This is a genomic window from Caulobacter sp. Root1472, from assembly GCF_001426985.1.
Taxonomy (GTDB): Bacteria; Pseudomonadota; Alphaproteobacteria; order Caulobacterales; family Caulobacteraceae; genus Caulobacter; species Caulobacter rhizosphaerae.
On record NZ_LMFX01000030.1, the window covers coordinates 1 to 42,345 of the forward strand.

A 42,345-nucleotide genomic window follows, 5' to 3' on the forward strand; every position below is an offset into this window, starting at 1 on the left:
ACAGCCGCATCAACAGGCCGGACACACGGAAGCACCTGTACCGACTGCGTCAGAAATCTCGAAAAACCTCTTGCCTCGACTGGGGCGTCCACACACGGGACGTTCTCGCGCATGCAGAGCTTCGCGGCCGAACATCCCGACCAGGCCACGGTGACCCGGGGCCCCGGCTCCTATTCGATCGAGATCCACGGAAACCACCCCGAACTGATGCCGGACATGACCCCGTTTTTCACGGTGATGCTGGTCGGGTGCGCCCTGGCCGTGCTGCTGCTGGCGGCGGCGGTGACCCGGCGGCTGCACGACCGTGGACGGCGCGGCTGGTGGGGCTTGGCGCCCGTGCCGTTCCTGATCATCGGCCTGACCCTGTTCCCGCGCCTTTTCCAGAGCACGCTCAGCGGCCAGACGACGCCCGGGACGCTGGCGATGTTCGGCGTGATGATGGCCAACAACCTGCTCTACCTGGCGTCGTTGGCCCTGCTGGTCGTACTGCTGGCCGGGGCGGGACAGCCTGGCGAGAATCGGTTCGGCCCGCCCCCTCGCTGAAACCCTGGTCGACGACCGCGCAGGCCAGGGTCGCCACGCCGGCGATGATCCTGACCGTTGACGACGCCGAGGCGCGCCCCGCCCTACTTCACGATCCCGTCCACCGTCTGCCGCGTCACGGCGTGGTACAGCGGCCGGGTCCTGGCGTAGAGCCGCTTGGCGATCGGCTGCCCCCAGTCGCCCTGGGCCATCAGGTCCTTGAACAGCGGAGCGACGAACTTGCGGCGGCCCTGGTCGGTCAGGAAGGCCTCCAGCGAGGGAACGGCCGGGGCGTAGCGGTTGGCGACGGCCAGCTCCAGCCAGGCGAAGCGGATCTCGCTGTTGCCCTGGGCCGACAGGCCGAAGGCCTTGTCGAGCGCCGCCAGGCGTTCCGTGGACAGCTGGCGCGGCAGGCTGCCGACGAAGCGCGTGCGCTCGGGCGTGCTCCAGGCCTTCCACTTGGCGGCGGGGGCCGGGCCGCCCTTGGCGTAGGCGGCGGCCAGGGCGTCCACCGCCGGGAAGGCCGCCGACTTGATATGCACCGCGTTGGCCGGCAGGCCGAGGCCGTAGACCCATTGATCGACGCCGATCGCCGCTTCCAGCTTTGGATCGCCCTTGATCAGGTTGGCCCGCAGGTCGGCGACGAAGCCCGCCGTGGTCTGGCTCTGGAAGGCGTGGCGGGCGAAATAGTCCTTGAGGTAGGCGTCCCAGCGGTCGCGGCCGACCGCCTTCTCGATGGTGCGCAGGAAGGTCGCGCCTTTCTCGTAGGCGATGTCGGTCATGCCGTCGTCGGGATCGCGGCCGGTCAGGTCCAGGTGCAGCCGGGTGTCGGCGCCGGTCGGCCCGCCGGCGTCCTTGATCGCCGCCTGCAGGTCGCTCCAGCCCAGGTCGGCCAGCATGTCGGCGCGCGGCTTGCCGTACAGCTTCTCCATGATCCGGTTCTCGAAATAGACCGTGAAGCCCTCGTTCAGCCAGAAGTCCGACCAGGTGGCGTTGTTGACCAGGTTGCCCGACCAGGAGTGGGCCAACTCGTGGGCCACCAGGCTGACCAGCGAGCGGTCGCCGGCGATGATGGTCGGGGTGGCGAAGGTCAGGCGCGGGTTCTCCATGCCGCCGAACGGGAACGACGGCGGCAGGACCAGCAGGTCGTAGCGGCCCCAGGCGTAGGGGCCGTAGAGGCTCTCGGCCGCCTCGACCATCTTCTCGACGTCGACCAGCTCGTTGGCCGTCTTCTTCATCACCGACGGCTCGGTATAGACGCCGGTCCGCCCGCCCAGGGGCGTGAAGGCGATGTCGCCGACCGCGATGGCGATCAGGTAGGAGGCGACCGGCTTGTCCATCTTGAAGCGATAGAGGCTACCGCCGGCCACCGGGTCGCCTTCGGGCGGGGTCAGGCTTTGGGCGCTCATCACCGCCGTCAGCCCGTCGGGAACCAGGATGTTCGCCGTCCAGGTCTGGCGGATCCCCGGACTGTCCTGAGTGGGGATCCAGGTGCGGTTGAGGATCGCCTCGCCCTGGCTGAACAGGTAGGGCTTCTGCTTGCCCGCCGTCTGAGCCGGGGTCAGCCATTGCAAGGCCGCGCCGCCGGGCGCGCTGTCATAGCTGACGACGATGCGCCGGGCCCCATTCAGTTGCACCGTCAGCGGCGCGCCCAGGATCGGGTCGACCTTGCCCAGAGTCCACGGCAAGGCCACGCCCTTGGCGTCGGTGACGCCGTGGATCACCAGGCCCTTGCTGTCGAGCACCACCTCCGTGGCGTCCGGCGCAGCGGCGATGTCGAGGCTGGCTGAGCCCGTCATCTTCTGACCGGCGAAGTCGGCGGTCAGGTCCAGGTCGATGTGGGTGACGCGCGCCACCAGGGGCTGGGCGTAGGAGTGGATGTCCCGGGCTTCGGGGGCGGCCAGGATCGCGGGGGGCGGCGACGGGGTCTGGGCCAGGACGGGCATCGCGGCTCCGCTGAGCAGGAGCGCCAGCAGGGCGGCGCGGGCCGTGGACTTGAACGAGGGCATGGGAAGCGGGTTCCGTATTCGCAAAGGCGTTGGATCCGTCTTAGCCCTTCGCTCCGCCCTCCCTCAACCGCGGTCGAACCCTACAGATAGTCCAGCAGGCTGGTCCCGCCCGTGTTGACGCCGCCGTCGCTGTTGAACAGCGAGGCCAGCTTGTCGGAGAGGTTCTGCATCTGGACCATCTTGTCGTAGAGCGCCGGGGTCCAGCCGGCCGCCTGGCGCTCCTCGTCGCTCATGGCCGCGTACTGGGTGATCAGGCTCTTGCCGAAGGCCGAGCTATCGCTCCCCTGCGTGCTCTTGTAGGCGCTGGAGACGCTGTCTCGGTTGCGGGCCTTCACCTCGGCCGCCGCCTGGGCCGCCTCGTGCTCGGAGAACTGATCGCCCTTGTTCAGGGCCACCGCCGCCAGGGAGCGGTCGTCGAACTTGGAGAAGTCGATCCGGCCGCTGTCGGGCCCCGTGGCCATGCCGTCCTTGGTCGCCGCGGCGTACTGCTTGTCGAGCACCGAGCGGACGTCGGAAGCGACCTTGCCGATGTCGCGGGTGCGAGGGTTGGCGACCACGCCGCCGACGTCCTTGAGATAGGCCGCGACCGGGTCGCCGTCGATGCCGGTGGGGGCTGCGCCGGGCGTGGCCTGCGCCTGCTTGAGCCCCTCGGTCAAGGCGGCCTTGTCCTTGGCCCATTGCCCCATGGCCTTCTCCTCGGGCCCCGCGGCCTCGAGGTTGGCCAGAGCCGCCTTGTAGAGTCCGGCATAGTCGCCGGTCACGCGCATGGCCGAGGCCGGGGCGGACAAGGCCGAGTCGCGGTTGGCCTTCATCTGCAGCGAGGCGACCACCTGTTCCTCGATCGGGAACTTGCCGCCCTTGTTGCTGGCGATGGCGTAGAGGCTGCGGCGGTCCAGGCCGGAAACGTCGATCGTCGCCTTGCCGTCCTTCAGGGCGCTGGTCGACTTGGCGCCCGCCAGCAGCTTGTCCAGCGCGGTGCGGGCGGAGGCCACGACCTGATCGGTGGTGCGGTTGTCGGTCTGAGCGGCGAGCGCGGCCTGGGCTTGGGCCGACAGGGTGACATTGACGCTGGAGCCGCTGGTCCTGGCGGCGGCGCCCGAGGCGTCGCCCGAGGTCGAGGTCGTCGTGGCGGTCGTCGGAGCCGCGGTGGTGGTCAGATAGGGATTCGCCGCGTAGCCGTTCGTAACGCTGCCGACCATGACGCCCTCGACTGGATCGCCGCGAGATTACGAATCGCGACAGGCCTGAAACACCGGAGCACAAGGCGCGATCAGGGTTAAGGGCGCATTAACCATGATCGCGACCCCGAGCTTGGCCGGGCCAAAGCGCCGGGTTACCCTGCCGGCGTCAGACGCGGCGCGAGCGACGGAATGAAGACGGTATTGCTCGCGACCTTCCAGATCTTGTTTCTGCTGGTCATCGCTTCGCCCGTCCTGTGGGCCCTCGTCATCAAGCCATTGCTGATCGTGGCCGTATCACCCCGGTCCGATGTCCTGCGGATCAAGCGCGACTACGAAGGACGCGGTCGGCGTGTGTTGAACGCAATCCGCCGGGGCACGATCTGGGGTTCCCGGAGCATGCCGAGCTATCGCCGCTACGACATCGAGGTCTTGCGGCACGACGGCCAGGTCGAGACTTTCGAAGTCGGCGTTCAGTTCACGCTGCTATCCGACCCTGACCTGCGAGAGGAGAATCAAGCGCGACGCAGGGCGTTCTTTCAGGGATCCGCCAGCTATTTCGGGCCTGAAGGCTGACGCCGGCGCGCGCCCCCATCCCGGCGCGCCGACCTGGTCGAGGCTGGATGTCGGTGAACTTGGCGACCTCGCCCGGCGTCTCAGGCGCGCGGAGGACCTCCTGCCACGCCCGTCAGCGCGCCGACCACAGGTTTCCGGCCGCCGCCTGCAGGTCGCCCGAGACGCCGCGCTGGGCCAGGGACAGGCCTTCCAGCTCGACCTTGTCGGCCCGGAGCGTGCGGCGATGGATGCTGTAGCCCAGCTGGTAGATCGCCCGGTCGGTCTTGGTCTGGCCGTCCTCGATGAACACGGTCAGCACGCCGACCGGCACGCGGCCGGTCTGGGCCTTGCCCGCATGCTTGCGCAGGCCGCCCTCGATCCAGCCGGCTTCCAGGCGTGGATTGCCAGTGGTCTCGACGCTGTCGCTGCGCAGCGCGGCCGGGAACCAGACCGTCTGGGTCTGGATCACCTGGCCCTCGTTGACGGAGGTCAGGCGCACCCTGGCCCCGCCGTCCTCGCGCTGGCCGGTCATGACAAAGGTCATCTTCCGCGCCGCCGCCTGCGCCTGCGCCTGGCGCTCGCTGGCCGCGGCCGCGCGTTCGCGGTCTTCCCGGACCCGCTCGCGGTGACTGTCCCAGAAGCTGAGGCCGGTGATCACCAGGGCCGCGACCGCCACGATCTCGGCCAGGGTCAGCCAGCGGATCGGCAGGCGCTTGGGGGACGTCTCTTCGGTCATCGGGCCTCCGGTGGATGCGGCAGGCGCCGACGGTAGAGCCAGTGCGCGTCTCCGTGAAGCCGCCTCAGGCCCGCGGCTGGTCCGCCACGAACCGCGAGACCGAATCCCGGAACGCCTGGACGTCCTTGTTCAGTTGGACCAGCTTCTCGACGCTGAGATTGGCGGCGGCGAACAGGGTCTGGCCCAGGCAGGCGCTGCGAGCCCGCATGTCGCGCCCCAGCGGCGTCAGGCTGACCACCACCTGGCGTTCGTCGGCGGGATTGCGCTGACGCGAGACCAGCCGCCCCGCCTCCATGCGCTTGACCAGCGGCGTGACATTGCTGGAGTCCAGGCCCAGGCGCTCGGCGATCGCGCCGACGCTCAGCCCATCGGCCTCCCAGAGGGCGCCAAGCACCAGGTACTGCGGATAGGTGATCTCCAGCGCGTCGAGCAGCGGCTTGTAGGCGCGGTTGATCGCCATGCTGGCTCCGTAGAGCGAGAAGCACAGCTGTTCGTCGAGCGTGGGCACGTAGGCGGGGTCTGACACGGCGTCCTCCTGTCGGCTTGATCTCTTAGAGCGGAAATATATGTCGCGACAGCTTTATCGCTGGACACGGCCCCGTCATTCAGACTAATCCATTTCATGTCGCGACATATAATGTCGCTATCTACAATCCAAGGAACCGCCATGACTCAGGATCTCGCCGCCTCCCCCAGCGCCGGCGCGCTGACCCGCTACTACTTCGTGCGGACCGCCGTCGCGGCCGCCTGGGTCGCCGCGGCCCTCACCGCGGGGGAGAGCCATCCGGCCGCCGCGGCCGTCCTGCTGGTGTTGTATCCGGCCTGGGACGCCCTCGCGAACGCCCGCGACGCCCAGGCCAACGGCGGCTTGCCGGCCAACCCATCCCAGGCGCTGAACCTGGCGGTCAGCGCCGTCACCGCCGTGGCGGTGCTGCTGGCCTTGCGGAGCGGCATGCACGCCGTCCTGGCGGTGTTCGGCGTCTGGGCCGTCCTGGCCGGCCTCCTGCAACTGGCGACCGGCCTGCGCCGGTGGCGGAGCTACGGCGCCCAGTGGGCGATGGTCCTGAGCGGCGTCCAGTCGGCCCTGGCCGGGGCCTTCTTCCTCAAGCAGGCGACGGGGCCCGCGACGCCGTCGATCGCCACCATCGCGCCCTATGCGGCGTTCGGGGCCTTCTATTTCCTGGTTTCGGCGGTCTGGCTGGCGGTCAGGAACCGCCGGGCGTGACCCACGCCCGTCAGGCCTTGGCGGGCCGGCGACGGCGCGGGACGCGGACGACGGCCTCGCCGTCCATCACCAGATCGTCGCCGACCAGGCCTTCACAGCGAAGGGTGACCCGCGCGCTGGCCTCGTCGATGGCCGAGACGGTGACACGCGCCGTCACCACGTCGCCGATCCGCACCGGCCGATGAAAGGCCAGGCTCTGGCTCAGGTAGATCGCGCCGGCCCCCGGCAGGATGGTGCCGACCACCGCCGAGCCGAACGAGGCCGACAGCAGGCCGTGCGCGATCCGGCCGCGATAGGCGGTCTTGGAGGCGAAGGCCTCGTCCATGTGTACGGGATTGAAGTCGTCCGAAGCCTCGGCGAACTGTCCGATGCGCCCTTCGGTGACGGTGACCCGCTTTTCGGCGACCATGCCGACGGCCAGCTCTTCCAGGACGTAGCCGCCGGTGGGGTGAGGTTCGATCATCCCCGGCCGTTAGCCGCGATGCCGCGTCGTGGCCAGCGAAAATGCGCGGGATCCCCAGGGCAAGGCGCCTTGTCGCCCGCGCCCGAAGCCCGCTGACGTCACGCCTGGCTAACGGCGCGGCACGAACCCGTCGTCCGTCAGATCCGTGGCGTCCCAGGTGATTTTCGCTTTCTTACAATGCGCGCCGAGGCCGCGCCGATAGCTTGATCCTCGTCAATCAGACAAGGAACCAGGCCATGAACCGGCGTGAATTTGGCAAGACCATCCTCGCGGCGAGCCTTGTGAGCGGCCTTGTCAGCCAACCCGCACACTCGAAGGAAAGCCCTCCCATGCAACAGCCGACCCCCTTCACGATCGCCTTCCCGGACGAACAGCTGGCCGACCTGAAGTCGCGCCTGCGCCACACCCGCTGGCCCGACGAGCCCGCCGACGCGGCATGGATGTTCGGAACCAACCTCGGCTACATGAAGTCGCTGACCGACTACTGGCTGAACCAATACGACTGGCGCCAGGCTGAAGCGCGCCTGAACGCCCTGCCGAACTACAAGGTCCAGATCGACGGCGTCGACCTGCACTTCGTCCACCGGCCGTCCAGGAAGCCGGACGCCCCCGCGCTGCTTCTGCTGCACGGGTGGCCCGACAGCTTCTACCGCTATCACAAGGTCATCGACGCCCTGGCCGAGGACTTCCACGTCGTCGTGCCGTCCATCCCCGGAACGGGGTTCTCGCAGCGCACGGCGCTCCCGGTCGACAAGATCGCCGACCTCTTCGCTCAGCTCATGGGAGACGTGCTGGGCCACGACCGGTTCATCGCCGCCGGCGGCGACCTGGGCTCGGTCATCGCCATGTCGCTGACCCAGCGCCATCCGGAGAAGGTGACCGGCATCCATGTCACCGACGTCGGCTATCCCGACCACACGACCGACTTCAGCGTTCTCAGCGGGCCCGAGCAGGCCTATGCGGGCGCCATCCAGCAATGGTTCTTCGCCCACGGCGCATTCAATCTGGTGCAGGCGACCAAGCCGCAAAGCCTAGCCTTCGCCATGAACGACTCGCCGGTCGGGCTGGCCGCCTGGATCATGAGCTTCATGGCCGGCATGGGCGTGGGGGACGAGGCGGACGCCCGGTTCGGCCGTGACGAGCTTCTGACCAACATCATGATCTACTGGCTGACGGAGACGGCGGCGTCCTCGTTCCGCCTCTACAACGCCAACGCCATGCAGCCCCCGACCATCAAGGGCAGGAACACCAGGGTTCCGGTGGCGGTGGCCACCGAGGCGCCGATCCCCGGCGGGGTGCGCCTGCCTCGCGAATGGGCGGACCGTCAGACCGCCGGCAACGTCGTGCAGTTCCACGACATGGAAGGCGCGGGCCACTTCGCGGCGTGGGAAGATCCGCAGGTCTACGTCAAGGATCTCAAGAGCTTCGCCCTGTTGCTGTCGTAGCGGGGTCGCGCCGCCGAGCGCCCCCGCGCCCGGCGATCAGATCTTGTGGACCGCGTCGAGATTGGAGGGCAAGGCGCCCATGATCTTCTTGATCGACTTGATCATGTGCGGCTGGTCCGCATAGCCCAGATCGACTGCTACTCCGGCCGGCGCTTCGCCGGCCTTCAGCCGCCGCACGGCTTCCTGCGCGCGGCGGATCAGTTGGAAGCTCTTCTGGGTGATCCCGGTGGTCTGCTTGAAATGCTGCTGCACCGAGCGCGCCGAGGCGGCCTTTGGGGTCTCGCTGAAGGCCCTGGCCACTAGGTCGTTGGAGGCGAGCAGGCCGGCGGCGATCATCGCGTCGACCAGCGGCTCGACGTTCTCGAAGGTCGGCAACGGCAGCTCCACGCCGTCCAGCACGAACGTCTCGCCGCTCACCGGCAGCACCCGGATTTCGGGGCCGACCCGCGGCTCCCTGTCCTGCGCGAGGTAGACGTGGGCGCAGAACGAGATGACGACCGAGCTCTCGCCGTCGCGATACGGAACCTCGACGGGCTCGGTCGCCTGTCCGCTCAGGAACACCATGGATCCGCCGTCCGGCGCGATGCTGCGGATCAGGTCCCACGAGCCGTCCGGCGTCGCCAGATACACCCCGTCGCTGAGGCAGACCGTCTGCCATACCGTATCGATCCATGGGTGCGAGGATCGCCGGCTCGTGTGTTTCTGGACCATGGTCGTCGGCCTGCCGCGGGTTGAGACGACCCATCGTGCTTCAGTTCCGGCGTCGACGGAATGCACCAACGCTTCCGTGCTCCACCTGGCGGATCTCCGCGTGGAGGCTACGGCGCCCCTATTCCGCGTGTCCCGGCCGGCGCGGGGTGGCCCAGGCCTCCGAGACGTCGGCCAGGATCACGTCCAGGCAATCGACGGTGACCTTCAGGTCGCCGCCGCCGGCGAAGGTCAGCAGCACCGCGCCGCCCGGCGCCTCGGCCGGCTCGAAGGCCACCGACAGCAGCTCGACCACCGCGCCCTTGGCGTCGCGACGCAGCTTGCGGGCCTGGACGCCGGTGACGTCGCCCAGTTGCAGAGCCGAGCGGATCCGCTCGCCCTTCTTGCCTTTCTTTTGGCCGCCCGCCTCCCAGCGGAAGCGGTTGCAGGCCAGGGTCAGGGTGCGGGCCGAGGCGTCCCAGCGGATGTCGCCGATCTTGGCCACGGCGTCCTGCAGGGCGGCCGAGATCACGGCCAGGTCGTCGGCGTCCTGGGCCAGCAGCTTCAGAGGTGCGGGATCAGCCATCCAGGTCGCCCTCGCTGTCGCCCTTGATCCGGCGCACCTGGGCCCCGCAGGCGCCCAGCTTCTCTTCCAGCCGCTCGAAGCCGCGGTCCAGGTGGTAGATGCGGCTGACCGTGGTCTCGCCGCGCGCGACCAGGCCGGCGATCACCAGGCTGACCGAGGCGCGCAGGTCGGTGGCCATGACCTCCGCGCCTTCCAGCCGCTCGACGCCGCGCACGCGGGCCTCGCCGCCCGACACCGAGATGTCGGCGCCCAGGCGCCTCAGCTCCGGAGCGTGCATGAAGCGGTTCTCGAAGATGGTCTCGCGGATGTGGCTCTCGCCCTTGGCCGTGGTCATCAGGGCCATGAACTGGGCCTGCAGATCGGTGGCGAAACCGGGATAGGGCTGGGTCTCGACATTGACCGCCTCCAGGCGGTGACCGTTGCGCCTGATCACCACGCCGTCCTCCGTGCGGACGACGCCGCACCCGGCTTCCTCCAGCTTGACCAGCAGGCTGTCGATCAGCTCGGGCCGGGCCCGGGTCAGCTGGACCTCGCCGCCGGCCATGGCCGCGGCCACGGCGTAGGTGCCCATCTCGATCCGGTCGGGGATCACCGAGTGGGTCGCGCCGTGCAGCTTGGCGACGCCGGTGATGGTGATGGTCGGAGTCCCCGCCCCTTCCACCTTGGCGCCCATGGCGTTCAGGCAGATCTGCAGGTCCAGCAGTTCGGGCTCGCAGGCGGCGTTCCTGATCACCGTGACGCCGTCGGCCAGCACGGCGGCCAGCATGGCGTGCTCGGTGGCGCCCACCGAGACGAACGGGAATTCGATCTCCGCCCCCTTCAGGCCGCGCGGGGCCTGGGCGTAGACATAGCCCTCGTGCAGGTCGATCTTGGCGCCCAGGGCTTCCAAGGCCTGCAGGTGCAGGTCCACGGGCCGCGCGCCGATCGTGCAGCCGCCGGGCAGCGACACCTTGGCCTGGCCGGTGCGGGCGATCAGCGGGCCCAGCACGTTGAACGAGGCGCGCATCTGGCGGACCAGGTCGTAAGGCGCGAAGCCGCTGGTGATCTCCGGCGCGTGCAGCACGGTCTCCGAGCCGTCCGGCCCCTCGCGCTCGTCGACCTGCGCGCCCAGGCGCGCCAGCAGCTTGCCCAAAAACCGGGTGTCGGCCAGCCGCGGCATGTTGGTCAGGCGCAGCGGTTGGTCGGTCAACAGGCTGGCCGCCATCAGCTTGATGGCCGAGTTCTTGGCGCCGCTCACCGGGATGATCCCGTTCAGCTGCGCGCCGCCGGTGATGGCGATGCGATCCAAATGAAGTCCCTCGTCGCGCGGCCGGTCGGGGGGTGTCGCCGCGCGGTCACATGTGAAGGGGCGGTTCTACTGGTTGCAAGGGCCCGCGCAAGGGGGGGCGCCGATTCCTCAAGATTCCTCCTCAGCCGGAGGGGGTCTCGTCGTCCGACGCGGGGGATTCCGGCCTGGCCGCGCCCTTGTCGGCCGCGGCAGGCGCGGCCTTCCTGCGGCGAAGATTGGTGCGCAGAGCCTGGGCCAGTCGCGCTTCGCGCTCGGCTTTTTCGTTGTGGGGCTTGGGGTTCCGGCTCATCTTTCCACAGGTGAAAGCGCTGCGACGATCGGTCAAGACGATTTTGTCTTTGCCAACCGCGTTTGGTTCGCTATACGCCCCCTCCTCTTCGCCGCCGTAGCTCAGTGGTAGAGCGCATCCTTGGTAAGGCTGAGGTCGGCAGTTCAATCCTGCCCGGCGGCACCATCGGGACCCAAAGCGACTTGGCTTTGGGTCCCGACCACTTCCTGGACAACTTCCAAACATCGATATCGCCTCGCGTCGAGGTCCCTTTTACGCCCCCGCGCGGTAGGGGCGTGACAGGCGGCGAACTTGGCTCTAGGCTGGCCCCATGATCCTCGGCGCCAGCCAACAGCTGTTTTGGTACTTTAGCTATCCGACGCCTCTGGCGTTGGGAGGGGATCGTTCGGCCTGAATTCAGCGCCGCCGAATGTCTTCACCAGCCGCCAGGGGTCCCCCGGGCGGCTTTTTTGATGGCCGCTCCGGACCCCGCAGATTTCCCGGAGTGACACCATGCCCGCCTCGACCGCCGCTCATCTCGCCCCAAACCCGCTCGCTTCGATCCCCGTCCCCACCGACGACCTGCGGATCCAGAAACTCCAGACCCTCAGTCCGCCCGCCCAGGTGATCGGCGAGGCGCCGGCCACCTCGTCGATCGCCGAGGTCGTCGGCGACGCCCGCCACGCCGTGCACCAGATCCTGCACGGCCGCGACGACCGCCTGGTGGTGGTGATCGGGCCGTGCTCGATCCACGATCCCAAGGCCGCCCTCGACTACGCCCGCCGCCTGGCCGTCGAGCGCGAGCGTCACGCCGGCGAGCTGGAAGTGGTCATGCGGGTCTATTTCGAGAAGCCGCGCACCACGGTGGGCTGGAAAGGGCTGATCAACGATCCCGACCTGGACGGCGGTTTCCGGATCAACGAGGGCCTGCGGCTGGCGCGGCGGGTGCTGCTGGACGTCAGCGCCCAGGGCCTGCCGGCGGCCTGCGAGTTCCTGGACGTCACCACCCCGCAATACATCGCCGACCTGGTGGCCTGGGGCGCGATCGGGGCGCGCACCACCGAAAGCCAGATCCACCGCGAGATGGCCTCGGGCCTCTCCTGCCCGGTCGGCTTCAAGAACGGCACCAACGGCGACGTCAAGGTGGCCATCGACGCGGTGCTGGCCGCCGCCCAGCCGCACCATTTCCTGGCGGTGACCAAGGAAGGCCGCGCCGCCATCGCCACCACCACCGGCAACGCCGACAGCCACGTCGTGCTGCGCGGCGGCAAGACGCCCAACTACGACGCCGCCAGCGTGGCGGCGGTGGCGCAGGCCCTGGTCAAGGCCGGCCTGCCGCCGCGCATCATGGTCGACGCCAGCCATGCCAACAGCGGCAAGAACCACGAGAACCAGCCCGCCGTCGTCGCCGACCTCTGCGCCCAGGTCGCGACCGGAGACGCGCCGATCATGGGGGTGATGATCGAGAGCAACCTCGTCGCCGGCCGCCAGGACATCGTCCCCGGCCGCGCCCTCGCCTACGGCCAGTCGGTCACCGACGCCTGCGTCGACTGGGAGACCTCGGTCCGGATGCTCGACGACCTGGCGGCGGCGGTGCGGGCCGGGCGGCAAGCGGCGAAGGCCTAGGAACTGAGCGGCGGAACGTACTGGCGCGTCCCGCCGCTTGCCTTGGCGCTATTGTCCTACAATTCGTCTGGCCCGTTCCGCGATCCGTGTTACCCATGACTCAACGGCGCGCGGCAGGCGTCGGCCATTGGGGATGACGTCATGCGGAACGGTGTCGGCGCGGGCTTGTTCGCTGCTTTCTGGCTCGCGGGATCGTCGGCCTTGGCCCAGGCGCCGCCCGCCGACATCCCGGTCTCGATCACCGTCGACGCCGGCAAACAGGTCGGCGAGCTGAGGCCGATCTGGCGGTTCTTCGGGGCCGACGAGCCGAACTACGCGACCATGAAGGACGGCCGCAAGCTGCTGGGCCACCTGGGCGCGCTCAAGCCCAAGGCCGTCTATTTCCGCACCCACAACCTGCTGAACACCGGCGACGGAACCCCAGCCCTGAAGTGGGGCAGCACCAACGTCTATACCGAGGACGCCCAGGGGCGGCCGGTCTATGACTGGACCATCCTGGACCATCTGTTCGACACCTACCTGGCCAACGGGGTCCGGCCCTATGTCCAGATTGGCTTCATGCCCCAGGCGCTGTCGACGAGCCCCGAGCCCTACCAGCACGCCTGGCGGCCGGGCTTCGACTACAACCTGATCAGCGGCGGCTGGGGCTATCCGCCCAAGGACTACGACAAGTGGTCCGAGTTGGCCTACCAGTGGGTCCGCCACTGCGTCGAGCGCTACGGCCAGGCCGAGGTCGAGACCTGGTACTTCGAGGTCTGGAACGAACCCAACGGCCCCGCCTACTGGAAAGGCACGCCGCAGGAGTTCCACAAGCTGCACGACTACGCCGTCGCCGGCGTCCGCCGGGCCCTGCCCACCGCCAAGGTCGGCGGCCCGGACGTGGCCGGCAGCGGCGGCCAGTTCATGGAGGACTTCCTCACCCACCTGACCGACGGGACCAACTACGCGACCGGCCAGAAGGGCACGCCGACCGACTTCCTGGCCTTCCACGCCAAGGGCTCGCCGACCTTCGTCGACGGCCACATCCGCATGGGCATCGCCAGCCAGCTGGCCGGCATCGACAAGGGCTTTTCGATGATCGCCGCGCGACCGGCGCTGAAGGACAAGCCGATCGTGATCGGCGAGTCCGATCCGGAAGGCTGCGCCGCCTGCCAGGGCCCCAGCTTCAGCTATCGCAACGGCACGGTCTATTCCAGCTACACCGCCGCCAGCTTCGCCCGAGCGCACGACCTGGCCGCGCGGCGCGGCGTGACCCTGGACGGCGCCCTGACCTGGGCGTTCGAGTTCGAGGACCAGCCCTATTTCGCCGGCTTCCGCCAGCTGTCGAGCAACGGCCTGGACCTGGCGGTGCTGAACGTGTTCCGGATGTTCAGCCTGATGGGCCCCCAGCGGCTGCAGGCGGTCAGTTCAGGCCAGATCCCGCTGGACGAGATCGTCGCCAGCGGCGTGCGCGGACGCCCCGATGTAGGGACCCTGGCCAGCTTGGGCCCCGATCGACTGGCGATCATGGTCTGGAACTATCACGACGACGACGTGCCGGGCCCGGCGGCCGACGTCAGCCTGGTCCTCAAGAACCTGCCCCGCGCCTTCGCCGGCGCCAGGCTGGTCCACTACCGGGTCGACGAGACGCACGGCAATGTCTACGGCGCCTGGCGGCGGATGGGCTCGCCCATGGCCCCCAGCAAGGCCCAGTACGACACCCTTGAGCAGGCCAGCAGCCTGGCCGTGATCGACGGCCCGCAGCCGGTCCGTGGCAAGGACGGCCTGACCCTGAGCTTCCAGCTGCCGCGCCAGGGCGTGTCCCTGCTGGTGCTGGAGCGGCCCAAGCCGCAATAGTCTGGAGACGACCAGCCGCGGCGGCGTTCGCCGCGGCTGTTCCTCCCGCGATCTAGAACTTGTACTGCAGTCCCAGATTCCACTGTCGTCCGGTGTGGGTGTAGACGAACGTGCTGTCGCGGTCGGAATCGATGAACTGGCGATTGAACCGGTCGAGGATGTTCAGCCCCTCCAGCGAGAGCTTGAAGTTCTCGTTGATCTGGTACGAGGCCGCCAGGTCGAAGGTCAGGTTCTTGTCGTAGCCTTCAAGGTCCTGCAGCGGGTTGTTGGCCGGCAGGGCGACGATCGACTTGTCGCGATAGGCCGCCGAGATCCGGGCGCTGAACTTCTCGTCCTCGTAGAACAGCGTGGCGTTGTAGGCGTGCTTGGACAGGCCCACCAGGTCGTTGGTCGTCACGCCGCCCGCCGCCAGGAAGTAGTCGATCTGCGAGTCGACATAGGTGTAGTTGACCAGCGCGCCGGTGTGGCGCAGCAGACCGGGCAGGAACGTGAAGTTCTGCTGGTAGTTGATCTCGAAGCCCTTGAGGGGGCCGCCGGGGGTGTTGACCGGCCGGGTGACGGTGATCGGGGTGTTGTCCGGATCGACGCCCGACGTGCCCAGCAGCGACATCGGCAGGCCCGTCTGGCGGAAGGTCATCTGCTGGGACTGGTTCTGAACATAGGTGGCGATGTCCTTGTAGAAGACGCCGACGCCCAGCAGCGCGCCTGGGGCGAAGTACCATTCCGCGCCGAGGTCGGCCGTCGTGGCGCGGATCGGGTCGAGATCCGGATTGCCCGAGGTGATCGACGGCGTGCCGGTCAGGTTCAGGCTGCCGCCAGGGGTGAGGAAGCCCAGGTCCGGCCGCGAGACCACCTTGGCCCCGGAGAAGCGCAGGACCAGGTTCTCACGGACATCGACGGCGACGTTAAACGACGGCAGGACGTCGTGGTACTTGTTCTCCGCCGTCACCCGCTGCGGCGACAGGCCGATCTGGTAGCCGCGCGACTGCAGCTCGGTCTGGGCGAAGCGGAAGCCGATGTCGCCGCGCACCGGCAGGCCGCCGATCACGGTCTTCAGGTCGGCCTGGAAATAGGCCGAGGCCACCTTCTCGTCGACGCGCCGGATGCCGCCGTAGTTGGGGATCAGGGCGTACATCCCCGTCTCGCTGTAGAGGTTCTGGCTGGCGACGAACTTGTCGTAGTCGATGGTCGCCCAGCTGCTGGGGAACACGCCGTCGTCGATGCCGTGGCCGCCGAAGCCGGACACCACCTTGGTCACCGCCTGCAGTTCGGCCGTGCTCAGGGTCGGGACCAGGAAGTTGTTCGACCGCTGCTTGGCAGAGGTGTCGAACGAGAACTCGTCATAGTGGCCGCCGACCTTGAGCGTCAGGTCGTCGTCATAGGCCCAGGCCAGGTTCACCTCGGCGGTCTTGTAGATGTTGGTGGTGTAGATCTGCTGCAGCCGCACCTCGGCGTTGGGCGCGCCGAAGCTGTAGAGCCCGGCGTTCGTGACGTCGAAATCGTGCTTGATGATCGGCTGGTCGCGGTTGTTGCGGAAGTCGATGGTCATGCCGGCGTTGGGACGCTGGAACATGATCGTCGTCGTCATCGGCTGGTCGTAGTCGGACTTCGAATAGCCGATCAGCCCGGTCACCGTCAGGCGGTCGGTCAGCTCGTGCGTCCCGGCCAGGGTATATTGCTGGAAGACGTTCTCGAATTCGTCGTGCTGGGTGTCGGAGCGGATGTCGACCCCGTCGAAGCGGGCGTAGTCGACGTCATAGACGGTCTGGCCGAGATTGACGCCGGCGGTGTGGCTGGTCCCCGCATTGCGTAGGATCAGTTCGCGCACGGCGGTCTGCGGCTTGCCGTTCTGGCTGATGGCGCGGGCGAACGAGAAGCCCTCCAGCCAGTTCTCCTCGCGCTTGACGTCGTAGTCCGAATAGAGCGCGTCGAAGGAAAGCGAGGTCCGCGACGTCGGCTTCCATTGCAGGGCCAGGGTGGCGCCGGTGCGCTCCTGGTTGTGATGGAAGCGGCCGTAGCGCGGCAGGCGCGGGAAGAACACGGTCGAGCGATTGGCCTGGGCGTAGACCGGGTCGCCAGCCGGCGGCCGGGCCACGCCGGTGGCGCAGTTGGCGGCGTCGGTGCCATTGCCGGTGTTGGTGACCGGGTTCTGCGGCGTGACCCCGACCGGGGTGCAGAAGCCGCCGTCGACCGTGGCCGGGTTCCAGCCGCCCGAGCCCCACTGGTCCTCGAGGAACTTGCGCTTGCTGAAGGCCAGCGAGGCCTGGGCCCCGAACTCGCCCCAGCGGGTGTCCCAACTGTTGCCGACCACGGCGGTGAACTTGGGATCGACGTTCTTGGCCAGGTCGTTGTAGCCGGCCGAGGCGCCCAGCACGAAGGTCAGGCCCTTGTGGTCCAGCGGCTTGGCGGTCTCCAGGTCGACGGTCGCGCCCAACGAGCCCTCGATCACCTCGGCCTGGGCGGTCTTACGTACGGTGATGCCGCTGAACAGCTCCGAAGCGAAGGTGTTGAAGTCGAAGCCCCGGCCCAGGTTGGCGCCGCGGTCGCTGGTGGTGGCGCCGCTGGTCGACTGGGCCTCCATGCCATTGATGCGCACGCGGGTGAAGGTCGGCGGCAGGCCGCGGACGGTGATCGTGCGCCCCTCGCCGGCCACGCGGGTGATCGACACGCCGGGCACCCGCTGAATCGATTCGGCCAGATTGGCGTCGGGGAAGTCGGCGATATCCTCGGCCTTGATGGCGTCGACCACGCCCGAGGACTGGCGCTTGACGTTCAGGGCGCTCTTGAGGCTTTCGCGGAAGCCGGTGACCACCACTTCCTCGACCGTATTGTCCGGCGCGGGAGCGGTCTGGGCGCTGGCGGCGCCGGCGGCCAGGACGCCGGCGAAGGCCAGGGCGAGCGCCGAGCAACCCGTGCTCCAGCGCTGAATGCGACGGTCAGACATCTATCCCTCCTGGTGGAGGCCCGGCCCATGCCTGCCTCTCGCGTTTCCCCAACAGGCCGGTTGATCCGGTCCTGATTACGAAAGAAATCCCACTTACTGGGATGTACTCTCATTTTGTCGATACGATAAATCCGACAGGACGAATTGCAACCGTTTTGAAATATTGATTCAGCCGATGACACGACGAGCGGAGCGGTTGCCGCGCGCTCTGACGCCCGGGATTGCTCCCATGGGCGCTTAACGCTAGCCTTTCACGAAATGGGATTTCGTCTCACTTTTTGAGATAAAGTCGGGCCACCCAGAACGAGCCGACGCGGAGGAAACCTTGGTTACACCACGCATTTTCGCGGCTCGGCTGGCCGCGGCCTGTTCGCTGGCGATCGTCACGTCCGCAACGGCGCCGGTGATCAGCGCGGCCGAATCCCCGGCGCCGGTCACGCCGGTTCCGGCCCGGCCAGCCTCCCTGACCCTGCCGGACATGCCGCTGCACGATCCCTGGATCGTCGCCGACGCCGAGGCCGGGCTTTACCGGCTCTACACGTCCAACATCGCGGCCGTCAGCGGGACCCCAGGCCTGGGGACGATGATGTACGCCAGCCGCGACCTGAAGACCTGGAGTCCGCCCGTCGCGGTGTTCGTCGCCCCGACCAAGGCCTGGTTCAAGGGCGGCGCCTGGGCCCCCGAGGTCCATCCCTGGCGCGGCCGCTGGTGGCTGTTCGCCACCTTCCATGACGAAGCCGCCGCCCTGCCGCCGATCGGCCAGCGCAAGCCGTACCGCCGGGGCACGGTCGTCGCGGTGGCCGACCGTCCCGAGGGCCCGTTCAAGCTGGTGCGCGACGGCGACCCGGTCGCGCCCAAGGCGTTGATGACCCTGGACGGCACGCTCCATGTCGATCCGGCGGGCAAGCCCTGGTTCGTCTACGCCCACGAGTGGCTGCAGACCGCCGACGGCACGATGGAGGCCGTGCCGGTCACCGACGACCTGGCCGCCAAGGGGCCGCCGAGGGTGCTGTTCAAGGCCAGCGACGCGCCGTGGGCCAAGGGCGACAGACGACCGTCCGGCGACACGGTGTTCGTCACCGACGGGCCCGAACTGTTCCGTACGCGCACCGGCGTCCTGCTGATGCTGTGGTCCAGCTACGACGCCAACGGCTATGTCCAGTCACAGGCCCGGTCGAAGAGTGGGACCCTGGCGGGGCCGTGGGAGCAACTTCCGCCGCTGGTGCGCCACGACAGCGGCCACGGCATGCTGTTCCGGCGCTTCGACGGTCAGCTGATGATGATCGTCCACCGGCCGTTCAAGCGCGCCCGTGGCAAGCTCTACGAGATGCGCGACGCGGGCGACCGCCTGGAAATCATCCGCCAGCGGATCGACCTGGATGGCGATCCGGTCGAGCGGATGGCGGGGCCGTAGCGCCCCGGGCGAACCCCAAAAACCGTCAAAGCCTCTTGCCATCCCTGACGCCCAAGGAGCCCGCCATGCCCAAGACCTGCCGCCTGCTGCTGGCCGCATCGGCCCTGGCTCTGCTGGCGACCGCCGCCGACGCCGCGGAACGCCGCGTGACCCCGCTCGCGGACGGCTGGCGTTTCGTCCAGGGCGATCCCGCGGGCGCCGAGACCCCGGGCCTGGACGACTCGCGCTGGGCGACCGTCTCGGTCCCCCACGACTGGGCCATCGCCGGCCCGATCGACATCAAGGCCCGGGCCGGCGGGGCGGGCGGATTTTTCCCGACCGGGATCGCCTGGTACCGCAAGGCGCTGAACGTCAGACCGGCGCCCGGGCGGCGAACGTTCATCGAACTGGACGGGGTGATGGAGCGCAGCGGCGTCTGGATCAACGGCCACCACCTGGGCCATCGGCCCAGCGGCTATGTCGGCCTGCGCTATGACGTCACCGACTTTCTCAAGGCCGACGGCCCCAACGTGCTGACCGTGCGGGCCGACACCAGTTTCGCGCCCTCGTCGCGCTGGTACGCCGGCTCGGGGATCCTCGGGAAGGTCCGGCTGATCGAGACCGGCGATCTGCATGTCGAGCAGGGCGGCCTCTTCGTCAGCACGCCGACGATCGGAAAGGACCGCGCCGTCGCCAGGATCGAAGTCGACGTCGCCAACAGCGGCGCGGTCGACGCCCGAGCGGGCCTGGACATCGTCGTCACCGATCCGGACGGCCAGGTCGTGGCCAGACGGAGCGTTCCGCCGGTCGCCATCGGCGCCAGCCGCACCGAGACCCTGGGCGCGGAGATCGAACTGCCCTCGCCCCGCCTCTGGGACCTGGCCCGTCCGGATCTCTATCAGGCAGCCGTCCGGGTGATCGGCGCCGACGGCCAGGTCAGCGACAGCGACAGCGCGTCGTTCGGCGTCCGCGAAGCCAAGTTCGAGGCGGACACCGGCTTCTGGCTGAACGGCAAGAACGTCAAGCTCAAGGGCGTGGCCCTGCACGCCGACGGCGGCGCGCTCGGCGCGGCCGTGCCGACCGCCGTCTGGCGCCAGCGGTTCACGGCCCTGAAGGCCTTGGGCGTCAACGCCGTCCGCACCGCCCACAACCCACCCTCGCCCGAGTTCCTGGACCTGGCCGACCAGATGGGCCTGGTGGTCATGGACGAGCTGTTCGACCAGTGGAACGTGGCCAAGACGCCGGGCGACTACCACCTGTTCTTCGGCGACTGGCACAAGCGCGACGCCCGCGACATGCTGCGCCGCGACCGCAACCACCCCAGCGTAGTCATCTGGAGCGCCGGCAACGAGATCCACGACACCGCCTATCCGGTCCAGGCCAAGGCGGCGCTGAAGAGCCTGCTGGACGTGATGCACGCCACCGATCCGACGCGGCCGGTGACCATGGGCCTCTTCCGGCCCAACGTGACCGGCGACTACGACAACGGCCTCGCCGACATGCTGGACGTGGTCGGTCAGAACTATCGCGAGAACGAACTGACCGCCGCCCACGAGGCCCGACCGACGCGCAAGATCATCGGGACCGAGAACAGCCACGCCCGCGCCTCGTGGATCGCCGTGCGCGACTACGCCCCCTATGCCGGCATGTTCCTGTGGACCGGGGTCGACTATCTGGGCGAGGCCGACCGCAGCGGCTGGCCCAACATCGACAATCCCGCCGGCCTGCTGGACCGCACCGGCGCCCTGAAGGTCTCCGGCATGCAGCGGGCCGGCTGGTGGGCCGAGCAGCCCGTCATTCACGTGGTGCGCAACGCCGCGCCCGCCGCGCCGCCGCCCTCGAACGATGGCGCGGGTCCCGCCCCTGCCCTGCCCACCATGATCGCCGTCGCCACGCCCCGGCCCAAGATCGACATCGCCGACGACTGGACGCCGACCGACCTGTCGCCGCATCCCGAGACTATCGAGGTCTACAGCAACTGCCCCACCGTGGAGGTGACGCTGAACGGCCATGTGCTGGGCGCCAAGCCCCTGCCTGCCGACGGCTCGCCCCGCCAGTGGGCCGTGACCTTCACGCCGGGCGAGGTCGTGGCGTCGTGCGGCGCCGGGGGCCCACGCGACACGTTGCGCACCGCCGGTCCGCCGGCCCGCCTGGTGCTGTCGACCGACGACAAGGCCGTGGGTTCGGCCTTCGACGACCTGGCCATCGTCCGCGCCGAGGTGGTCGACGCCGAGGGCGTGGTCGTGCCGGGGTCCAGCGCGGCCATCACCTTCGCCGTCCGCGGATCGGGCCGCTTCGTCGCCGCCGACAACGCCGCCTCGACCGACCACACGCCGTTCGCCTCGCCCACCCGCCAGGCCTGGCGCGGAAAGGCCACGGCCTTCGTGCGCGGGTCAGGATCCAGCGGCGCGGTGACGATCCAGGCCAACGCACCGGGCCTGAAGCCCGCCACGCTAGCGCTGCCGATCGCCGCGCCGCGCCCTTGATAGAGTCCCGCCATTTCCCTTCTCCCCCGTCATCCCGGGCCTTGTGCCCGGGACCCCTGGTTCAGTTGAACTGTGAGACGCCAGCGGTTCGCCGGCGAACCGCCTCTTTCTCGCTTGCGACGGACAGAGGGGTCCCGGGCACAAGGCCCGGGATGACGGCGTGAGAGGTGGGAGAATTGGCAACGTTCCATTTTTCGGGACTTGATCTCGCAATATGAAATCCATTGCCTCGACGCGGGACGGCGGATATTTGTGGGATCAATGTAGCGCGACCCAGATCGCCGAGGGAGGCCGGGCCTTGATGTGGCATAGACGCGCGGTCCTGGCCGCCCTCGCCGTCGCCCCGGCCGCGAGTTGGGCGGCGGAGCCGGCGACACCGATGCAGACCTGGGCCTTCGACTTCGGCGACGACAAGGCGGCCCCGGGCCATGTCCGGGTCGCGCGCGACGCCGCTTATGACCCCGTGGTCGGCCACGGCTTCGAACCCTCCTCTGGTCCCGGCCCGTTCCTGTTCTCGCTGGCCGTCCCCGAGGGCGACTATCGGGTGACCGTGGAACTGGGCGGCAAGGCCGCGTCCGACACTACGATCAAGGCCGAGTCCCGCCGGCTGATGGTCGAACGGATCGTCGCCCGGGCGGGCAAGACCGCGACCGTCGAGTTCGTCGTCAACGTCCGCACCGCCGCCCTGAAGGCCCCGCCGACCAACGCCCCCGGCGGGGTGCGGGTGCTGCTCAATCCGCGCGAGGACGGCGCCTACGACTGGGACGATAAGCTGACCTTGGAGTTCTGCGGCCCGGCCCCGGCCGTGCGCCGCCTGCGCGTCGAGCCCGTCACCGTTCCGGTCGTCTACCTGGCCGGCGACTCCACTGTGACCGACCAGCGCTTCGAGCCTGGCGCCAGCTGGGGCCAGATGCTGCCCCGGTTCTTCAAGCCCGACATTAGCGTGGCCAACCACGCGGAGTCCGGCGAGACCCTGAAGTCGTTCCTGTTCGAGCACCGGCTGGATAAGCTGCTCAGCGCGATCAAGCCCGGCGACTGGCTGCTGATCCAGTTCGGCCACAACGACCAGAAGGTCCAGTGGCCCCAGACCTATGTCGAGGCCGCCACCACCTATCGCGACTATCTGAAGGCCTATATCGGCGAGGCCCGGCGGCGCGGAGCCAGGCCCGTCCTGCTGACCTCGATGCACCGCCGCAAGTTCGACGCGGCCGGCAAGATCGTCAACACCCATGGCGACTATCCCGAGGCCGTGCGCGCGGTCGGCCGCGAGACCGGCGTTCCGGTCATCGACCTGCTGGACATGAGCGCGGCGCTGTACGAGGCCCTGGGGCCGGACAACGCCTGGAAGGCCTTCGCCGACGGCGGCAAGGACGCCACCCACCACAACAACTATGGCGCCTATGTGCTGGCCGAATGCGTCGTGAACGGCGTCCGCGCCCAGGTTCCGGACCTGGCCGCACACCTCATCGACGGCCTGCCGCCGTTCGACCCGGCCCATCCGCCCTCGCCCGACAGCTTCGTCCTGGCGCCCAGCGCCGCCCACAGCACGGAGACCCCCCGTGGCAATTGATCTGGCGACCGATCGCCGTTCGCTCCTGGGCCTGAGCGCCCTGGCCCTGGCCGCGCCGAGCCTGGCCCGCGCCCAGGCGTCCGCCGCTTCCTCGACCATCGAGGTCATGAACCTGTGGCCCGGCAAGCCGCCCGGCGGCGAGAAGGTCACGGTCACCGAGCAGGTGATCCTGCGCAAGCCGGGCGGCGATCCCAACGACACGGCCTTCCTGAACGTCACCAAGCCCTGGCTGATGATGCGCCGGCCGGCCAAGCCCAATGGCGCGGCGATCCTGATGATCCCCGGCGGCGGCTATATCCGCGTGGCCGTCAGCAAGGCGGGCGGGCCGATCGACGCCTGGATCGCCGACCAGGGCGTCACCGTCTTCGTCATGGATTACCGCCTGCCGGCCGACGGCTGGGCGGCGGGGCCGGACGTCTCGCTGCAGGACGCCCAGCGCGCCATTCGCCTGATCCGCGCCAACGCCGGCAAATGGGGGCTGGACCCCGAGCGGATCGCCGTCACCGGCTTCTCGGCCGGCGGCCATGTCGCCGCGCGGCTGGCCACCCGCTTCGGCGTCGAGACCTATGCCCCGATCGACGCGGCCGACCGCCTGTCGACCCGGCCGGCGGCGGCGGGCCTGTTCTATCCGGTCATCACCATGACCACGCCCCACGCCCACGGCAGCTCGCTGAAGTCGCTGCTCGGGACCAGTCCGACGGACGCCCAGCGCCTGGCGGTGTCGGCCGAGCACGACATCCCCGCCGACGCCCCGCCGACCTTCATCGCCGCCGCGGCCGACGACAAGGTGGTGGCGATGGAGAACAGCCTGATGATGTTCCAGGCCCTGCGCGCCCGGAAGATCGCCGGCGAACTGCACGTCTTCGAGTCCGGCGGCCATGGCTTCGGCCTGACCGGTCCCGCCGGCGTCGCCATGCCCTGGCCCGCCCTGCTGGACGCCTTCCTGAAGCGGCACGGCCTCTACGCATGAGCCGCGCGCCGCTCGACGTCCGGGCCTTCGGCGCCAAGGGCGACGGCGCGGCCCTGGACACCGACGCGATCAACGCCGCGATCCAGGCGGCTCACGCGGCCGGCGGCGGCGAGGTGGTGCTGCCGGCCGGGCGCTGGCTGTCGTTCTCGACCCGCCTGCTCAGCGGCGTCGTCCTGCGGCTGGACGAAGGCTGCGTGCTGGAAGCCGCCGAGCCGACCCGCCACCCGGGAGCCTACGACCCGCCCGAGCCGAACCCGTTCGACCTCTACCAGGACTTCGGCCACAGCCACTGGCGCAACAGCCTGATCTGGGGCGACGGTGTCGAGGATGTCGCCATCGTCGGCCCGGGGATGATCGACGGGGTCGGCCTGACCCGCGAAGGTCCCGGCTCGCGCTGGACGCGCCAAGCCGGCGAGTTCCCGGTCAGCATGGCGGGCCTTTCCGCCGAAGAGATGGCGATCCTCGTGCCGGATCTCGAAGCCATGGCCGGCCAGGGCAACAAGGCCATCGCCCTGAAGAACGCCCGCCGCGTTCGGCTGGAAGGCTTCACCATCTGGCGCGGCGGCCACTTCGCGGTGCTGGCCACGGGCTGCGATCACCTGATGATCCGAGGCCTGCGGATCGACACCAACCGCGACGGGCTGGACATCGATTGCTGCCGCGACGTGACCATCGCCGACTGCCGGGTCAACACGCCCAATGACGACGCCATCGTGCTGAAGAGCTCGCTGGCCCTGGGCGAAGTCCGGTCCACCGAGCGGGTCGAGATCACCCGCTGCCATGTCAGCGGCTTCGACCTGGGGACGATGCTGGACGGGACCGAGGGCCGGACCCAACAGCTGGCCCCCGACCAGGACCGGGTCACCGGCCGGATCAAGCTGGGCACCGAGTCCAACGGCGACTTCCGCCACATCGCCATCCGCGACTGCGTGTTCACCCGCTCGCGGGGATTGGCGCTGGAAACCGTCGACGGCGGGACCATCGAGGACGTGACCATCCGCGACATCGTGATGGACGAGGTGACCACCGCGCCGCTGTTCCTGCGCCTGGGCGACCGGGCGCGAGGGCCGGCAGGTACGCGGCGCGGGGCGATGCGGCGGATCGGGGTGCGCAACCTGGCCGCCCACAACATCCTTCCCGACTACGCCGCCACGATCGCCGGCCTGGAGGGCGATCCGATCGAGGATGTCGCGCTGACCGACATCCGCCTGGTCTATGCCGGCGGCGGCGAAGCGGCGTGGGCGCGGCGGCTTCCCGAAGACATGGCGCAGGCCTATCCCGAACCCAGCATGTTCGGCCCGACCCCCGCCCACGGCCTCTGGGCTCGACACGTGGACGGGCTGGTCCTCGACAATGTCCGCATCGAGACCCTCAGGCCCGATCCCCGCCCGCCGATCCTGTTGCAGTCGGCGCGGCGCGTGACGCTGGACGGGCTGGACGCGGTGGAGGAAGCCTGATGACCCGTCGCGCCGTCCTCGCCGGATTGGCCGCCCTGGCCGCCGGCCCCGCCCTTGCCCGCTCTCCTCCTCAGCCCCGGCCCCGTCGTCGCCTGCACGCCGACGACTTCCGCCATGGCCTGGGCCAATGGTCACTAGAGGCCGAGAAGCCCGGCAGGGTCGAGGTGCGCGACGGCGTTCTGGACATCGACACCCCCGCCGGCCTGACCCTGTGGTTCCGGCCCGAACTGGTCGGTCCGGTGCTGATCCAGTACGAGGCCCAGGCGGTCTCGGCTGGCGCCCCCAACGACCAGGTCAGCGACCTGAACGCCTTCTGGATGGCGCGCGAGGCCGATGGCGGGAGCCCCCTGGCGCACCCCCGCACCGGGGCGTTCGCCGAATACGACACGCTGATGACCTATTATGTTGGCCAGGGCGGCAACCGGAACACCTCTACGCGCTTTCGCCGCTATGTCGGCCGCCCCGGCGAGCGGCCGCTGCTGCCCGAGCACGACCATGCGGCCGTCGACGAGATGCTGGTCCCCAACCGCTGGCAAGCCGTGCGGTTGGTCGCTGACGGCGGGCGGATCCAGTACTGGAACGACGATCGCAAGCTGTTCGAGCTGGACGACGCCGAACCCTATACGCGCGGCTGGTTCGGCCTGCGCACCACGTTCAGCCACCTGCGGGTGCGGCGATTCCGGGTGTTCGCCCTGCCGCGGTAGGGGTCAGGAAAAAAGGCCGCGCCATGCCGGCGCGGCCTCGAAGTCATCCTAGATCGCGGTCTTGAAGCGACGGCCAACGCCCCGGGCTCGACACCGGGACGCTCGCCGCAGCCTTCAAGGTTAGAACTTCGCCGTCATGCCGACGAAGAAGCGGCGGCCGAAATAGGCCAGTTCGGTCAGGCGGATGTCGCCCGCGGTCGAACGCTCGTCTTCCTTGGTCAGGTTTTTGCCTTCGACGAAGAACGATAGGTTGGGCGCCCAGCTGAAGCCGGGCTTCACTGTGACCTTGCCGTCGAGATAGCCGGTCGAGTCGCGATAGACCGGCTGGAGCGAGTTGTCGGCGGCCGACACCAGGTACCGGGAGCGGTAGTTGTAGGCCAGGCGGGCGTTGAACGGGCCCTTGTCGTACCACAGGGTCAGGTTGGCGCTGTCCGAGGACAGGCCCGGGAACGGCAGCGGCGAGCCGTCCAGCTGCGAGAACAGCCGGACATTCTTGGCCTTCTGGTAGGTGTAGTTGACGTCGACGCCGAAGCCCGAGAGGAAGCCCGGCAGGAAGGTGAAGGCGGTCTTGGCGGTGATTTCGACCCCCGAAATCTTCGCGCCCTGGCCGTTGATATAGGTGTTGTAGTTGTACAGCTGGCCGTCGCCATAGACGTCGCGCTTGCCGATCAGGGTGCGCGACGAGACGTAGAACGACTCGATGTCCTTCTTGAACAGGCCGACCGACACCTGGGTGTCCTGGTTGGGATAGTATTCGAAGCTGAGGTCGTACTGGTTGGCGCGGTAGGGCTTCAGCTCCGGATTGCCGGCGTTGCAGCTCGGCTCGTCGAACTCGCCGTTGGCGTCCGGCGAGATGTCGGTGGTGCAGGTCACCGTCGGCATCAGGAAGTCCATGCGCGGACGGGCCATCAGGTCGGCGAAGCCGGCGCGGGCCGACAGCTTGTTGGGAATGAACCACAGGCCGATGTTGAAACTGGGAAGCCAGACCGTGTAGTCCTTGGTCATGCTGCCCAGCGAGTTGCCGACAACAAAGGTGGTCGATCCGACGCTCACGCTACGGCTCGAAACGCCCTCACCGGTGGTGCGGGTATGGACCCGGCGCCAGCCGAAATTGCCGTCGATTTCATAGCTTCCCAGCGGGAAGTTGTAGTCGAACTTCAGATACAGGGCGTCGGTCTTTTCCGCGATGCGGTACGGAAACTGCTGGTGGGGCTTGCCGTCGCTGCCGACGGTGTTCTCCAGGTTGTTCAGGTTGAAGTGCGAGGTGTCGAGGTTCTGCGCCACCTTTTCGAAGTTCGGATAGTTCCAGTTCGACGGGATCGAGCCGCCGCCCCAGTAGAAGTCGCTGGGCAGCGGGGTCATCGCCGAGCCGAACAGGGCGTTGGAGAAGCCGCGCGACCAGGTTTCCGTCGACGTCCAGTAGCCGGTGGTGCTGGGAGGGCCCAGGGCCGGATCGGTCTGGTCCGCCACCTGGGTCGCGGAGATCACCGCCGTCGAGTTGACGGCGTTGGAGTAGGTCACGGTGTCGTCGAGGAGCGACGAGGGATTGGCGCCGCCGTCGAGGATGAAGCCGCCGTAGCCGTAGCCCTTCGTCGAAAAGTCGGTGGCGCGGCCGCCGAACTCGATCTTCTTGATGAACGGCAGGTTGGTCTCGTAGTCGAAGTCGAGCTTGTATTGCTCTTCCTTCGATCCGTTGTTCGACGGGCGATACTGGATCTGCCACTGGCGGATCGCCGAGGCGTCGCTGGGGCTGTAGCCGCTGGCGAAGGCGAACGACGGGTTGCCGGTGGCCGGATCGAGGGTCACGGTCATGCCGGGCGTGTCGAAGCTGACGCTGACATTGTTGGTCTGCGACACGGTGCTGGTGTCGGCCTTGGAGCCCTGGAACTCGATCTGCAGGCGGTCGCCGCGGTAGTTGGCGCCGAAGTTGTAGTAGTTGCTGGTGGTGTCGTACTTGAAGTCGCGGGCGCTGATGCCGAAGCCGTTGTTGCCGCCGGCCCCGGTGGTGTTCACGCAGTTGCCCAGCGTGTAGGCGAGGACGTTGTGGCCGGCGTCGACCTTGACCGCGCTGGCGGTGGTGTTCGTCGACGAGCAGCTGGTGGCGTTGGCGGTGTTGCGCAGGCGGTTGGCCGTGGTGAAGTCGGTGCCGTAGTTGATGTCGTTGAGGGTCTGGGTGCGGTCGTTGCGGTTGTAGCTGACCCAGGCGTCGATCTTGTCGGTGAAGCGGTACTGGGCCGTGAACTCGGCCGAGATGCGCTCGTCGCCGCGGGTCCAGACGCCGTAGCGGGCCGTGCGCGGCGCGTAGTCATACCATTGCGACAGGCAGGCGTTGCGCAGGTTGGTGGTCGAGATCTGGGTCGCGTCGGGCGTGGTCAGGCCCGAGCAGCCGGCGGCGGTGGTGACGTTGCGCGCCAGGTCGTTGATCTGGGAATTGTAGGCGCTGCTGTAGTACGGGACCGTCTTGTCGGCCGAGGCGTCGAAGTCGGCGAACCGGCCCCACGACGAGTTGCGGACATAGTCGCCGCGGGTGTCGACGTCGTCATAGGTGACGTTGGCCATCAGGCCCAGGCGGCCGTCGAACAGGGTGGTGGCGGCGAAGATGTTGCCGCGCGGCTTCCAGGTGTCGGCCGTGTCGAGGTTCTGGGCGGACGCGGTCAGCGACAGGACCGGCTTCTTGAAGTCCAGCGGCTTGCGGGTCTTGACCGAAACCGTGCCGCCGACGCCGCCTTCGGTCATGTCGGCGGTGAAGCCCTTGAACACGTCGATCGACTGGACCAGTTCCGAGGCCAGTTCGCGGAAGTCGTTGGACCGGCCGCCGCCGCCGTAGACCTGCAGGTTGCCGGCCGTCGACAGCGTGCTCATGCCGTTGATCTCGACGCGGTTCAGGTCGGGCTCGACGCCGCGGATCGAGACCGCGTTGCCTTCGCCGAAGTCGCGGGCCAGCTGCACGCCGGTGATGCGGCCCAGGGCCTCGCCGACGTTCTTGTCGGGGAACTGGCTGATGTCCTCGGCGACGATCGAGTCGGAGATCGTGCCGTTGCGCTTCTTGCGGTTCATGGCCGATTGCAGGCTGGCCCGGGTGCCGACCACGACCACTTCGTCGACGGTGCTCACCTTGTCCTCGACCTTGGCGCCCGCGGTCTGGGCGTGCGCGCCGGTCGTGAAGGCCAGGCTGGCCGCCAGGGCCAGCAAGGACGTGGTGGCGACGGCGGCGCGACGGCCGCGAGTGGATGCAAGCATTGAGTTCCCTCCCTCTAAACCAGGCTTTCGGGCCTTCGGACGAAGGTCCCCGGACGCCTTACCGACCTCCTGCGGCTCCCTTGGACGGGCGGCTCGCGGCGCTCGGCGGCGCATTTCTCGTACAAAAGGAATAATTCCATATATTGAGATGTCAACGCAATTTGTGGGAAGACAGAACCCGAGATCCGTGATGTAAGCTCTTTGCAACGCTCGCGAGGCGGCCCAGAAGCCGATCCGAAGGCCGCGAAGACGGCCGTCACGAGCCGGGGAAACGGGGAAACCAAAGGGATTTCGACGCATGAGCCAGCGTGGTGGGAACCGAGGCGCACGGGTCGCGGCGGCGGGCCTTCTATGCGCGACGACCCTGGCTTCGATGGGCGGATCAGCCCTGGCGGCGTCTCGCCGAATGGAAGCCTTGGATCGTGGCCTGGTCGCCGTGCCGGCCGTTGGCGGCGGGGTGCTGGTCAGTTGGCGGCTGCTGGGCGACGAGTCGGCCAAAACCGCCTTCAACCTCTATCGCGACGGCGCAAAGCTGAACGCCGCGCCCCTGACCGGTCCCACCGACTTCGTCGACAAGGCCGGCGGTTCGACCGGGACCTACACTGTGCGCGCCGTGGTCGGCGGCAAGGAAGCTGCGGCCGGCAAGCCCGCCAAGGTCTGGGTCGACGGCTATCTGAGCATCCCGATCCAGCCGCCCGCCGACGGCGTCACGCCCGTGGGCGAGGCCTATTCCTACACCGCCAACGACGCCAGCGTCGGCGACCTGGACGGCGACGGCCGCTACGAGATCGTCCTCAAGTGGGATCCGACCAATTCCAAGGACAACGCCTTCGGCGGCTATACCGGCGATGTCTTCCTGGACGCCTACACGCTGGAGGGCCGGCGCCTGTGGCGGATCGACCTGGGCCGCAACATCCGGGCCGGGGCCCACTACACCCAGTTCCAGGTCTATGACTACGACGGCGACGGCAAGGCCGAGGTCGCCATGCGGACCAGCGACGGCACGGTGGACGGAACCGGCCGGGTGCTGGGCGACCCGAACGCCGACTGGCGCGAGACCGGCGGCGAGCGGCCCCAGGCCGACAAGACCGGCGCCACGATCCTGCCCGACGGCACGAAGGTGGCCAGGGTGCAGGGCCGCATCCTCAAGGGTCCCGAATACCTGACCGTCTTCGACGGCCCGACGGGCAAGGCCCTGGCCAGCGCCCCCTACTCGCCCCCCCGCGATCCGCGCGCGGACGCGCCGACGATCGAGCAGATGACGGAGATCTGGGGCGACGGCTACGGCAACCGCTCCGACCGCTTCCTGGCCGGTACGGCTTATCTGGACGGCCAGCATCCCAGCCTGGTCTTCGCGCGGGGCTATTACGGCCGCACCACCCTGGCGGCCTGGGACTTCCGGAACGGCAAGCTGACCCGGCGCTGGCTGTTCGACAGCGCCGCGCCCGGCAACGAGAAGTTCGGCGGCCAGGGCAACCACCAGTTCAGCGTCGCCGACGTCGACGGCGACGGGCGCGACGAGATCGTCTACGGCGCGATGGCGGTGGACGACGACGGCAAGGGCCTGTGGAGCGCCCAGCTGTTCCACGGCGACGCCATGCACGTGTCCGACCTGGATCCCACCCGTCCCGGACTTGAGAAGTTCGGCGTGCACGAAAGCCCCGGCAAGAATGGCGGGATCGGCGCGGCCATGCTCGACGCCCGCACCGGCAAGGTGCTGTGGACCACGCCCACCGACCGCGACACCGGCCGGGGCCTGGCCGCCGACATCGATCCGCGCTTCCCCGGCGCCGAGGCGTGGGCCAGCAACGGCGACGCGCTCTACACCGCCCAGGGCAAGCCGATCGAGGGCGTGAAGCATCCGCGCCAGACCAACTTCGCGATCTGGTGGGACGGCGACGACCTGCGCGAACTGCTCGACAAGAATCAGATCAGCAAGTGGGACTGGAAGACCGGCCAGGCGGTTCCCCTGCTCACGGCCGAGGGCGTGACCTCCAACAACGGCACCAAGGCGACCCCGGCCCTGGCGGCCGACATCCTGGGCGACTGGCGCGAGGAGGCGGTCTGGCGGGCGGAAGACAATCGAAGCCTGCGGATCTACGCCACGCCCTACGTCACCCAGCGCCGTCTGGTCACCCTGATGCACGACCCGCAGTATCGGCTGTCGATCGCCTGGCAGAACACCGCCTACAACCAGCCGCCGCACACCAGCTTCTATCTCGGCGAGGGCATGAAGACGCCGCCTCGCGCCGACATCCGCACGCAGTGAGACCGCCGATGAAAGCTCCCCTCCTCTCCGCCCTGGCGTTGGCCTTGATGGTGCTGGCGCCGTCGACCCACGCCCAGGACGTCGTCACCCAGCCCAAGCCGGGCGCGCCCGAGCCGCCGCGCGAGTGGATCGACAAGGACACCGGCCACCGGGTGATCCGCCTCTCGGACAAGCCCGGCAGCGGCAGCCTCTATTTCAACTTCAACGGCTACACGCCCGACGGGGCGACCCTGGCCATCAGCACGCCCGACGGGATCTCGGGCGTCGACCTGAAGACCCACGCCCTGCGCCCACTGGTCGAGGGCAAGGTCCGGCTGCTGTTCGTCGGCCGCAAGACCGGTCAGGTCTACTACCAGCGCCCGGCCGAGGACGGCTCGGGCGTGGTCGAGGCGGTCGATCCGAAGACGCGGAAGGTCCGCCAGGTCGCCAAGCTGGCCAAGGGCGTGGGCATCCAGACGATCAACGCCGACGAGACCCTGCTGGCCGGGGTGGCCAACCGCACCGACGTGCCGATCCCGCCGAACCTGATGGACGCCCTGCCCCGCAATCCCGACGACGTGAAAGGGCCCGACGGTCGCGAGCTGTCCTACGCCGAGGGCCGCGAGGTCCAGTTGAACGCTCGCCTGGACAGCCGCATCCCGATGGAGATCTTCACGATCGACACCGCCACCGGCGAGCGCAAAGTCGTGCACCAGGCCACCGACTGGCTGAACCACCTGCAGTTCTCGCCCACCGACCCGCACCTGCTGATGTTCTGCCACGAGGGCCCCTGGCACAAGGTCGACCGCCTGTGGCTGACGCGGACGGACAAGCCGGGCGCCGCGCCGGTCAAGATCCACATCCGGACCATGAACATGGAGATCGCCGGCCACGAGTGGTTCAGCGCCGACGGCAAGACCGTCTGGTACGACCTGCAGACCCCGCGCGGCGAGGACTTCTGGGTGGCCGGCTACGAGATCGCCACCGGCAAGCGCACCTGGCTGCACCTGGACCGCAACGCCTGGTCGGTGCACTTCAACACCTCGCCGGACGGCAAGCTGTTCGCCGGCGACGGCGGCGACAGCGAGATGGTCGCCCATGCGCCGGACGGCAAGTGGCTGTACCTGATGCGCCCCCGCGCCATCCCCGACGTCGCCGGCATCCACGCCCCCGGCTCCGAGGCGCTGGTCCAGCCCGGCGTGCTGGACACCGAGAAGCTGGTAAATATGAAGGACCACGACTACCGGCTGGAGCCGAACGTCAACTTCACCCCCGACGCCAAGTGGATCGTGTTCCGCTCCAACATGCACGGGGCCAACCACGTGTATGCGGTGGAGGTGGCGAAAGCGGCGCCGTAAATCCTCCCCCTGTGGGGGAGGTGTCGGCGCAGCCGACGGAGGGGGAGTGATCGGCAGACGACCACAACCTGGATCGGCGATCCTAATACTCCCCCACCGATCGCTACGCGATCGCCTCCCCCATAGGGAGAGGATCTTGGGGCCAGCGCCAATCAGGGCCGCCGATAAAGCTCCGCCTCGATGATCCCCAGACCTCCGCCGGCCGCCACCTTCTCGGCGCCGGTGTCGAGGCCGGCCTTGGCGCCGGTGATTTCGACGATCTTGCCGAAGGCGTCGCGGTCGACGGTCGGGCCGGTCAGGGCGATGCGCAGCCTGCGCCCCTTCACCGGTTTCAGCGGCAGGGTGACATAGCCCAGGCTCTTGGCCGGCGCCCCCTCGTAGACGGTCACGCCATCCACGGTGACGCGCAGCGGATACGAGCGCAGGCGCCAGCCGATCAGCTTCAGCACCACCGCGTCGACCACCTGGGGCTTGTCCAGCTGGTACTCGATCCAGGCGTTGGCTAGCTGGCCGTCGCTGGCCCAGTGGGTCGTCTCGTCGTCGTCGTCGGCCAGGCCGACCGCTTCCTGGTTGGAGCCAGCCACCGTGGCGACCGGCCTGATGGCCACGCGGCGGACCTTGAACGAAGGCGTCGTCGGCGTCGGGCCCCGCGCCAGGCTGACCGGCAGGAGCGGCTCGACCGCCGGCGGCGGCGCGACGTCCAGCGTCACGGTCGCGGGCTTCAGCCCCTCGGCCCGCGCCGTCACCGTGACCTTGCCGGGCTCCAGGGTGGATCGCAGGGCCACGCGGTTGATCCCCGCCTCGACCGGCAGGGTCCGGGACAGGATGTAGTTGTCGTCGCCGCGCGAGGCGCCGGCGTAGGAGGTCACGCCGTCGACCGTGTGCGCGCCGGTGACGACGTCGCCCGTGGGCGAGGCCGGGGCCTGCGTCGGCTTGACCTCGCCCTTGGAGTCGCCCTGGGCGATGCCGCCGCGCCATTCAGCCGGGCCGACGACGTCGAAGGTCACCAGGTCCAGGGCGGTCGGCACGCGCCGGCCTTCCACGTCCACCGCCTCGACATCGACCAGAGCCAGGTCGGCGGCGTCGGCCCGCCAGCCGGTCGGACCCACGTGCGGCGTCAGGCGCAGGGCCACGGCCGGGCCGGTGGTGACGCGCTCGTCCGACGACACGACCTTGCCGGCGGCGTCGCGGCCGACCGCCCGCAGCGTCCCTGGCGCCCAGGCCACGGTCTTGAAGGTGAACAGGAAGCCGTCCGACTTCACGCCCTGGCCCAGAGACTTGCCGTTCAGCAGCAGTTCGACGCTGTCGGCGCTGGAGACCACCAGCACCTCCTTGGTCGCGCCCGGCGCGTAGTTCCAGTGGCCGATGATGTGGCTGCGCGGACGCTCGACGTCGACCCAGCCGTCCCACATCACCTGGTGAGCATAGAAGCCTTCCTTGGGCAGGCGCATGGCGTCGACCTCGCCGCTGCGGCGGTAGTTGTTGTCGCCGCGGAAGTGGGTGTTGCTGTCGGAGAAGATGATGTTGACCCCGCCCGAGCTGACGCGGTCGCCGCCGCCGGGCCGTTCGCGCCAGTAGTCGAACCAGCGGCGCACGTCCTCGGCCGCATGGCTGTCCTGGTTGCGGTTGTAGTCGGGACTGTCCTTGTGGAAGGGCGGGGTGAAATCGTCCTGGAATTTCCGCGCCGCCTCGTCGCGGGAATATTCCATGGCCCAGACCGGCTTGGTCCCGCTCTTGTTGATGTACAGCATCTCGCCGCCGTACTCGGCCACCTTGCTGGCCAGCATCTCGCGCGAGCCGATGGCGCGGCCGCCGTGCGGGTCGAACTGGTCGCGGACCGCCTTCAGCTCGGCCATATGCGCGTCGCTGATGTTCTCGTTGCCGCCCTCGTAGAACAGGATCGAGGGGTTGTTGCGGAAGCGGACGATGGCGTCGCGCATCACCTCGACCCGCTGCTCCCAGCGACGGCCGGTGACGTCGCTCTCGGCGTCGCCGGCCGGCATGGCCTGGAGCAGGCCCACGCGATCGGCCGACTCGACGTCCTGGGCGGCCGGGGCGATGTGCATCCAGCGCACCAGGTTGCCGCCGCTCTCGACCATCAGGGCGTTGGAGAAGTCGCTGATCCACGGCGGGATGTCGGTGCCCAGGGCCGGCCACTCGTTGCTGGTGCGCTGGGCGTAGCCGTGCACCTGCATGACCCGGCCGTTGAGGAAGATCATCCCGTTCCTGAACTGCGTCTTGCGAAAGCCCGTGCGGGTGACGACCGCGTCGACGCTGGCGCCGTTCTCCACCAGTTCGGTTGTCACCGCGTAGAGATAGCCGTAGCCCCAGCTCCAGAACTTCAGGCCCTTCAACGGCGCCTGGGCCGAGACGCTCCGGGTCTCGCCAGCGGCCAGGGTGACGGTAGGTCCATCGAACGCGCCGGCCAGCTTGCCGTCGACGTCCTTGAGGGTCACGCGATAGCGGAACGTGCGCGGCCGGTCGGAGGCGTTGCGCACCTGCGACTCGGCGTGGATCGTCGCCCCCCCGCCCTTGATGTCGAACGCGTCGGCCCAGACATAGACGCCGGTCGTGCCCAGGCTGGAATACAGCGGCAGGGTCTGGTGCAGGCCATTCGTCAGGACCAGCCGCACCGCCCGGTGGATCCCGCCGTAATTGACGTTGAAATTGTCGTTGTTCCACTGGAAGCCGCTGCCTGTGGCGCGCTCCTTGTACTTCCAGTCGCTGTCGACCCGCACGGCCACCACGTTGACGTACGGAGCCGGCTTGAGCGCCTTCGTCGCGTCGACGCCGAAGGCCGTGACGCCGTTCTCGTGGCCGCCGACCAGGACGCCGTTGACATAGACGTCGCCAGCCTGGCGCACGCCCTCGAAAGTGAGGAAGGCCTTGCCGCCGACCGCTGGTCCGACGCCGGGCGGCAGGACGAAGCGCTTGCGATACCAGGTGATCCCGCCTTTCAGGTCGTGGATGTCGACCTTGAAGGCCTCGTCCTCGTTCCAGGCGCGCGGCAGGGTGACGGGCTTCCAGGCCGCGTCGTCGAAGTCGGGCCGCTCAGCCCCGGCGATCTCGCCGGTGGCCAGGCGCCAGCCATCGTTGAACGGCCTGTCGATCCGGGAAGCGGCGGCGGCCGGGCTCGCCAGCAGCACCGAAAGGCACAGGGCGGCGCACAGCCCGCGCATGATCAACCCCGAAAGGATGCGCCGCATCGATCTGCCTCCGATTGGCCAGGCCACTTCAGGCCTTTCGCCACCTGTGGCTTGACACCCGGTCGACTGTCAAGATATTCTCATTATATCGAATGATATTCCACATTGTGGAATGTCAGGCGTAGGTCTTGGACTTCTGTCCATTCTTCCTCACACACGACTCGCCCGTTCTTCCCCCCATCCGGGCCAGCGGGGCGCCGCAAGGCGCTCCGCTTTTCTTTTGCCGTTCGCCGGGATGAGCGGGTCGAACGGAGGGGCCCTACCGCCCCGGGCAGCGCGGACCGCCGAGGATCGGCTGGTCGCCGGTCGAGGCCGGATGGACATAGGTGGAGACGGGCAGCTTCAAGAACGCCAGGCGGCCAGCCACCAGCGAGGCGGCCAAGCGCGCCCCGCCCTCGTTGATGTGGGTGGTGTCGGTGTTGCCGTTCGGATAGCGGGCGACGCCGTCCTGCGGCGTGTAGATCAGATAGAAGCCGCGCGACCCGGCCTCGCCCCGCGCCTGCTGGGCGCCCATCATGTCAACGTCCAGGTCGATCAGCGGCGCGCCCGTGGCCCTGGCCACGTCACGGACCGCCTGGGCGTAGGCGCCGTGGGTCTCCTGAACCCGGTCGCCGAGGAAGACGTGCTTGGCGATCGGCGTCATCAGCACCGGCTGGCCGCCCTTGGCCCGCACGTCGGCGACGAAGCGGGTCAGGTTGTCGGTATAGGCGCCCTTGGGGTCGGTGAAGCGGACGATCTTCACCCGATCGGCGTCGTTGTGGCCGAACTGGATCAGCACGGTGTCGCCCGGCTTCAGCTTGTCGAGCAGGCCCGTCCACAGCCCCTCTTCGATAAAGGTCTTGGTCGAGCGACCGCCGCGCGCCAGGTTCACCACCTCGACGCGGGGATCCAGCGAGCACTTCAGCACCATGCCCCAGCCCATCTGCGGATAGGCGGAAGGCCCGTAGTTGGCGGCGGTGGAGTCGCTGGCGATCAGGATGCGGGCGAGCGGCGCGGCCATCGGCGCGGGCGGCGGCACGTCGGTCAGATCGGGCCTGGGCGCGCCTGGCGCCGAGGGCGCGGCCTGGGCCAGCGCCAGGGCGGCGGCCAGGACCAACGCGGCGACGCTCACCGGTCGACCTTGGCCAGGATGGAGCGGTCGATCTCGCCCAGGCTGTTGACACCGGTCAGGGCCATGGCCACCCGCATCTCCTTCTCGATCAGGTCCAGCAGCTGGCTGACCCCCGGCCCGCCCCGCGCGGCCAGGGCGTAGATGAAGGCCCGGCCCAGCAGCACGCCCTTGGCGCCCAGGGCCAGCATCCGCACAACGTCCAGACCCGAGCGCACGCCGCTGTCGGCCAGCACGGTCAGGCGATCACCCACCGCCTCGGCGATGTCGGGCAGGGCGCGGGCCGAGGACAGGACCCCGTCCAGTTGCCGGCCGCCGTGGTTGGAGACCACGATGCCGTCGGCGCCGATGTCGGCGGCGGCCTTGGCGTCCTCGGGATCCAGCACGCCCTTGATGATCAGCGGGCCCTTCCATTGGTCACGGATCCAGTCCAGATCCTTCCACTGGATCGAGGGATCGAAATTGGCCCCCAGCCAGCCCATGAAGTCCTCGAGGCCGGAATTGGCGCCCAGCACCGGGGCGACATTGCCCAGGGTGTGGGGTCGGCCCATGACGCCGACGTCCCAGGCCCACGACGGCTTGAACACCGCCTGCACCAGGCGCCGCGCCGCGGCGTTGGGACCGCTCATGCCCGAATGGGCGTCGCGGTAGCGGGCGCCGGGCACCGGCATGTCGACGGTGAACACCAGGGCCGTGGCCCCGGCGTCGGCGGCCTTAGCCAGCAGGTCGCGCATGAAGGCCCGGTCGCGCAGCACGTAGAGCTGGAACCAGATCGGCGCGGGGCTGGCCTTGGACACCTCGGCCAAGTCGCAGACCGAGACGGTCGACAGGCAGAACGGCACGCCCTTGGCGGCCGCGGCCTTGGCCGCCTGGCACTCGCCGCGGCGGGCGTACATGCCCGTCAGCCCTACCGGCGCCAGGGCGACCGGCAGGGCCTGGTAATGGCCGAACAGGGTGGTCGACAGATCGACCTGCGAGACGTCCTTCAGCACCCGCTGGCGCAGGGACAGGTCGGCTAGGTCCGAGACGTTGCGAGCCAGGGTCCGCTCGGCATAGGCGCCGCCGTCGATATAGTCGAACAGGAAGCGCGGCAGCTTGCGCCGCGCCGCCTCGCGGAAGTCGGTGGTGGAGGAGACGATCACGGCGCTACTGCAGGTTCACGAAGGCGCCGCCGTCGACCAGCAGGGCCGCCCCGGTCACGTACTTGGCCAGGTCCGAGGCCAGGAAGACGATCGGTCCGGCCAGGTCGTCGGGCTCGCCCAGGCGACCCAGCGGAATGCGGCCGGCCATGTATTCGCGCTTGGCCACGTCGGCCAGGTCTTCCTTGTTGATCGCCGTCTCGATGGTGCCCGGCAGCACCGAGTTGCAGCGGATGCCGTACTTGCCGAGCGCAATGGCCGTCGACTGCATCAGGCTGTGCACGCCGGCCTTGGTCGGGGTGTAGTGGGTCTGCATGCCGCCGCCGACCAGGGCGCTGATCGAGCTGACGGCGATGATCGCCCCGCCCTGGCCCTGCTTGACCATCTGGTTGGCCGCGGCCTGCACCATGTAATAGGCGCCGAACAGGTTGACCTTCATGGTCCGCTCCATGACCTCGGGCGGCATGTCGAGGAAGGCGTGGAACGGGCAGATGCCGGCGTTGTTGACGAAGACGTCCACCTTGCCGAACGCCTCGACGGCGGCCTGTACGAAGGACGTCGCCGTCTCGACCTGGGCCACGTCGCCCTTGACGGCGATGGCGCGGCGGCCCAGGGCCTCGATCTGGGCGACGGCGTCGGCCGCACCGGCCTCGTCGGAGTGGTAGTTGATCGCCACGTCGGCGCCGTGCCGGGCGCAGCCGATGGCGGCGGCCTTGCCGATCCCCTGCGAGGCGCCGGTCACCAGCACCACCTTGTCCTTCAGAAGCATCGTTCCTCCACTCTCACGCTTGGACAGACCGCCTATCGCTTGGCGGACGTCCGCTTCTCGTTCCATCCCAGCTCGACGCTGATGGCGTTGGCGCAGTTGCGCACGTCGTCGGTCAGCGTCGACATGCGGTCGTCGTCCATGTATTGCGCCGCGCCCGAGACGCTGATCGCCGCGACGATCTGGCCGCTGGGCCCGCGGATCGGGGCGGCCACGCAGCGGATGCGGTCCTCGTTCTCCTCAAGGTCGAAGGCCACGCCGCGCTTGGCGTAGTCCTTCATCCAGGCGATCCACTGCTCTTCGTCGGGGCCGTGCTCCGAGCGCGGGCCTTCCTTGCGATAGAGTTCGCGCCAGCGTTCCTCGGTGTCGTCCAGCACCAGGGCCTTGCCCAGGCCGGTCGAGCGGATCGGCTGACGGTCGCCGACGCGCGAGCTGATGTTGATCCGGCGGCGGCCAGTCAGCTTGTCCAGATAGTGGGCGCGGTCGTCTTCCAGCACCCCCAGGTGGACGGTGTCCTCCAGCTCTTCCCACAGCTTCTCCAGGTGCGGGCGGGCCAGGCGCGGCAGGTCCATCTGCTGGCCGGCCAGGTAGCCCAGCTCCAGCAACTTGGAGCCCAGGCTGTAGCCTTCGCGCGGGGTCTGGGCCAGCAGCCGGCGCTCGACCAGGGCCGTGGCCAGGCGGTGAGTCGTGCTGCGGGTCAGGCCCAGGCGCTGGGCCAGGGCGGGCAGGCCGATGGTGCCCGAGTCCGCGACCACGTCGAGCAGGTCCAGGCCCCGAAACAGCGTCTGGCTGCCGCTGGGCGCCTTGGCTCCGGAACTGTCTTCCTTGGCTGCCACTGAGGCTCCCCTTGACGCGTCACGTTTCATTTTGTAGCACTCTCTCTCACAATATGGTACCTAGCGCAAGCGGCGAAGGCGACGATCCGGTCTCCGAAAGTCAGGGCGCGCCACCGTGTCATACGACGTCCCGGGGAGGTAGGCGCGACCTTTGAAGGTCTCGCCAAGCATGTCGAAGGCCTTTGCCTCACGATACGCCCTCCTCTTCCTTTAAGTTGATCGCTTCCTTTCAGGAAGTGCTTGGGCTGGAGCTGGTTTTTCCCATGCCGTTTCCCCTTATCCGGCAAGTTCGAGCCTATGTCGTGCGCGGCGGCGGAGCCGACTATCACGACCAGGGTGAAGGTCACTGGATCGACGACCACATCGCCACGCCGATGTCGCGCTATCCGGAATACCGCCAGAGCCGCCAGAGCTTCGGCATCAACGTGCTGGGCACCCTGGTCGTCGAGATCGAGGCCGCCGACGGCACGGTCGGCTTCGCGGTGACCACCGGCGGCGAGCCCGCCGCCTACATCGTCGAAAAGCACCTGGCCCGCTTCCTCGAAGGCCGCGATCCCACCGAGATCGAGAAGATCTGGGATCAGATGTACTTCTCCACCCAGTATTACGGCCGCAAGGGCCTGGTGGTGAACGCCCTGTCCGGCGTCGACCTGGCGCTGTGGGACCTGCTGGGCAAGCTGCGCGGCGAGCCGGTCTATCACCTGCTGGGCGGCAAGGTCCGCGACGAGCTGACCTTCTACGCCACCGGCGCGCGGCCCGACCTGGCCCAGAAGATGGGCTTCATCGGCGGCAAGATGCCCCTGCACCACGGCCCGGCCGAGGGCGAGGAAGGCCTGCGCAAGAACCTCGAAGAACTGGCCACCATGCGCGAGCGCACGGGCGAGGACTTCTGGCTGATGTTCGACTGCTGGATGGCGCTGGACCTGAACTACGCCACCAAGCTGGCCCACAAGGCCCATGAGTATGGCCTGAAATGGATCGAGGAAGCCCTGAGCCCCGACGACTACTGGGGCTATCGCGACCTGAAGAAGAACGCCCCCAAGGGCATGCTGGTCACCACCGGCGAGCACGAGGCCACCCGCTGGGGCTTCCGCATGCTGCTGGAGATGGAGTGCTGCGACATCATCCAGCCCGACGTCGGCTGGTGCGGCGGCATGACCGAACTGGTCAAGATCTCCAACCTCGCCGACAGCCGCGGCGTGCTGTGCATCCCGCACGGGTCGAGCGTCTACAGCTACCACTTCGTGGTCACCCGCCATAACAGCCCGTTCGCCGAGTTCCTGATGATGGCCCCCAAGGCCGACGAGGTGGTGCCGATGTTCCACCCGCAGCTGATCGGCGAGCCCGTGCCGGTGAACGGCAAGCTGAAACTCTCCGACGCCCCCGGCTTCGGCGTCGAACTCAATCGCGAGGTCGGTCTGCACCGGCCTTACGCCCGCTGATCCTCCCGAAAGACTAGAGCCATGAAACTCCTGCGTTACGGCCCGCGCGGCGCCGAAAAGCCCGGTCTCCTCGACGCCGAGGGCCAGATCCGCGACCTGTCGGGCCACGTGGCCGACATCACCGGCGCGGCGCTGTCGCCCGAGGGCCTGGCCAAGCTGGCCGCTATCGACCCGGCCACCCTGCCGGTGGTCGAGGGCTCGCCCCGCTACGGCGTGCCGGTGGGCAGCGTCGGCAAGTTCCTGGCCATCGGCCTGAACTTCGCCGACCACGCCAAGGAGGCCGGCCTGGAGCCGCCGCCCGAGCCGATCTTCTTCACCAAGGCGACCTCGTGCCTGAACGGCCCGAACGACGACGTGATGCTGCCCAAGGACGCCCTGAAGGGTGACTGGGAGGTCGAGCTGGGCGTGGTGATCGGCAAGCGCGCCCGCTATGTCGAGCAGGCGCAGGCCCTGGACTACGTCGCCGGCTACGTGCTGGTGAACGACGTCTCCGAGCGCGCCTTCCAGAAGGAGCTGGGCTCGCAGTGGGACAAGGGCAAGGGCTGCGACACCTTCGGTCCGGTCGGCCCGTGGCTGGTCACCTCGGACGAGGTCGGCGACTGCCAGGACCTGGACATGTGGCTGGACCTGAACGGCAAGCGTATGCAGACCGGCAACACCAAGACCATGATCTTCGGCGTCGCCGAACTGATCGCCTATATGAGCCGCTTCGTCACCCTGGAGCCGGGCGACATTCTCACGACGGGCACGCCGCCCGGCGTCGGCGAGGGCCAGAAGCCCGAGAAGATCTTCCTAAAGGCCGGTGACGTGATGGAGCTGGGCATCGAGAAGCTCGGCGCCCAGCGCCAGACGGTGATTGCCTGGACCAAGGAAGGCGTCGCGTGAGCGCCTACGCCAATTCCTATCTTGGCCGCTTCTCCGGCCGCACGGCGGTGGTCACCGGCGGAGCCTCGGGCCTGGGCAAGGCCGTGGCCGCGCGGATCGTCGCCGAGGGCGGCCAGGTCTCGCTCTGGGACCTGGACGCCGAGGGCCTGAAGGCCGCCGCCGCCGAGGT

At 68.7% G+C, this 42,345-nt stretch carries 33 protein-coding genes and 1 tRNA gene; 18 read left to right on the plus strand and 16 right to left on the minus strand.

The genetic code is table 11. The features are described from left to right. Nucleotides 1-111 precede the first annotated feature (111 nt). The gene (locus ASD47_RS18345) at nt 112-543 is read left to right on the plus strand and encodes a DUF805 domain-containing protein (protein ID WP_056759624.1); all 432 of its coding nucleotides are present in this window, start codon (nt 112-114) and stop codon (nt 541-543) included. 83 nt (nt 544-626) lie between these two features. Here the strand turns inward: ASD47_RS18345 and ASD47_RS18350 are convergent, their stop codons facing one another. Further along, nucleotides 627-2,531, minus strand: a complete 1,905-nt coding sequence (locus ASD47_RS18350) for a M1 family metallopeptidase (protein ID WP_056759626.1) — start codon at nt 2,529-2,531, stop codon at nt 627-629. Between the two features lie 80 nt (nt 2,532-2,611). Next, complete coding sequence (locus tag ASD47_RS18355) at nt 2,612-3,730, minus strand: hypothetical protein (RefSeq protein WP_056759628.1); 1,119 nt, start codon at nt 3,728-3,730, stop codon at nt 2,612-2,614. Between the two features lie 171 nt (nt 3,731-3,901). Between ASD47_RS18355 and ASD47_RS18360 the strand changes: the two genes are divergently transcribed. After that, complete coding sequence (locus tag ASD47_RS18360; RefSeq protein WP_056759634.1) at nt 3,902-4,285, plus strand: hypothetical protein; 384 nt, start codon at nt 3,902-3,904, stop codon at nt 4,283-4,285. A gap of 112 nt (nt 4,286-4,397) precedes the next feature. Here the strand turns inward: ASD47_RS18360 and ASD47_RS18365 are convergent, their stop codons facing one another. Together ASD47_RS18365 and ASD47_RS18370 are read right to left on the minus strand one after the other, a co-directional pair. Next, nucleotides 4,398-5,000 (minus strand): hypothetical protein, encoded by a 603-nt coding sequence (locus ASD47_RS18365; RefSeq protein WP_056759637.1) that lies wholly within the window; start codon nt 4,998-5,000, stop codon nt 4,398-4,400. Nucleotides 5,001-5,064: 64 nt separating this feature from the next. Further along, a complete protein-coding gene (locus ASD47_RS18370) occupies nt 5,065-5,526 on the minus strand; it encodes a MarR family winged helix-turn-helix transcriptional regulator (RefSeq protein ID WP_056759639.1) in 462 nt (153 codons plus the stop codon). Between the two features lie 141 nt (nt 5,527-5,667). Between ASD47_RS18370 and ASD47_RS18375 the strand changes: the two genes are divergently transcribed. Further along, on the plus strand, nt 5,668-6,225 hold the full coding sequence (locus tag ASD47_RS18375; RefSeq protein WP_056759641.1) for a DUF308 domain-containing protein: 558 nt from the start codon (nt 5,668-5,670) through the stop codon (nt 6,223-6,225). Between the two features lie 10 nt (nt 6,226-6,235). Here the strand turns inward: ASD47_RS18375 and ASD47_RS18380 are convergent, their stop codons facing one another. After that, the gene (locus ASD47_RS18380) at nt 6,236-6,688 is read right to left on the minus strand and encodes a MaoC family dehydratase (protein ID WP_056759646.1); all 453 of its coding nucleotides are present in this window, start codon (nt 6,686-6,688) and stop codon (nt 6,236-6,238) included. A gap of 329 nt (nt 6,689-7,017) precedes the next feature. Between ASD47_RS18380 and ASD47_RS18385 the strand changes: the two genes are divergently transcribed. Continuing rightward, on the plus strand, nt 7,018-8,133 hold the full coding sequence (locus tag ASD47_RS18385; protein WP_230983928.1) for an epoxide hydrolase family protein: 1,116 nt from the start codon (nt 7,018-7,020) through the stop codon (nt 8,131-8,133). 36 nt (nt 8,134-8,169) lie between these two features. Here the strand turns inward: ASD47_RS18385 and ASD47_RS18390 are convergent, their stop codons facing one another. From ASD47_RS18390 to ASD47_RS26720, 4 genes are all read right to left on the minus strand, one after another. Then, on the minus strand, nt 8,170-8,844 hold the full coding sequence (locus tag ASD47_RS18390; protein ID WP_056759651.1) for an AraC family transcriptional regulator: 675 nt from the start codon (nt 8,842-8,844) through the stop codon (nt 8,170-8,172). A gap of 118 nt (nt 8,845-8,962) precedes the next feature. After that, nucleotides 8,963-9,406, minus strand: coding sequence for a DUF2948 family protein (locus tag ASD47_RS18395; protein WP_056759653.1), 444 nt, complete (start codon nt 9,404-9,406; stop codon nt 8,963-8,965). Continuing rightward, the gene (gene murA / locus ASD47_RS18400) at nt 9,399-10,694 is read right to left on the minus strand and encodes a UDP-N-acetylglucosamine 1-carboxyvinyltransferase (RefSeq protein ID WP_056759655.1); all 1,296 of its coding nucleotides are present in this window, start codon (nt 10,692-10,694) and stop codon (nt 9,399-9,401) included. Before murA ends, ASD47_RS18395 begins: the two co-directional genes overlap by 8 nt. Before the next feature lie 121 nt (nt 10,695-10,815). Beyond that, nucleotides 10,816-10,983, minus strand: a complete 168-nt coding sequence (locus tag ASD47_RS26720) for a hypothetical protein (protein ID WP_156402314.1) — start codon at nt 10,981-10,983, stop codon at nt 10,816-10,818. Nucleotides 10,984-11,073: 90 nt separating this feature from the next. Here ASD47_RS26720 and ASD47_RS18405 point away from each other — a divergent pair. From ASD47_RS18405 to ASD47_RS18415, 3 genes are all read left to right on the plus strand, one after another. Further along, a tRNA-Thr gene (locus ASD47_RS18405) sits at nt 11,074-11,148 on the plus strand. A 327-nt stretch (nt 11,149-11,475) separates the two neighbouring features. Continuing rightward, entirely contained in the window at nt 11,476-12,588 is a 1,113-nt protein-coding gene (locus ASD47_RS18410; RefSeq protein ID WP_056759657.1) for a 3-deoxy-7-phosphoheptulonate synthase, read from the plus strand. Between the two features lie 141 nt (nt 12,589-12,729). Further along, nucleotides 12,730-14,424: a beta-xylosidase gene (locus ASD47_RS18415; RefSeq protein ID WP_056759659.1), complete on the plus strand. Its 1,695-nt coding sequence runs from the start codon at nt 12,730-12,732 to the stop codon at nt 14,422-14,424. Between the two features lie 52 nt (nt 14,425-14,476). On the opposite strand, the gene ASD47_RS18420 is transcribed toward ASD47_RS18415, so the two are convergent. Next, nucleotides 14,477-17,368 carry a TonB-dependent receptor gene (locus ASD47_RS18420; RefSeq protein WP_056759662.1) on the minus strand — a complete coding sequence of 964 codons (2,892 nt, stop codon included), beginning with the start codon at nt 17,366-17,368 and terminating at the stop codon, nt 14,477-14,479. 325 nt (nt 17,369-17,693) lie between these two features. Here ASD47_RS18420 and ASD47_RS18425 point away from each other — a divergent pair, with 325 nt between their 5' ends. From ASD47_RS18425 to ASD47_RS18450, 6 genes are all read left to right on the plus strand, one after another. Beyond that, complete coding sequence (locus ASD47_RS18425) at nt 17,694-18,782, plus strand: glycoside hydrolase family 43 protein (protein WP_200945273.1); 1,089 nt, start codon at nt 17,694-17,696, stop codon at nt 18,780-18,782. 65 nt (nt 18,783-18,847) lie between these two features. Next, nucleotides 18,848-21,247 carry a glycoside hydrolase family 2 TIM barrel-domain containing protein gene (locus ASD47_RS18430; protein ID WP_056759663.1) on the plus strand — a complete coding sequence of 800 codons (2,400 nt, stop codon included), beginning with the start codon at nt 18,848-18,850 and terminating at the stop codon, nt 21,245-21,247. Nucleotides 21,248-21,548: 301 nt separating this feature from the next. Continuing rightward, nucleotides 21,549-22,817, plus strand: coding sequence for a rhamnogalacturonan acetylesterase (locus ASD47_RS18435; RefSeq protein ID WP_056759664.1), 1,269 nt, complete (start codon nt 21,549-21,551; stop codon nt 22,815-22,817). Then, nucleotides 22,807-23,787: an alpha/beta hydrolase gene (locus ASD47_RS18440; RefSeq protein ID WP_082564686.1), complete on the plus strand. Its 981-nt coding sequence runs from the start codon at nt 22,807-22,809 to the stop codon at nt 23,785-23,787. The genes ASD47_RS18435 and ASD47_RS18440 overlap by 11 nt, the downstream gene beginning before the upstream one ends. Continuing rightward, nucleotides 23,784-25,244, plus strand: a complete 1,461-nt coding sequence (locus ASD47_RS18445) for a glycoside hydrolase family 28 protein (protein ID WP_056759665.1) — start codon at nt 23,784-23,786, stop codon at nt 25,242-25,244. The genes ASD47_RS18440 and ASD47_RS18445 overlap by 4 nt, the downstream gene beginning before the upstream one ends. After that, nucleotides 25,244-25,948 (plus strand): DUF6250 domain-containing protein, encoded by a 705-nt coding sequence (locus tag ASD47_RS18450; protein ID WP_200945274.1) that lies wholly within the window; start codon nt 25,244-25,246, stop codon nt 25,946-25,948. Before ASD47_RS18445 ends, ASD47_RS18450 begins: the two co-directional genes overlap by 1 nt. A gap of 120 nt (nt 25,949-26,068) precedes the next feature. On the opposite strand, the gene ASD47_RS18455 is transcribed toward ASD47_RS18450, so the two are convergent. Then, complete coding sequence (locus tag ASD47_RS18455) at nt 26,069-29,188, minus strand: TonB-dependent receptor (protein ID WP_056759669.1); 3,120 nt, start codon at nt 29,186-29,188, stop codon at nt 26,069-26,071. Nucleotides 29,189-29,561: 373 nt separating this feature from the next. On the opposite strand from ASD47_RS18455, the gene ASD47_RS18460 reads away from it, so the two are divergent. Further along, nucleotides 29,562-31,457 carry a rhamnogalacturonan lyase gene (locus ASD47_RS18460; RefSeq protein ID WP_235525951.1) on the plus strand — a complete coding sequence of 632 codons (1,896 nt, stop codon included), beginning with the start codon at nt 29,562-29,564 and terminating at the stop codon, nt 31,455-31,457. Nucleotides 31,458-31,465: 8 nt separating this feature from the next. Then, nucleotides 31,466-32,794 (plus strand): oligogalacturonate lyase family protein, encoded by a 1,329-nt coding sequence (locus ASD47_RS18465; protein WP_056759671.1) that lies wholly within the window; start codon nt 31,466-31,468, stop codon nt 32,792-32,794. Between the two features lie 152 nt (nt 32,795-32,946). On the opposite strand, the gene ASD47_RS18470 is transcribed toward ASD47_RS18465, so the two are convergent. The 5 genes from ASD47_RS18470 to ASD47_RS18490 form a co-directional block, all read right to left on the minus strand. Continuing rightward, nucleotides 32,947-36,000, minus strand: coding sequence for a DUF4982 domain-containing protein (locus ASD47_RS18470; protein WP_056759673.1), 3,054 nt, complete (start codon nt 35,998-36,000; stop codon nt 32,947-32,949). Nucleotides 36,001-36,259: 259 nt separating this feature from the next. Continuing rightward, nucleotides 36,260-37,111 carry a rhamnogalacturonan acetylesterase gene (locus ASD47_RS18475; RefSeq protein ID WP_056759679.1) on the minus strand — a complete coding sequence of 284 codons (852 nt, stop codon included), beginning with the start codon at nt 37,109-37,111 and terminating at the stop codon, nt 36,260-36,262. Then, nucleotides 37,108-38,250, minus strand: a complete 1,143-nt coding sequence (gene lldD, locus ASD47_RS18480; RefSeq protein WP_056759681.1) for an FMN-dependent L-lactate dehydrogenase LldD — start codon at nt 38,248-38,250, stop codon at nt 37,108-37,110. The genes ASD47_RS18475 and lldD overlap by 4 nt, the downstream gene beginning before the upstream one ends. 4 nt (nt 38,251-38,254) lie before the next feature. Beyond that, on the minus strand, nt 38,255-39,016 hold the full coding sequence (locus tag ASD47_RS18485) for an SDR family NAD(P)-dependent oxidoreductase (RefSeq protein WP_056759683.1): 762 nt from the start codon (nt 39,014-39,016) through the stop codon (nt 38,255-38,257). Nucleotides 39,017-39,048: 32 nt separating this feature from the next. Continuing rightward, the gene (locus ASD47_RS18490; protein ID WP_230983926.1) at nt 39,049-39,849 is read right to left on the minus strand and encodes an IclR family transcriptional regulator; all 801 of its coding nucleotides are present in this window, start codon (nt 39,847-39,849) and stop codon (nt 39,049-39,051) included. A 263-nt stretch (nt 39,850-40,112) separates the two neighbouring features. Between ASD47_RS18490 and rhmD the strand changes: the two genes are divergently transcribed. The 3 genes from rhmD to ASD47_RS26725 form a co-directional block, all read left to right on the plus strand. Next, nucleotides 40,113-41,291 carry an L-rhamnonate dehydratase gene (gene rhmD / locus ASD47_RS18495; RefSeq protein WP_056759691.1) on the plus strand — a complete coding sequence of 393 codons (1,179 nt, stop codon included), beginning with the start codon at nt 40,113-40,115 and terminating at the stop codon, nt 41,289-41,291. A 21-nt stretch (nt 41,292-41,312) separates the two neighbouring features. After that, nucleotides 41,313-42,176, plus strand: coding sequence for a fumarylacetoacetate hydrolase family protein (locus tag ASD47_RS18500; RefSeq protein ID WP_056759693.1), 864 nt, complete (start codon nt 41,313-41,315; stop codon nt 42,174-42,176). Further along, a partial coding sequence (locus tag ASD47_RS26725; protein ID WP_156402315.1) for an SDR family NAD(P)-dependent oxidoreductase occupies nt 42,173-42,345 on the plus strand: 173 nt, incomplete at its 3' end. The genes ASD47_RS18500 and ASD47_RS26725, both read left to right, overlap by 4 nt.

Bases quoted from the DNA above. Each gene is read 5' to 3' on its own strand.
- ASD47_RS26720 (WP_156402314.1), bottom strand. From the start codon at position 10,983: ATGAGCCGGAACCCCAAGCCCCACAACGAAAAAGCCGAGCGCGAAGCG.
- ASD47_RS18430 (WP_056759663.1), top strand. From the start codon at position 18,848: ATGCCCAAGACCTGCCGCCTGCTGCTGGCCGCATCGGCCCTGGCTCTG.
- ASD47_RS18415 (WP_056759659.1), top strand. From the start codon at position 12,730: ATGCGGAACGGTGTCGGCGCGGGCTTGTTCGCTGCTTTCTGGCTCGCG.
- ASD47_RS18420 (WP_056759662.1), bottom strand. From the start codon at position 17,368: ATGTCTGACCGTCGCATTCAGCGCTGGAGCACGGGTTGCTCGGCGCTC.
- ASD47_RS18375 (WP_056759641.1), top strand. From the start codon at position 5,668: ATGACTCAGGATCTCGCCGCCTCCCCCAGCGCCGGCGCGCTGACCCGC.
- ASD47_RS18345 (WP_056759624.1), top strand. From the start codon at position 112: ATGCAGAGCTTCGCGGCCGAACATCCCGACCAGGCCACGGTGACCCGG.
- ASD47_RS18360 (WP_056759634.1), top strand. From the start codon at position 3,902: ATGAAGACGGTATTGCTCGCGACCTTCCAGATCTTGTTTCTGCTGGTC.
- ASD47_RS18455 (WP_056759669.1), bottom strand. From the start codon at position 29,188: ATGCTTGCATCCACTCGCGGCCGTCGCGCCGCCGTCGCCACCACGTCC.
- ASD47_RS18380 (WP_056759646.1), bottom strand. From the start codon at position 6,688: ATGATCGAACCTCACCCCACCGGCGGCTACGTCCTGGAAGAGCTGGCC.
- ASD47_RS18450 (WP_200945274.1), top strand. From the start codon at position 25,244: ATGACCCGTCGCGCCGTCCTCGCCGGATTGGCCGCCCTGGCCGCCGGC.
- ASD47_RS18470 (WP_056759673.1), bottom strand. From the start codon at position 36,000: ATGCGGCGCATCCTTTCGGGGTTGATCATGCGCGGGCTGTGCGCCGCC.
- ASD47_RS18465 (WP_056759671.1), top strand. From the start codon at position 31,466: ATGAAAGCTCCCCTCCTCTCCGCCCTGGCGTTGGCCTTGATGGTGCTG.
- ASD47_RS18485 (WP_056759683.1), bottom strand. From the start codon at position 39,016: ATGCTTCTGAAGGACAAGGTGGTGCTGGTGACCGGCGCCTCGCAGGGG.
- ASD47_RS18385 (WP_230983928.1), top strand. From the start codon at position 7,018: ATGCAACAGCCGACCCCCTTCACGATCGCCTTCCCGGACGAACAGCTG.
- ASD47_RS18500 (WP_056759693.1), top strand. From the start codon at position 41,313: ATGAAACTCCTGCGTTACGGCCCGCGCGGCGCCGAAAAGCCCGGTCTC.
- rhmD (WP_056759691.1), top strand. From the start codon at position 40,113: ATGCCGTTTCCCCTTATCCGGCAAGTTCGAGCCTATGTCGTGCGCGGC.
- ASD47_RS18435 (WP_056759664.1), top strand. From the start codon at position 21,549: ATGTGGCATAGACGCGCGGTCCTGGCCGCCCTCGCCGTCGCCCCGGCC.
- ASD47_RS18350 (WP_056759626.1), bottom strand. From the start codon at position 2,531: ATGCCCTCGTTCAAGTCCACGGCCCGCGCCGCCCTGCTGGCGCTCCTG.
- ASD47_RS18460 (WP_235525951.1), top strand. From the start codon at position 29,562: ATGGGCGGATCAGCCCTGGCGGCGTCTCGCCGAATGGAAGCCTTGGAT.
- ASD47_RS18390 (WP_056759651.1), bottom strand. From the start codon at position 8,844: ATGGTCCAGAAACACACGAGCCGGCGATCCTCGCACCCATGGATCGAT.
- ASD47_RS18395 (WP_056759653.1), bottom strand. From the start codon at position 9,406: ATGGCTGATCCCGCACCTCTGAAGCTGCTGGCCCAGGACGCCGACGAC.
- ASD47_RS18445 (WP_056759665.1), top strand. From the start codon at position 23,784: ATGAGCCGCGCGCCGCTCGACGTCCGGGCCTTCGGCGCCAAGGGCGAC.
- ASD47_RS18365 (WP_056759637.1), bottom strand. From the start codon at position 5,000: ATGACCGAAGAGACGTCCCCCAAGCGCCTGCCGATCCGCTGGCTGACC.
- ASD47_RS18355 (WP_056759628.1), bottom strand. From the start codon at position 3,730: ATGGTCGGCAGCGTTACGAACGGCTACGCGGCGAATCCCTATCTGACC.
- ASD47_RS18410 (WP_056759657.1), top strand. From the start codon at position 11,476: ATGCCCGCCTCGACCGCCGCTCATCTCGCCCCAAACCCGCTCGCTTCG.